Raw genomic sequence first — 57,671 nt, forward strand, 5'->3', positions numbered from 1 at the left:
GAATGGCGATTATGGTACTTACAGCATTACCGATGACTATCGCGATATTTATTCGATAAACAATGTAGAATGTCCGGAAGTTGTAATGGCATTGGCGATGGAAGTCGGTCAGGTCAATACCGGTTGGATGCGTAACATGCCTTTCATGCCTTACAATTGTTGGGATTACTTTGGAGGTACATACAGCCAGAGCGGATGGAATTGTGTATGCTTGGCACCTTCATGGGATAATTCTGGAAATGTACAGCCGTATGGTGGTACTGACAATCCTAAGAGCTTTCTTACTGACTACGGTGATAAGTTAGGAGCAGTTTATGAACGTTTCCACGATAAAGATATCCGTAAGCAGAACTATGTGTATAATGAAACAACAGGAAACTATCAAGGCATTTTTTTGAAAGGGGCTATTAAAGCCAACTATGGTAAGGGTGCGGCTTTGAAAGCAGATGCCGACCGTGACGGTCAGGATTTGGTTTATGTGGATCAGGTGGGTACATTCCTTAATTTAGGACGTAATCTGGAGACTGTCATGTCACCTCGCTGGGGTGAAACGAATTCAGGTGTCCGTTTGGTAAGATATCCGGTTTATCCGGAGAGTGCAGGCATTGATTTCCAAAACATCGATGAGGTGGAATTCCGTTTGAGTGAAGTGGTCTATACTCTTGCTGAATGTAAAATGCGTGCAGGTGATACGGAAGGTGCTAAAGAACTGGTATATAGAGTTAAAACACGCTATTTTACAGATAAATCGGCTCTCGAGCAGCCCGGTCCTGGTTTTACATCCTTTGATATGGATTGGATGTTGAGTGAATGGGGACTTGAATTCTTGGGAGAGGGGCGTCGTCGTCGTACAGACTTGCGTCGTTTCGATAAGTTTACGCAAGGGCAATGGTGGTTCTTTGGCCGTGCCACGGACGACGGTTTAAGCTATCCGGCTAAACGTGACCGCAAATACGAGTGGTATCCCTTGCCCCAGTCTGCCCTTATGGTAAATCCGGGACTGGTACAGAATCCTAATTATTAATCATCCTATAATAATAGTAACAATGAAAAAATATATATGTAATCCGCTATGGCTTTTGTTGCTTTTTGTAGCTTTCATCAGTAGTTGTGACAAGGAGGAAATTGTGTTTGACCATGAGTTGCCGCAATTTGAACTTCGTAGCGATGCTATCTTGCTGGAGGTGATTATGCCCCAAGGAACTGGTGCCGATGAAATAATTTATATTGCAGGCGATTTCAATGGAGGTCAGGATGCTGCTTCCGGAGACCTTAAGTGGCAGATGGAGAAAGCTGCAAACAATGATGTTAAATGGGGCATATACCTCTATCCGGAAGATTTTGTTAATGGAAAGACACTTGCCGATGGCTTTTATTTCGTTTCTAAGACACAAGGTATAGAGCGTACTTTGCAGAATGGGGATGCTTTACATCAAATTTCGGCTAAGGTAGGTACTCGCACTGATATAACGGTAACCCGCTGGAATGCTTATTTTGAGGAGCCGGAAGACCCAAGTGAAGTGATTCATGACGGTTATGCTGTGTTCGTGATGGACAATACAGGTTGGGATGCACTGACACTTTATGCGTGGGGAAATGATTTGCCGGAACTTTTTGGAGGTTGGCCCGGTATTTCACCTACTGGTAGCGTTGAGATAAAAGGAATTACCTATAAATACTTCGATACAGGTGAAGCAAATAAGGGATTGGTTTACAATTTGATATTTAACGATAATGGAGTAGGTTCACAATTTGATGGACCACAGAACTTTACTCTTGACCGTGACATATATTTGGAAATCACAGAAAGCGGTTGGACGGAAATAGATCCGGATGCAGTGGTCATCCATGATGGTTATACCATTTTTATTGAAGACCAGTCCAGATGGGCAGAAACAACCATATATGCGTGGGGAAATGATATACCGGAACTCTTTGGCAGTTGGCCAGGAATATTACCAACCGGTAGTGTTGAGATAAAAGGTGTCACGTATAATTATTACGATACAGGTGAAGCAAATAAGGGATTGACTTACAATCTGATAATGAATAATAACAATGGAGGCTCACAATTTGACCTCGCAGCAGTGACGCTTGATCGAGATTATTATTTCCGTATTACGGACATAGCTGGTGAGGAGATTGACCCTAACAATCCGGACGGAGACTCTGAACCGGAATCTGAAGCGGCTTTTGTTTCTAATCAGAATAATTTCTTGAAATGAGTTTTGTATAGTAATGAAGATGTTAAATGACCTATTGGTGGAATGAGATTGGGGATAGGATATCTCTTTTCAATCTTGCGGATATATGTCCCAAGGCTTGGGTTTTCTATCCCAAGTCTTGGGATAGAAAAACCAAGCCTTGGGAAGAAGTTATCTCTTAGCTCTTTTGTTTTTTAGTATTGGCTTCCGGGATTTTTAGTATTAAGTCTTAGTATCTTTTCTGCCAATGCCCATCACTGGAGAGTTTGGATGCTCCTTTTGCAGATATCAGTTCCGCCAATGAGTATAAGTATAGATAAAAAGTAGAAATATGAAAAAAGTAATAATTGCGACACTGCTCTTTACGATGCTACATTCTTGTATGGGGTGTAGTGATAGTCAGAGTGACATGGAACCGATTCCCGTCCCACAGGAAGAATACATGGCTTCGGATATGGTGATTTATGAGGCAAATCCCCGCATTTTTGCCGAAGAAAATGCGTTCTCTGCCATCAAAGCAGAGCTTGACCGTATTCAAAGCCTGGGAACTACCGTGCTTTGGCTGATGCCTGTAAATGAGCCGGGAGTACTGAAAAGTGTGAATTCACCTTATTGTATAAAGGATTATAAAAAGCTGAATACACGTTACGGAACAAAAAAAGACTTGAAAGAACTGGTAGATGCTGCCCATGCCAAAGGAATGAAAGTGATTCTTGACTGGGTTGCCAACCATACTTCGTGGGACAATGCTTGGGTGACTGAGCATCCGGATTGGTATACACAGGATGCAAATGGCAATGTGGTACAACCTCAAGAACAGCCTTGGGCGGATGTTGCTGACTTGAATTTTGACAACGAAACCATGCAGCAAGCCATGATTGATGCCATGAAGTATTGGGTAACAGAAATTGGTATTGATGGATACCGTTGTGATTATGCCGAGGGGGTACCAGATGCTTTCTGGAAGAAAGCAATCGCCGAGCTCCGTACACTTGACAATAATTTGCTGATGCTTGCCGAAGGCGGAAAAACGTCTTTAATGAACAATGGTTTCAATCTGCTCTACGGCTGGAACTTCCATAGTAAACTGAAAGACTATTATGCCGGTAAATGCTCACTTACTGACCTTTATGCTATGAATACTTCCGAATTGGAGGGAATGCCGAAGGGTACGTTACGGTTACGCTATTCTACTAATCATGACCAGGCAAGTGAGGCTTCACCGATAGAATGTTATGGCGGTGAGCGTGGTGCCATGTCTGCTTTTGTATTGACGACTATGCTCGAGGGGATACCTCTTATTTATAGTTCGCAGGAAGTAGCCTATCCGCGGTCACTTAACTTTTTCAATTACGGAGTTATAGACTTGAAGTCCAATGAAGTCTTTGCGCAAGAGATGGCAGAAATCATCAGAGCCTATAAAGCTACGAGCAGTGTACGTGGTGGTGAACTGGAAGTTTATACTACCGGAGATGTCGCTTCATTTTATCGGGCAGCAGGCAGTCATGGCATGTTGGTCATGGTGAATACTGCCAATGAGTCTGTACAAGTGAAAGTACCTATGGAGCATGCTGGCAAGACCATGACCGATGTGATTGCCGGTGTGGATGTGGAGTTGCCTACAGTAATGACGATGGAACCTTATCAATATTTTATATATCAACAATAACGGATGTATATGAAACATGTATTATTAACAGTTGTATTTCTGGGAATTGCTTGTGTGGCGATGGCACACGAATTGTTATCTCCCAATGGGAATCTGAAACTCAATGTTGTGCTTGATTCCGAGGGGGGGCCGGTCTATAGCTTATATTACAAAGGAGAGCCGGTTGTAGAACCTTCTGCCTTGGGAATACTTATGGAAGAAGCGGATTTGTCAAATGGCTTCCGGATTCTTGATGCAACAAATTCTACTTTTGATGAAACTTGGATGCCTGTATGGGGAGAGTATGAAAAAGTCCGTAACCATTACAATGAACTTACTGTCACTCTCTCACAACCGGCAAAGCACGACCGTATGATGATTGTACGTTTTCGATTGTTTGACGATGGACTCGGATTCCGTTATGAGTTGCCGGAGCAGAAAACCATGAATTATCTGACGGTAAAAGACGAACTGACGGAATTCAATCTGACCGGTAATCATACACTCTATTGCATTCCCGGTGATTATGATACGAATGAGTTTGCCTATACTACTGCGGCCATTTCCGAAGTGCGCGAAGCTATGGAACGTAATCTACGTAAAAAAGGATATGAAGCTAAAGCGACTTCATTCACAGTACAAACACCCCTTATGATAAAGACTACCGAAGGACTTTATATCAATATTCATGAAGCTGCCTTGGTAGATTATTCTGCCATGTTGCTGAATGTGGATGATAAAGAGTTTAACTTTTCTGCTCATCTTACTCCCGATAAATTAGGAAAGAAAGGATATCTGCAATTACCGTTGCATACCCCGTGGCGTACAATTATGGTTAGTGACGATGCACGTAGCATCCTTGCTTCTCAGTTGATTCTTAATCTGAATGAACCTTGTAAGCTGGAAGATACTTCTTGGATTAAGCCACAGAAATTTATCGGTGTCTGGTGGGAGATGTTTACTGGTGGAGGAGGTACATGGGCATATAGCGACTATTATAAGGCTAAACCCGGCATAACCGACTATTCAAAGTTAACTCCTAATGGACATCATCCGGCCAATACTGAACATGTGAAAGAGTACATAGACTTTGCGGCGGAGAATGGTATTGATGCGGTATTGGTTGAGGGTTGGAATGAAGGTTGGGAAGATTGGGCATCCTATCGTAAGGATCGTCAGTTCCTTTTTGACAAACCTTATCCGGACTTTGATGTTGCGGTACTACATGCCTATGCCAAATCAAAGGGGGTAAAGATTATCATGCATCATGAGACGGCTGCTAATGCTGCCGATTATGAGCGGCAGCTGGATGTAGCCTTTCAATTTATGGTAGATAATGGCTATAATTCTGTAAAGACAGGATATGTGGGCTCAATCATTCCCCGTAGTGAATATCATTCCTCACAATGGATGAACAATCATTATATACATGTGGTGAAGCGTGCTGCTGATTATAAGATTATGGTAGATAGTCACGAGGCTGTTCGTCCCACCGGCTTGTGCCGTACCTGGCCCAACTGGGTAGCGCAAGAATCTGCCCGTGGTGGTGAGTTTGAATCTATGGGGGGCAATGATCCGGATCATACTTGTATCTTGCCGTTTACTCGGTTGAAGGGTGGTCCGATGGATTACACTCCTGGTATTTTCCAGACAAAACTTTCGTATTATAATGGTTCGAAACCTAAAGGTCAGGCGGGTACTACATTGGTAAAACAATTGGCTCTATATGTAACGATGCCCTCTCCGTTACAGATGGCAGCAGACCTGCCGGATAATTATCGCCGTTTTCCCGATGCGTTTCAATTTATTAAGGATGTAGCGGTGGATTGGAGCAATTCTTGGTATCTGGAAGCCGAACCGGGTGATTATATCACAGTGGCTCGTCAAGCCAAAGGAAAACAAGAGTGGTATGTAGGTGCTATTACCGACGAACATCCTCGTACGGCAACTATTCCTTTCTCTTTCTTACCCGAAGGAAGGAAATATATTGTTACCGTTTATGCAGATGGTCGGGATGCAGACTGGAAAGATAATCCGCAGAGCTATGACATCCGTCGTGGCATAGTAACGTCAAAGAGTGTGCTGCGTCAACCTCTGGCAAGTAGTGGAGGGGTGGCTATCAGTGTTCGAGAAGCAACAAAAGAAGAGGTAAAAGGATTGAAGAAATTATGAAGCTTGTCCGTACATAGTAATTATTATGTTGCGGATTTAATACAAGCATTTAAGAATTAAAGTTAGCAATTGGAAAGGCATAGTCCGTGAGGATTGTGTCTTTTTTCGTAAATTATTCGTCATTTCTTATTTTCTTTATTATAATTTTTTCTATATTTATGCCGTTATGGCGAATTGTTGACAGAATAGGAAAAGAATAGACCATTTAGGTATGAATAGAGAATGCCGGGGATTTGACATTTTATCATTCTTTAATCAAAATATAACCGTAAAATTTAGCTGTTTTGAAAAGTTTTCTTATATTTGCGGTGTTATTCATTGACATTTTGTTTGAATAGCGTGAAGTCAACAAGGTAATAACCTTTAAAACGTAATATTATGAATATCGAACGTATCATGGCCTCTTTAGAGGCAAAGCACCCCGGCGAGTCTGAGTATCTTCAAGCCGTAAAGGAAGTTCTTCTTTCCATCGAAGATATCTATAACCAACATCCTGAGTTCGAGAAAGCGAAAATTATAGAACGTCTGGTTGAACCTGACCGTATCTTTACTTTCCGTGTAACGTGGGTGGATGATAAGGGTGAAGTTCAGACGAACCTCGGCTATCGTGTGCAGTTCAACAATGCCATTGGCCCGTACAAAGGCGGTATTCGTTTCCATGCTTCCGTAAATCTTTCTATCCTCAAATTCCTGGGATTTGAGCAGACTTTCAAGAATGCTTTGACTACATTGCCTATGGGCGGTGGTAAGGGTGGTTCCGACTTCTCTCCGCGCGGAAAGAGCGATGCTGAAATCATGCGTTTCTGTCAGGCCTTCATGCTGGAATTGTGGCGTCACCTCGGTCCGGATATGGATGTTCCTGCCGGTGATATCGGTGTAGGCGGTCGCGAAGTGGGCTATATGTTCGGTATGTATAAGAAGTTGACTCGCGAATTTACGGGCACATTTACCGGTAAAGGATTGGAATTTGGCGGTTCGCTGATTCGTCCCGAAGCAACAGGATTCGGCGGCTTGTATTTCGTAAACCAAATGTTACAAACAAAAGGCATTGACATCAAGGGCAAGACCGTGGCTATCTCCGGTTTTGGAAATGTGGCTTGGGGTGCTGCTACCAAGGCTACCGAATTGGGTGCCAAGGTGGTTACCATCTCCGGTCCCGACGGTTACATCTACGACCCGAACGGTATCAGTGGCGAAAAGATAGATTATATGCTGGAACTCCGGTCATCGGGCAACGATATCGTAGCACCGTATGCCGACGAATTCCCCGGCTCTACTTTCGTAGCAGGCAAACGCCCGTGGGAAGTGAAAGCGGACATCGCTCTGCCTTGCGCTACCCAGAACGAGCTGAACGGCGAAGATGCACAACACCTCATTGACAACAAGGTGACATGTGTAGGCGAAATCTCCAATATGGGATGTACGCCCGAAGCTATCGACCTTTTTATTGAAAATAAGATTATGTATGCACCGGGTAAGGCTGTCAATGCAGGTGGTGTGGCTACCAGCGGACTGGAAATGTCGCAGAACGCCATGCACCTCAGCTGGAGTGCAGCCGAAGTGGATGAAAAACTCCACGCCATCATGCACGGAATTCATGCTCAATGCGTAAAATATGGGACAGAACCCGATGGCTACATCAACTACGTGAAGGGAGCGAATATCGCCGGTTTCATGAAGGTGGCTCATGCCATGATGGGTCAGGGAATTATCTAAGAGAGAAACTTTGTTTAGTTGTATTTGTATTTGTGGTTTGTGCTGCCCTACGCCTGTGAAGGTATGGGGCAGTACTTTTTTATTCTCAATTAAAAAAGTTGTATCTTTGTATCCGAGAAACCATAAATGACAAAGAGATGTTACTACCTGAATTGAAACTGAGACGTGATAAAATACGCTCTCTCATGGCTCAACAAGAGATTGATGCCGCTCTTATCGCTTGTAATGTAAACTTAATCTATACGTACGGACGTGTCGTCAGCGGTTACTTGTATCTGCCGTTGAATGCTCCCGCTCGTTTATTCATCAAACGTCCCAACAATATTGAAGGGGAACATATTCATCCTATCCGTAAACCGGAACAACTGCCTGACTTACTAAAGGAATGTGGTTTGCCCATACCTGCGAGGTTGATGCTGGAGGGGGATGAGTTGTCTTTTACGGAATATAACCGTTTGGCTGCGTGTTTCCCTGAAACGGAGGTGCTTCCTTGTGGTACGGCACTTATCCGGAAGGCCCGAAGTGTCAAGACTGAAATAGAGATTGAGATGTTCCGCCGTTCCGGCATTGCACATGCCAAGGCCTACGAACAAATACCCTCGGTTTATAGACCGGGAATGACAGACTGCCAGTTATCCATCGAAATAGAGCGCCTGATGCGCCTGGAAGGTTGTCTGGGCATTTTCCGTACCTTCGGACAAAGTATGGAGATTTTTATGGGAAGTCTGCTGGCAGGAGACAATGCCACTGCGCCTGCCCCCTATGATTTTGCTCTGGGAGGCGAAGGACTTGACCCGTCACTGCCTATCAGTGTGAACGGTGCACTGTTGCAACCCGGCCAGAGCTTTATGGTTGATATGGGGGGTAACTTCTATGGCTATATGGGCGACATGAGCCGTGTATTCTCTATCGGAAAGTTGCCGGAAAAGGCATCTGTTGCCCATCAGGTTTGCCTGGACATACAAGAGGCTGTTGTAGAAAAAGCGAAACCGGGTGCTGTTTGTGAGGACCTTTACAATCTCGCTATCGATATTGTCACCAAAGCGGGCTTTGCCGACAACTTTATGGGAGCCACTCAAAAAGCCAAGTTTATCGGTCATGGCATCGGACTGGAAATCAATGAAATGCCGGTGCTGGCTCCACGCATGAAGCAGGAGCTGGAACCGGGCATGGTCTTTGCTTTGGAACCGAAGATTGTTTTGCCAGGCATTGGTCCCGTCGGTATCGAAAACTCTTGGGTTGTAACAGCGGAAGGAGTGGAGAAACTGACGTTGTGTAAGGAAGAGATTGTGGAACTTTGAAAATTGATAATGGATAATGGAAAATTGCCATGCGGTTTCAATAAATACGCTGCACTGTTTATTTTTCCATTATCCATTTTCAATTATTTTACCCTTCTGTTAAGCTGATTATTCGCTTTCGAAGGTTTGGATTTACCAATCCGTTTTCCGGTTGGCTTGGCCTTGTTGCTCCGTTTGGGCTTTATGCCGGAATGGTTACTCGCCTTCATAATATTCACATAAGTAGTAGCGGGCTATAAAGTCCCAATATTGATGCAGTGTTTCTTTTCCTTTCAGGAAGGGAAGTTCCACATCGGGTAGAATTCCTTTGGCCATTCCGTATTTCAGCAGGTCGAACGGACACTCTCCGGGTTGGCAGAACATCTTGTAACCCTCTGCAGCAGCGCGTTTGGCATCGTACATCGGGTTATGTTCTTCACAGAAATAGGCGGCCACGTTGTGGGCTACGAGCATACCTTTGGCGTTGGCATAAATCACGAACTCTTTTTGGTATTCCAGGTCGGGCAATAGTGCGGACCGTTTGTTTTCCCATCCCAAGACATCGACAAAGAAAGTGCAAAGCTCCTTGTAATCGGTGAAGTATAGCAGCGGTTTCCCCTGGCTGTATTCCAGACAGCGGGCGGCATCTTTACTCAGTTTGGTTTCCGGAGTGACTTCCGGCAGCGGAGTAATGGGCATATCCAGTAAATCAAGTCCCATTACCCAAAGGAAGGAAGATTCTCCCTCGCTGATGGGAGCTTCTTCGAAACGTGCATCCATCAGTTCATAGGCGCTTTGGCTTAATGCAAGCAGGTCTTTGTCATAAGGACTGAACAAGGTGTATTCCTTGTCAAAAATACTAAATTGTGATTTCAATGTCCACAGTACGAATGCAATGTCTTCCTGATTTATTTCATCGGGCGTATAATCGTCACCCAGTGGATAGAACGGCAGGTAAGTTCCGTATACTCCTTGAAAGGCTTCGGAGAAAAGTTTCCAGCCTCCGCTTTGGGCAATGGCATCTTGAAAGTACATGCCGAGGGAGATGGCTGCGTCAATTTGGGTACGCAGGTCTTCCTTGTTGAACAAGGGAGAGGTCTTGACGAGGGGCAGGATGCTTGTGGCAAAGTCGAGGTACCATTTGTCCGTTGGCAGTACGTGGGTGCGTTCATTGGCCCCCAACCAATATTGCATGTTGATTGTTGTCATGATTTGTTTGTTTTAGATAAATATTATAGTCTTTTTAATGCCAATTTGATGACTTGTTCCACCGGTGCGCTTGGTTCTTCCTTCAAAATGGCAAGCACTACTTTTTGTGAGGGGGCTTGTGCAAAGCCCAGCATGGTAAGGGCGGCTACGGCTTCTTCTTGTACTTGTGCGTTGGCTGCCGATACCAGTGTACCTATGGTCCCTGCGTTGCCGGCTACAACGCTGCCGGTCTTGATTTTGTCTTTTAAATCCACAATTATCCGTTGGGCTGTTTTCAGCCCGATACCCTTGACTGTTTTCAGTAGAGTGGCGTTTTCCGTGCTGATGACATTTATCAGTTCGGATGGCGAGAGTGCCGAGAGAATCATGCGAGCTGTATTTCCGCCGATGCCTGAAACGGAGATGAGCAACAGGAATAGTTCGCGTTCCTGCTTGTCAGCGAACCCGTAGAGGACATAGGCGTCTTCACGGATAGCTTCATATATATATAGTTTGCATTCTTTCTTGCCCTGGATGGCGGCATACGTATTCAATGAAATATTGACGCCGTATCCCAGTCCGTTGCAGTCTATTATTGCGGTTGCCGGACTTAGTTCGGCAATTCCGCCTCTGATGTATTCTATCATAATTCTTTTGCTTGTTGGCCCCAAATGTGCCTTGCGTACATATCATCTGCGAATGTATGAATTATTATTGGACTTTCACTCACTAAAAAAAGAAAAACTGTGTGAAACAGCAGGGAGTTCTGCCGATATAATAAATTAAAATGCTTACTTTTGCGCCGATAAAGTAGAAAACTGATAAATAAATTCATAAAAAGAATGAAAAAAGTAAGAGCGGCCATCGTTGGCTATGGTAATATCGGGCATTATGTGCTCGAAGCCCTGCAAGCAGCTCCCGATTTCGAAATTGCCGGTGTAGTACGCCGTGCCGGAGCTGAAAACTGTCCTGCGGAACTGAGTGCATATCCCGTTGTGAAGAATATCAAGGAACTGAAAGGCGTGGATGTTGCTATCCTTTGTACGCCTACCCGCAAAGTGGAAGAGTATGCAAAGGAGATCCTTGCTTTAGGCATTCATACTGTGGACAGTTTCGATATCCATACGGGTATCACTGCCTTGCGCCGCACACTGGATGCAGAGGCTAAAAAGCATAATACGGTATCCATCATTTCTGCCGGCTGGGATCCGGGTAGTGACTCCATTGTCCGCACTATGCTGGAAGCCATTGCTCCGAAAGGCATTACCTATACTAATTTTGGTCCGGGTATGAGCATGGGACACACCGTGGCTGTAAAGGCCATCGAAGGTGTGAAAGCCGCTCTTTCCATGACTATTCCTACAGGAACCGGCATTCACCGTCGTATGGTGTACATTGAGTTGAAGGATGGTTACGAATTTGATAAGGTGGCTGCAGCCATCAAAGCCGACCCGTACTTCGTGAATGACGAAACACATGTAAAATTGGTTCCGAGTGTGGATGCACTGCTCGATATGGGGCATGGGGTAAACTTGACCCGTAAGGGTGTGTCCGGCAAGACGCAGAACCAGCTATTTGAGTTCAACATGCGTATCAACAATCCTGCCCTCACGGCACAAGTGCTGGTATGTGTGGCGCGTGCCGCTATGCGTCAGCAGCCGGGTTGCTATACAATGGTTGAAGTTCCGGTAATAGACCTGCTTCCGGGCGATAGAGAAGAGTGGATCGGCCATTTGGTATAAGACACAGAAAAAACAGATGATGTGTTTGGCTCAAACGCATCGTCTGCTTGCCCCGAACACATCATCTGTTTGATGTAAATGCATCATCCGTTCTACTGCGAATGGATGATGCGTTTTTTTATGTCTTGTTCTTTAAAAGAAATACCTCAGTATATCATTGAAGTTTGCCCAAATCAGCAAACCGAACAAGAGGAACATGCCCACCATCTGCGCACGTTCCATAAACTTGTCGCTGGGCTTGCGGCGTGCAATGATTTCGTAAATGAGGAATAACACGTGTCCACCGTCCAGTGCAGGGATGGGCAGAATATTCATAAAGGCAAGGATGATGGAGAGGAATGCCGTCATGTACCAGAACTGGTGCCAGTCCCACGTGGCGGGGAAAATACTGCCGATGGTTCCGAAACCTCCGAGTTGCTTGGCTCCTTCCTTGGAGAAGAGATATTTCATCTGGCCTACGTAGCCTTTCAGAGTCTTTACCCCCAAAGATACGCCGGCAGGGAAAGAGGAAAGGAAACTGTATTCCTTACGGACAACGGGCAGCAGCTTGTCGGTTGCCGTACGTGCTGCTACGCCTATTTCATAGTCGGCATTGGTCATCATGCTCAAGGTGTCTGTCACACCGTTACGGACGTATGTCAAGGTTACCTCATGGGATGCGTTGGCTTTCTTGCGCTTCAGCATCTCTTCTTTGAAGTCGTAGTAGGCTATTGACTTTCCATCCAAGTGGGTGATGCTGTCACCTACTTGCAGACCGGCGGAAGCGGCAGGGTATCCTACAATCAGGCTGTCGACTACATAAGGGAAACGGAAACTGGCGAAACGCACGCTGTCTGCCAGCAAGCGGTTCATCATGTCTTCGGGGATGTAGACTGAAGCAGCTTCCCCATCACGCAATACGCTTACCTGGCGAGCATCGACAATACTGGTCAGCAGGTCGCCATCATAGCGTTCGAACGGTACCCCGTCGGCAGATATTAGGATATCGCCGTCGCGGAAGCCTATGGCTTTGGCTGTTTCGTTAAAATCCATACCCAATGGGGCTTTTTGTACTGGTATATATTCGTCGCCCCAAGTAAAAAGTATCATGGAATAGATGAACAATGCGAGCAGGAAGTTGAACAATACACCGCCTACCATAATCAGCAGGCGTTGCCATGCCGGTTTGGCACGGAACTCCCATGGCTGCATGGGTTGCTTCATCTGTTCGGTATCCATAGATTCGTCTATCATACCTGCTATTTTTACATAGCCGCCTAAGGGTAGCCATCCGATACCGTATTCCGTGTCACTGTGTTTGGGCTTGAACTTGAATAATGTGAACCAAGGGTCAAAGAATAAGCAGAACTTTTCTACCCGCGTCTTGAACAAACGCGCAAAAAGGAAGTGCCCCCCCTCATGAACAATAACGAGCAACGAGAGGCTCATAATGAGTTGCAGGGCACGAATCAAGAATGTTTCCATCTAATTATTTGCTGTTTTACGATTTTTATAATTTTCGCAAAGGTACGTTTTCTTATTTAACGTATCAAATGAGTAGATGTTTTTTATAATTCTTTTCATTCCGGTGTATCTATCAAATCAGCTCTTCTGCTATCCGTCGGGCTTCGGCATCCGTAGCCACATAGTCTTCATAGGTGGGCTTCTGTAAGTAGGATACGCGCGACATGGTCTTTTCTATTACTTCACTCATGCCAAGGAACGAAATTTTGTCCTGCAGGAAGGCGGCTACCACCACTTCATTGGCGGCATTGACAATGCAAGGCATATTACCTGCACGATGTAGCGCTTCGTAGGCCAGGGCGAGGTTACGGAAACGGGTGATGTCCGGTTGCTCGAACGTCAGTTCCGTGCACAGCTTGAAGTCCAGGCGCGGGAAAGAGGCTTTCAACCGGTCGGGATAGGAGAAGGCGTATTGGATGGGCAGGCGCATGTCCGGCATTCCCAGTTGTGCTTTCACGGCACCGTCCTCAAACTGTACCATGGAGTGGATGACGGATTGCGGGTGTACCACGACTTCTATCTGGTCGGGACGTACACCGAACAGCCATTTGGCTTCGATTACCTCGAACCCTTTGTTCATCATGGAAGCAGAGTCTATCGTGATTTTGGCGCCCATGTCCCAGTTGGGGTGTTTCAGTGCTTGCGCTTTGGTGACGGTTGTTAGTTGCTCCATAGTGCAGGTGCGGAACGGACCTCCGGAGGCAGTCAGTATCACTTTTTCTATTTGGTTGCCTATCTCACCGGCCAGGCACTGGAAAACGGCGGAGTGCTCGGAGTCGACGGGTAGGATGGGGACACCGCTGAAACGTGCCAGGTCATTGATGAGCTCTCCCGCCACCACCAGCGTCTCTTTGTTGGCAAGGGCTATCGGCTTACGGGCTCGGATGGCATTCATGGTGGGCTTCAGCCCTGCATATCCCACCATGGCGGTCAATACCATATCAATGGGATTTTCGGTCACAATCTGGCAGAGGGCATCTGCGCCGGCATATACCTTGATAGGTAGGTCGGCAAGCGCTTCTTTCAGTTGCGTGTATTTCGATTCGTTGGCTATTACCACTGCCTCAGGCTTGAATCTGCGTGCCTGGGCTATGAGTTCCTCTACGCGGTTATTGGCGGTCAATACGTATGCTTCGTACTGGTCGGGATGTTCTTCGATGACCTGCAACGCTTGTGTACCGATGGAACCGGTAGAACCGAGTATGGCAATCTGTTTCATTTACTATTATGCTATTTACAATTTACTATTTGGAGACTAAAATACGATGTAAAGCTCGGGATTTACGGCCCTGCCCTTATGCCACAGCTCGAAGTGAAGGTGGGGACCGGTGGACAGCTCGCCGGTGTTTCCTACCAGTGCGATGGCTTCACCCCCTTTCACCGCATCTCCTTCCCGTTTCAGCAGAGAGCCGCAATGCTTGTAGACTGACACGAAGTCCTGGTTGTGCTGTATTTCTATCAGATAACCCGTCTCGGCAGTGTAGGTACTCAGTATGACGGTACCGTCTAAGGTGGCCAATACGCTTTCGCCCGGATTGGCGGCAATGTCCGTGCCGAAGTGTTTTGTTTCGGCATTGAAGGGAGATGAAATCATGCCGCGTGTGGGGCGGTAGAAAATCAGTCCGTCTATTTCGGGGCGAGCGGTGATGCTCGTCAGGTTGTACTTTTCTGTCTCCTCGTACTGTTTGCGGAATTCGGCTTCCCGTTGTGTACGTTCCATGAGCGAATCTTCGCGCAGGTGGGTCAACGAGTCGATGGAATGTATGGTATCTGCCTTTATCTTGCCCTGGAAGATGTCCTGGATATTCATGATATAGAGGTTCTGTCTGTTCACCAGTTGCTGGAGGGAATCTACGCGCAAGGCATTCTCCACTACCTGGGCACGGATTTCACTGTTCATATATCCCGGCAGGTAGTTGCGCAGCGGGGTGAAGGCTACGATCAGGGAGGCGATGAGAAACAATACGAACAGCACGGAGAGCAATACGGACAGTCCGTTCAGCTTGGATACGCGCAACGTGATGATATCCTCAAGGGTATTCTCGTTCGTAATCGTCAGTCTGTACTTGAACTTGATGTTACTCCAAAATGCTTTTCTTCGTTTCTTTTTCATACCTCTTCTGTTTCGTCCAAAGCTATCAAACCTTCCGGCAGGTCTACGGTGATGACCTTGTGCTTCTGGTCAATGTCTATGATAAACTCTTCTTGTGCCGGCACCAGCAGTTCTTCTCCCTGATAATCTACCACAAACAGTGTGTTGATGGTCGATGTGTCCACGTCCGTCACTTCTCCCAGCGTGCCGTGATGTACTTCCTCCATACGAAAACCGACGAAGAAGTCCCAACTCAGTTCACCTGGTCCTGCCTCTTCTGCATGCTTTACGGGGAAGTAGACCTCAATATTAGTGAACATGCGGGCGCGTTCTGTCGTGTCCACGCCTTCCAGTTTGACAAGGGCGGTGGTGTCGGAGCGGAAACGGTATTCTTCCAAGAAGAAAGGCACCAGTATACCATCCAGCAGGCAGATTAGGTATTCGGCTTCCACCCGGTCGAAGATGTCATCCGTAAAAGTGAACGATAGTTCTCCGTGAATGCCGTGGGGCTTGTTGAATATACCTATCTTATATACTTCTTCTCTCTTTATCATCTTATTCTATTCTTGTTATTCTTGCTCCGAGCGCATTCAGTCGCCCTTCGATGTTCTGATACCCACGGTCTATCTGCTCTATGTTGTGGATGCGGCTGATGCCGTCCGCACTCATGGCAGCTATCAGCAGGGCGATGCCCGCACGGATATCGGGCGAGGTCATGTTGCCGCCACGTAGTTTAAAGCCGTGGTCGTGACCGATGACAACGGCGCGGTGCGGGTCGCAGAGGATAATTTGCGCTCCCATATCTATCAGCTTGTCCACAAAGAACAAACGGCTTTCGAACATTTTCTGATGAATGAGTACACTGCCTTTTGCCTGGGTGGCAACCACCAGCAGCACACTGAGCAAGTCTGGTGTCAGTCCGGGCCAGGGTGCGTCGGCAATGGTCATGATGGAGCCGTCGATAAAGTACTCTATCTGGTACGTCTCTTGTGCGGGCACGTAAATGTCGTCTCCCCACTGCTCCATCTTGATGCCGAGTCGACGGAAACTGTCGGGGATAATTCCCAAGTTCTCGTAGGAGACATTCTTGATGGTCAGTTCGCTACGGGTCATGGCTGCCATGCCAATGAAACTGCCCACTTCAATCATGTCGGGGAGGATGGTATGCTCGGTTCCGTGCAGCTCGTCTACTCCTTCGATAGTCAGGAGGTTGGAGGCGATGCCTTCTATCTTAGCTCCCATCCGGTTCAGCATTCTGCAAAGTTGCTGCACGTAGGGTTCGCAGGCGGCGTTGTAGATGGTGGTCTTGCCTTTGGCAAGGACGGCTGCCATTACGATATTGGCTGTTCCCGTTACAGATGCCTCGTCGAGTAGCATATAACTGCCATGCAGTTGTTTGGCTGAGATTTCGTAGATGCCACGCTCCTCATTATAGACAAAGTCGGCTCCTAAATTCTGGATACCGATAAAGTGTGTATCCAGACGGCGGCGTCCTATCTTGTCTCCGCCCGGCTTGGAAATCATGGCCTTGCCGAAACGTGCCACCATCGGCCCCACCAGCATGACGGAACCGCGCAGGCTGGAACATTTTTTCAGGAACGCGTCACTTTCCAGATAGGCGAAATCAATGTTGGCAGCTTGAAAGCTGTAAGTGTCAATGCCTTTTTTAGATACGCTGACTCCCATATCCCGCATCAATTGGATAAGGTTGTTGACGTCCAGTATGTCCGGGATATTGTGCACAGTCACCTCTTCGGCAGTGAGCAATGTGGCGCAGATAATTTGCAACACCTCGTTTTTTGCTCCTTGGGGGTAAATGTCACCGGAAAGTCTGTGTCCTCCTTCGATTACAAATGATGCCATGAAATTAGTGATTAGGGGTTGGTGATTAGTGATTAGTGATTAGTGGTCTGCATGGTGATGCCGCATGGCATTAATCACTAACCACTAATCATTCAATTTTAGTATTTCCGTTTATTGTTCCGGTTGTTGTTCCGGTTATTCTGGTTGTTCACTTTCGGACGGTAGTTCTGGTCAATACGTTCGGCCATGAGACGGACGATACTGTCTGTCATTTGCAGTTTTCCGTCAGAGAGTTCGGTGAGATCATCTGAAATCTTACGGTCATCGACGGTATCTTTGTTCCATGCCATGTAGTCTTTCTTCATGTGGTTACAAATGAGCGCTATCAAGTTCTGCTTCTCTTCTCCTTCCGGAAATTCGATGGCTTTCTTTATCAGTACTTCCAGTGTACGGCCATAGTGGCGGTAGCGGATTTTGGTACTGGGGTAGGGGATGCTCTCCGGCTTGGTATTCAGATTGTCCTTGCGGATAATTTCGTACGGATAATCTATATCCAATTGGAAGTTGGCCATGATGGCAAGGTGGTCCCATAGCTTATGTTTGAAGTCGGGCACATCGCGCAGATGGGGAAACATGTTTCCCATGATGTTGATGATTGTGTTTGCGCAACGCTGGCGTTCTGCACGGTCTTCGATTGTCAGCGCGTGGTCTACCATATTCTGGATGCTGCGACCATATTCGGGTAGGGGCATCCGTTTTTGTTGAGTGTTATATTGCATCTTTAATTAGTGATTAATGTTCAACGATTAGTGATTAGGGTTTAGCGATTAGTGGTTAGTGATTAATGGGCTACGTAGTGATACCGCATGGTATTCATCCCTAATCCCTAATCGCTAAACCCTAAATAAGTTTCTTTGGCGTGCCGGCTACGAATTCCTTCAAATAGAAGGGTTCGAAATAGGCCACATCCTTGAAATCTTGTTCGGCTATTGCCTTTTCTGCCAACGGGAACATCATGCCGGCAAGCGGGCGGATGCCGTCGATGAAGTGTGCATTGGGATGCGTGATTTTCTCTTTGCATTTGGCTGCACCGTCACCGAAGAAATAGACGGGATGTTGCTCTAAAAATTCTAGGTAGGAGTTTTCGTCCACAATATCGGCTGCAATGTCGCGCACCGATTTCAAGGCACGGTCGTAGATGGCAGCATAGACTTCCATGCGGCGGGCGTCAATCATCGGGCAGAGTAATGCGTCGTCGGGCAACTCATCGTGGTAGAGCAATACCGGTACACACTGAACTTTCAGGGTTTCCAGCCCGATAAGTGGCAGGTTACGTCCATAGCAGACACCTTTTGCCATCGACACGCCGATACGCAACCCGGTATACGAACCAGGGCCGCAGCTCACGGCGACTGCATCCAACGGCATGGCATGGCTATCGGCAAAGGATAGCGCCTCGTCCACAAAGATTCCCAATGAAACGGCGTGTGAAGGGCCATTCAGGTCCTCTTTCTTGAAAACGTTCTGTCCATCCTCGCTCACGGCTACGGAGCAGGCAGAAGTGGACGTTTCAATATGCAAGATACATGACATAACTTTTATTCTTGATTTTATTGTGGCAAATTTACGTGATTATTTTCACTAATTAAAATAATCGTGTAATTTTGCGCAAAACTATAACATTATGATACAATCTATGACAGGCTACGGCAAAGCAACCGTCGAACTGCCTGATAAGAAAATCAACGTTGAAATAAAGTCGCTCAATAGTAAGGCAATGGACCTATCTGCCCGCATTGCTCCGCTTTATCGTGAGAAGGAGATGGAAATCCGTAATGAAATATCACGGAAACTGGAGCGCGGAAAGGTGGATTTCAGCCTTTGGATAGAAAAGAAAGAGAGTGCGGAAAGCGCCACTCCCATCAACCAGACATTGGTTGAGGGATATTACAAGCAGATTTGTGCTATATCAGAAAATCTAGGAATACCTGTGCCGGATGCGATGGACTGGTTTGCCACGTTACTCCGTATGCCGGATGTGATGACGAAGAATGATACGCAGGAACTGAGTGAGGAGGAATGGGCTGTGGTCTATTCGGCTGTGGAAAAGGCTGTCGGTGCGCTGGTGGACTTCCGTAAGCAGGAAGGAGCTGCCCTTGAAAAGAAGTTCCGTGAGAAGATCGCCAATATCTCCCATTTGTTGGAGACTATCGCTCCCTACGAGAAAGAGCGTGTGGCCAAAGTGAAGGAGCGTATTACCGATGCACTGGAAAAGACCTTGAGCGTGGATTATGACAAGAACCGTCTGGAGCAGGAACTCATCTACTACATCGAAAAACTGGATGTGAACGAAGAGAAACAGCGTCTTGGCAATCATCTGAAATATTTTATCAATACGCTGGAAACCGGAACCGGACAAGGCAAGAAGTTAGGGTTCATCGCCCAGGAGATGGGACGCGAAATCAATACCTTGGGCAGTAAGTCCAATCATGCGGAGATGCAGAAGATTGTCGTTCAGATGAAAGATGAATTGGAGCAAATCAAGGAACAAGTATTGAACGTCATGTAGTATCAAATAGTAAATCGTCAAATCGTAAATAATTCGATGGCAAAACTTATCATATTTTCAGCCCCTTCGGGCTCTGGCAAGTCAACGATTATCAACTATCTGCTGACTCAAAATCTGAACTTGGCATTCTCCATCTCAGCGACCAGCCGCCCGCCCCGCGGAACGGAGAAAGATGGAGTGGAGTATTTCTTTCTGACTCCTGACGAGTTCCGTCGTCGCATAGCCAATGATGAATTCCTGGAGTATGAAGAGGTATATCAGGACCGTTTTTACGGAACACTGAAGGAGCAGGTGGAAAAGCAATTGGCTGCCGGACAGAATGTAGTGTTCGATGTGGATGTAGTGGGTGGTTGCAATATCAAGAAATTCTATGGTGAGCGTGCTTTGTCTGTTTTCATTCAGCCACCTTCAGTGGAGGAATTGCGCAAACGCTTGGTGGGGCGCGGAACAGATGCTCCCGAAGTGATAGAGAGCCGCGTGGCGAAAGCCGAATACGAACTGGGCTTTGCACCGAAGTTCGATACCGTGATTGTGAACGATGACCTGGAGACAGCCAAAGCGGAAGCATTGAAAGTAATCTCTCAATTCTTGAACGAATGAAACAACGTGGAGGAGTGTACAACCAGTTGGCACCGAGGAGGAAGAATAGCCCGAAGCTGAACAAGGCATTGCTAATTATTAATAGCGTTCTGTTCGTCTGCTCCCTTGTTGTGGGTGTATTGTATATACATCATGGCGAGCCTCGTTCCAGTATTTCAATGTTTCTTATCTCTGTAGTGACGATTTTCAATGCTTGGGCTGCCTGGCGTGCGTTGCAAAGACGTCCTTTGTAAGGTTGTATATGAATAAGAATAAATGAATATAGGAATCTTCAGCGGCTCGTTCAACCCGATACACATCGGACATTTGGCCCTCGCCAACTATCTTTGCGAATACGGGGACCTGGACGAAGTGTGGTTTATGGTCACCCCCCACAATCCGCTGAAGGAAGAAAACGATCTGATGGATGACAAGTTACGTTTGAAGCTGGTGCAGCTAGCCACTGAGGGTTATCCCAAGTTTCGCGCTTCCGATTTTGAATTCCATCTGCCTCGGCCTTCTTATACTGTTCATACGTTGGATGCGCTGAAACGGACTTATCCCCAACACACTTTCCATCTTGTCATTGGTTCGGACAACTGGAGGCTGTTCCACCGTTGGTACGAGTCGGAACGCATTATTGCCGAAAATCATCTTCTGGTTTATCCCCGTCCCGGCTATCCGGTAGAGGCCACCTTTTTACCGCAGAATGTGCGGACAGTTTCTTCTCCGGTATTCGAAATCAGCTCCACTTTTATCCGTCGGGCCATAGAGGAGGGAAAAGACGTACGCTACTTCCTGCATCCGGCTGTGTGCGATGAACTCAAACGGATGCAGAATAAATGAATCTTTAAACTGAAATAAATGTCTGTATTTGTACGTGTTTTCATATTTATTTCTTATTTTTGAACGTATCAACCTTGAATGCATGGAAGAGTTTTCTTAATACATAGATATTCCTTAATTTAATAATCCGCTTATGAGAAAAGAACTACTGTTACTGGGAGCATTCGGTATGCTGACGACAGCGACGCTTTGTGCGCAAGAGTTTCATTTGCAACCTACTCCCCAAGAATATATTACGCAAAAAGATTCTGTTGATATTCCCCGACAATACCAGATCCTTTCCGGCAATTCCGTGCAGGACGGACCTGCGTTGCCTTTACTCCGTTCATTGATGCCGGAAGAGGTGCTTGGCGCTTCTTTCCGTGTATATATAGGAGTGAAAGGAGATAAGATTATCAAGAAATACCAACATCGGATTCCACGCAAATTCGAAGGTTATTTCCTGAAAATAGAAAAAGACTGCATCGTCATAGCCGGTGCTGACGAACGGGGAGCGTACTATGGTGTACAGACTCTTGCGCAGTTGCTTGCTTTAGACAAGCTGCCTTTGGCTGAAGTGACGGACTATCCTGATGTTCCCTATCGGGGTGTGGTAGAAGGTTTTTACGGTGCTCCCTGGAGTCAGGAGGCGCGTATACGCCAGCTTGATTTTTATGGTCGGAACAAAATGAATGTCTATATCTATGGACCGAAAGACGATCCTTATCACCGGACTCCCAACTGGCGCAAGCCTTATCCTGCTCGAGAAGGAGAAGAGTTGAAAGTATTGGTGAATAGGGCGAAGGAGAACAATGTTATTTTCTATTGGGCCATTCATCCGGGTCAGGATATTCGCTGGAATGAAGAAGACCGCTCGTTATTGTTGCAGAAGTTCGAAAGCATGTACCAGTTGGGTGTGCGTGGTTTTGCCGTTTTCTTTGATGATATTTCGGGTGAGGGGACAAAGGCAGACAAGCAGGCTGAACTGTTGAACTATATTGACGACCATTTTGTAAAAGTCAAGCGGGATGTTGCACCATTGATATTGTGTCCCACAGAGTACAACAAGTCATGGACCGATGTGGAGGGAGGCTATCTCACTACGCTTGGTGATAAGTTGAACGAGGGTATCAAGGTGATGTGGACCGGTGATATGGTAGTTGCTACTATAGATAAGTCTACGCTGGACTTCGTCAATCCGCTGCTGAAACGTAAGGCGTACATTTGGTGGAATTTCCCCGTTTCGGATTATGTACAAGACCATTTGCTGCTAGGGCCGGTTTATGGAAACGGGCTTGATGTAAAAGATGATATGTCTGCTTTTGTTTCCAATCCGATGGAACATGCCGAGGCTTCCAAAATCTCTCTGTACAGTGTAGCTGATTATACTTGGAATATGGAGAATTATGATAGTGAAACTTCTTGGAAACATGCAGTCAGAGACCTTATGCCACTTCATGCCGAATATTTGGAAATCTTCGCTGCTCATAATTCCGACCCGGGACAGAATGGACATCGCTTCCGTCGTGAAGAGTCCGTTGCCATTCAGCCTGCTCTCTCTGCCTTGTTGAAAGCCTATCAAGAGAAAAACGAGATAGATGAAGATGCCTATCGGCAGGTAGCTGAGGAATGCCGGAAGATAATCGTTGCCGCTGATGGATTGCTTGCGTCGGGAAATGAGAATCGTCCGTTGATAACTGAAATAAGGCCTTGGCTCATTCAGTTCAAACAAGTGGGAGAGTATGGTGCGGAGGTGCTGAACATGATACGCCTGCGCCAGCAGAAGGATGCATTTATAGGTAGCTACGAACACGCCCGCGCCCTGCTGGTGCTGATGGGTGAGACGGATGCCCAATATAAAGCGGGCATAAAGAGCGGCAGCCTGCATCTGATGCCTACTTTCAATGCTTTGTTCGAAGCGGCGACAACGGGCTATAATGCAGCGTTCCATGCCGGGCTTGATACAAAGGCTGTTTATTCTCCCTACACGTTGAAGAGCGACGTGAATCAGTTGGCTTCGCTTCCTATTCAGCAGAAGGGAAAGGTGAATACAATTATTCCGTCCAATGAAGTCATCAACTGGCAGGCAGGCGGTGTGCTGACCATTTCGATGGATTATGCCCGCCAGTTGAGTTCGGTGCTTATTGATTTGGGAGATGCGGAGGTGGCTAATTCTAAGTTTAAACTGGAAGTAACTTCGGATGGTACAAACTGGCAGGCGGTGGATTTGAAACCGGGATACAGAACGCAGGTGAAGGCATCTCTCAAGGATTTGAGCGTTGCGAAGATGAGGCTGGTGAATGTATCCGACACAGAGCAGAAGGTGTATTTCAAAATGTTCCGTTTTACGGAGAATTGATATGGTTCTTGATTCTTAAAATAGAGTTACGCGTCTGGGACGATGCTCCCCGTTGTTCTTAAGATCGGAATGACGGGGAGCACTTTTTTAGGAAGTTATTCAAGGCATTTGTCCAAGTCGCGGATGATTTGCTCTTTATCCATATTTTGTCCGATGAATACTATCTTCAGCATGCGGTCGCCGTATTGCTCGTCCCAGTCTCTTAGCAATCCCGGTTCTTGGCGCATCAGTTCTATCATGTCTTCTTCGGGGGCGGTGGCATACCATTGTCCGGCTTCAGTTATTTTCTTCTGTATACCTGCTTGTTCAAAGAGGAAGGACATGTCGCGGTTGTGGCTGAAGTAGCAGACACCCTTGGCGCGGATAACGCTGCGGGGCCATTTGGTAGCGACATAGTGGTCGAACTTATGAATGTCGAATGCAGGACGGCGGTAGTAGACAAATGTGCCAATACCGTATTCTTCTACTTCACCTCCTTCGTGATGGTGGTGATGATGACCCTCTTCATGATGGTAATGCGCCTCTTTTTCCTCCTCTTCGCTTACTTGTTGCTCTATGCCACGAATCCATCCGGCGGAAGTTGCGGCACGTTCAAAGTTAAAGAGGTGGGTATGGATAATCTTATCCAGGTCTACATCTGCATAATTGCACTCTATAATTTGGGCACCGGGTTGCAAGGTGTGGATAATCTGCCTGATACGTTTTAATTCCTCGGGCTGTACTTCTGCTGCTTTGTTCAGCAGGATAATATTACAGAACTCAATTTGCTGAATGATGAGGTTTTCTATATCTTCCTCATCAATGCCTTTGCGTGTCAAATCATCTCCGCAAGAAAATTCACTTTGCAGACGTAAGGCGTCCACCACGGTGGTAATGCAGTCTAAGCGGCAAATACCGTATTTAGTATACGCTCCTCCCATATGAGGAATGGAGCAGAGTGTTTGGGCAATAGGCTCCGGTTCACAGATGCCACTCGCTTCAATCACGATGTAGTCGAAGCGTTGCATCTTCATGATTTCGAACATCTGCTCTATCAAGTCTGTCTTCAGCGTACAGCAGATACAGCCATTCTGTAGAGCTACCAGGCTGTCGTCTTTCTTTCCCACCACGCCACCTTTCTGTATAAGGTCTGCATCAATGTTCACTTCGCCTATGTCATTGACGATAACGGCAAACTTAATGCCACGTTTATTAGAAAGAATGTGATTTACCAACGTCGTTTTGCCACTGCCTAGATAACCGGTCAACAGCAGTACGGGGATTTCTATTGTATTCATAATCGTTTGGTTTGCTTCAATGATAATGGTCTTCTTTTATTAACTTCCGCAAAGTTATCTGATTTATGTGATAATGGATTGAAAAAAACAAAATTTTGTTTCTTCTATATTATTAAACAGAAAAAAGGTGAAAAGCTTTGAGCCCCTCACCTTTCTTCTGTTGTAGTTGTACTATGGCTTTAGTTCTTACAGAATCCCTTGCGCCATCATCGCCTTTGCCACCTTCATAAATCCGGCCACATTGGCACCCTTCACGTAATTTACATAACCGTCGGCTTCCGTACCATATTGCACGCAAGCTTCGTGAATGTTCTTCATGATGCTCTTCAATTTCTCGTCCACTTCCTCTGCACTCCAGCTCAACTTGATGGAGTTCTGAGTCATTTCGAGACCGGATACTGATACACCGCCGGCATTGGCTGCCTTACCCGGAGCATACAGAATCTTTGCATCTTGGAATACGCGGATTGCTTCAGGGGTAGAAGGCATGTTTGCACCTTCGGACACAGCCATGACACCATTAGCAATTAGTTTTTTGGCATCATCTCCATTTATTTCATTCTGAGTTGCAGAAGGCAGGGCGATGTCTGCCTTTTCACCCCAAGGACGTGCACCTTCTACGTACTTGACACCCGGATATTGTTCAGCATATTCGCGGATACGTCCACGATAGAGGTTTTTCAGCTCCATGATGTAATCCAACTTTTCGCGGTCAATGCCGTCCGGATCGTATACATAACCGTCAGAATCAGACATGGTCAATACCTTACCACCCAATTCCAATACTTTCTCGGCCGTATATTGAGCTACGTTACCGGAACCGGAAATCAGACAAGTTTTGCCTTTCAAGTCAGTACCCTTAGTCTTTAACATTTCCATCAGGAAGTAGATGTTACCGTAGCCGGTAGCTTCCGGACGAATCAGCGAACCGCCGAACTCACGGCCCTTACCGGTGAAAGTACCCGTAAATTCATGAGCCAGCTTCTTATACATACCGAACATGAAACCTACTTCGCGACCACCTACACCGATATCACCAGCAGGTACGTCTGTTTCAGGGCCGATATGACGCCATAACTCCAGCATGAAAGCCTGAACAAAACGCATGACCTCAGCATTTGACTTGCCGCGCGGAGAGAAGTCCGAACCGCCTTTACCGCCACCCATAGGCAGAGTTGTCAATGAGTTTTTAAATGTCTGCTCGAAAGCAAGGAATTTCAGGATGCTCAGGTTTACAGAAGCGTGGAAACGAACACCGCCTTTATAAGGGCCGATAGCGTTGTTGTGCTGCACACGATAGCCCATGTTGGTTTGTACGTTACCTTTATCGTCTACCCAAGTAACACGGAATTGGTAAACGCGATCGGGGATGCAAAGACGTTCAATCAGATTGGCTTTGTCAAACTCCGGATGCTTGTTATACTCTTCTTCAATCGTAGAAAGAACTTCTTCTACTGCTTGATGATACTCCGGTTCGTTGGGGAACCGTCTTTTCAGGTCTTCTAATACCTTAGCTGCATTCATAATCTATTTCTTTTATTGGTTGCTACTATATATTACCTAAAACAATTCGATTTTCGGTTTGTTTCCTTTTCCTCTCATTGCGGTTGCAAAAGTACACATAAAAATGAAACGAACAAACATTTTATAAAGAAAATGCGGTATAAAACAACAATTTTATTGTTTTATACCGCAAAATGGAATAAAAAGATATTATTTATCCTCTTTTTAGAGACTTTATGACGGGAATAAATACTAAAGCCGCCGAAATGGCAAGCGTTAGGATGATTGGACCGTCAATTCGTTCGACAGATATCAAAACAATGTAGCAAAGTGCTGCCCAAAGCAGCATAATGCAAACTATTTGGAATTTTGATAACGGTCGTTTCATTTGGCTGCTTTCTTTTTGTCTACGATAGCATCGATAACTGCCACTGCGGTGATATTCACGATATCTCGCACGGAGCTTTCAAAATCGGTGAAGTGGATAGGCTTGTTCAGCCCCATTTGGATAGGACCAATCAGTTCGGAGTCCGTATCCATCGCCTGCAGCAGCTTGTAAGCAGAGTTTGCAGAACTCAAGTTCGGGAAAATCAGTGTGTTTACGTCTTTTCCTTTCAAGCGCGTAAACGGATACTTGGCATCACGCATTTCGCGGTTCATGGCGAAATTCACCTGCATTTCTCCGTCAATGGCAAGGTCAGGATAGTTTTGTTGCATATAATCCACTGCTTCGTGTACACTTACCGGACTTCCTTCCTTATCCGCACCGAAGTTGGAGTAACTCAACATGGCCATTACCGGTGTATGATTGAAGAAGCGGACGGTATATTCCGACAGCTTGGCAATGTCAATCAGCGTTTCGGCATTGGGATGACGGTTAATCAGCGTATCTGCCAGGAAGTATGTGCCTTTCTTGGAGTTCAGAATATGCATGGTGCCGAAATGCTTGTATTCCGGACGGATGCCGATGACTTCCTTGGCAACCTTGATGGTATTGCTGTATTTGGTGTAAAGACCTGTGATGAAAGCGTCTGCTTCACCCGTCTCCACCATCATCATACCGAAGTAGTTACGTTCGAACATTTTGTCGTTGGCTTCTTCGTAAGTGGCTCCTTCGCGGGCACGTTTTTCAGATAGGATGCGGGCATAGCGTTCACGGCGCGGCGCTTCATCCGGATGACGCAGATTTACTATCTCGATACCTTCAAGGCTAAGGTCGAGTTCTTTTGCCAGCTTCTCGATGGCTTCGTCGTTGCCCAATATAATAGGATGGCAGATACCTTCAGCCTTGGCTTCCACAGCAGCTTTCAGCATATTGGGGTGGATGCCTTCGGCAAATACCACACGTTGTGGGTTGCGGCGGGCGGTGTCGTAGAGTTGGCGGGTCAGTTTGCTTTCGTAACCCATCAGCTCGCGCAGTTGCAGGCGGTAGGCATCCCAGTCTTCGATGTCTTTGCGAGCTACACCGCTTTCCATGGCAGCTTTGGCCACAGCGCAGGACACTTCGGTGATGAGGCGCGGGTCAACCGGTTTCGGGATGAAGTATTCGGGACCGAAGGTGAAGTTGTTTACATGGTATGCTTCATTCACAACATCGGGCACGGGCTGCTTGGCAAGGTTGGCAATGGCGTGCACGGCAGCAATTTTCATGGCTTCGTTGATGGCTTTTGCCTGCGTGTCGAGGGCGCCGCGGAAGATGTAGGGGAAACCGATTACATTATTAATCTGGTTAGGATAGTCGGAACGACCGGTGGACATCAGTACGTCCGGACGTGCTGCCATGGCGTCTTCGTAAGAGATTTCCGGAGTAGGGTTGGCAAGGGCAAACACGATGGGATGGTCTGCCATGCTGCGAACCATGTCCTGGGTCAACACATTACCTTTTGACAGTCCAAGGAATACATCGGCACCTTTGATGGCTTCTGCCAGTGTATGTACGTCGCGACGGTCGGTGGCAAAGTAACGTTTCTGCTCGGTCAGATTCTCGCGGTCGCTGGTGATGACTCCCTTACTGTCCAGCATCAGGATATTCTCACGGCGTGCACCGAGCGCTTCATACAGTTTGGTACATGAGGTGGCGGAAGCCCCGGCACCGTTTACGACGATTTTCACTTCCTCTATCTTCTTGCCTGCCACTTCCAGGGCGTTCAGCAATCCTGCGCTGGAGATGATGGCGGTGCCGTGCTGGTCGTCGTGCATCACGGGGATGTCCAATTCCTCTTTCAGGCGGCGTTCTATTTCGAAACATTCGGGTGCTTTGATGTCTTCCAAGTTGATACCTCCGAATGTTGGGGCAATAGCCTTGACAGCTTCGATGAACTTGTCGGGGTCTTTTTCATTTACTTCGATGTCGAATACGTCGATACCTGCATAAATTTTGAACAACAGACCTTTACCCTCCATGACGGGTTTGCCGCTGAGGGCGCCAATATCGCCCAGGCCGAGCACGGCGGTTCCGTTGGAGATGACAGCTACCAGATTGCCTTTTGCTGTATATTTATATGCATCTTGCGGGTTTTTCTCAATTTCGAGGCACGGTTCTGCAACGCCCGGAGAGTAGGCGAGAGAAAGATCGGTTTGTGTACTGTAAGGCTTGGTGGGTACTACTTCAATCTTACCCGGTTTGCCTTGCGAATGGTAGAGCAAGGCTGCTTCTTTGGTTATTTTAGCCATGGTAGAATAGTTAAATTGGTTATAATTTGGCTGCAAATGTAGGTATAAAAGTTCTAAATTGTAGCTCGCTGTCAATAAAATCTATTACTTTTATCAGTTAATTAGCTTAAAATGCTTATTTTTGGCATCAGATTTTAGAAATTACCCCCATTTATTAACTTAACACATGAGTTGCATGAGAATTTTGAAACTTCCTCTGGCAGGATTATTATTTTGTGTAATGGCACTATTTGCTGGATGTAAAACGAGTAATGAACCTAAGGCACCGGTTGCTCTGACCTGGGAAATGGGTGCAAGTGACATCGAACCCGGATATTATGAGAATACCTTTATTCTCAAGAATATCTCTCAAAAACCTCTAAAAAAGAACTGGACGATTTACTATTCACAGCTTCCCCGAGGGGTGAAGCAGGAAGGAGCCTCTGAAGTGAAGGTAGAGGTAGTGAACGGTAATTTTTTCAAAATGTATCCGACAGACGAATTTGCTCCGCTGGCTCCCGGTGATTCCATGCGGATCACTTTCCTTTGTACTTACAAGCTGGACCGGAACTCCCATGTACCGGAAGGAACTTATTGGGTGGAGACTGTGGATGGTAAAGAGGGCAGTCCGTTGCCCGTGGCTTTGAAGGCGCTGCCGCTTCCTTCTCCCGAGTCAATGAGCGGCTATCCGGATGCGACTAAGATTTATGAATCCAATCTTCGCTTGGCTGGTGCTCCTGCTTTGGTGCAGTCAGACATTCTTCCGTCTGTAAAGAAAGTGGTAGCCATTGAAGGCGATAATGTCGTATTGGAAGGTAAGGTAGCTTTGGCATTTCCGGAGAACTTTGCCGGTGAAGCCAAGTTGCTGAAAGAGAAACTGACTGGTTTGTATGGTTTGGAAGTTGTCGGAAATGCTTCCGTGAAGATTGTGCTGGAAGAACTGCTTGATAGGAAGGAGGCCGTAAATGATGAATATTATACTATCAATATAGGTGACAACCTGATAAAAATCAGTGCTGCCACTCCTCATGGCATTTTTAATGGTACACAGACACTTTTGTCAATGTTGAAGGGCAAGCAGACACCTTATTTGCTGGAGGCAGTCTCCATTCGGGATTATCCGGACTTGGCATATCGTGGACAAATGATAGATATTGCCCGTAATTTCACCGCTCCGGAGAACTTGAAGAAACTGGTGGATATTTTTGCATCTTATAAATTGAATGTCCTGCATTTCCATTTTTGTGATGATGAAGCCTGGCGTTTGGAGATTCCCGGTTTGGAGGAACTGACTGCTGTGGGTAGCCGTCGCGGGCATACCACTGACGAAAGCCAGTGCCTCTACCCATGTTATGACGGTGGCTATGACCCTGATGCAAAGACTGTAGGCAATGGATATTATAGCCGCGAGGAATTTATTGATTTGCTGAAGTATGCTGCCGAAAGACATGTCCGCATTGTTCCGGAAATAGAATCTCCGGGGCATGCCCGCGCTGCCATTGTCTCCATGAAGGCACGCTATAACAAATATTTTGAAACTGATCCGGGGAAAGCTACAGAATATATATTGAGTGAACCGGAAGATACTTCACGTTATGTTTCTGTACAATATTATACGGACAATGTGATGAATGTCGCCTTGCCTTCTACCTACCGTTTTATGGAGAAGGTGATTCAGGAACTTAATGCGATGTATCAGGAAGCTGGTCTTTCACTGTACACAGTGCATTTGGGTGGTGACGAAGTGCCTCGCGGTGTGTGGATGGGCTCCCCGAAATGCCAGGAACTGATGAAGGAAAAAGGCATGACGAAAGCTCATGATTTGTCGGAGTATTTCATTACGCAAATGGCGGATGTGATGCAGAAGAACGGACTGAAATTCAGTGGTTGGCAGGAAGTTGCTTTGGGGCATACTGAAGAGGCTCATCAACAGTTGAGGGGCCAGGCTGCCGGTGTGTATTGCTGGAATACTGTACCGGGCTCTGATGAAGTGGTTTATCAGACAGCCAATAACGGTTACCCGGTCATCCTTTGCAACGTGGGCAATTTCTATATGGATATGGCTTACAATGGTCATCCGGACGAGCGTGGACTCGATTGGGGAGGTTATGTGGATGAGTCTGTCTCTTTCTCTATGCTTCCTTTCAGCATTTATCGTTCGCTGCGTGTGGATATGGCAGGCAATCCCATTGATTTGAATAATGCGGAAAAGGGGAAGACTGCTTTGACAGAGATAGGCAAGAAGCATATTATGGGTGTACAAGGGCAATTGTTTGCCGAAACTATCCGTAGTTTTGATGGCGTGGAATATCTTCTTTTCCCAAAAATATTAGGGCTGGCAGAACGTGGCTGGAATGCTCATCCGGTATGGGAAAACCTGTCCGGCGTGCGGGAGCAGCAGGCTTTCAATCAGGCTTTGGCACTTTATTATGAGAAAATCAGCAAGAGTGAAATGCCTTATTGGGCAAAGAATGGGATTAACTTCCGCTTGCCTCAGCCGGGATTATTGGTAAAAGATGGAAATCTGTATGCTAATGTGGCCATTGATGGTGCTGAAGTACGTTACACAACTGATGGTTCGGAACCTACTGCCCAGTCAACCTTATGGAAAGAACCGGTGAAGTGTGGTTCCCTGGTAGTGAAAGCAAAGACCTTCTACCAAGGCAAGGAAAGTTTGACGATTATATTGAATGTTGAGTAATAGAGAATATTGAAATGAAAAGGGAGTGCATTGTCCGAAAATGCACTCCCTTTTGTTTATTCCTTTAGGCGTTCAGCGCTTGTTCGATGTCGGCAATAATATCCTCTGCATTCTCTATACCTACCGAGAAGCGAATCAGGTCGGGGCGTACACCTGCCTCCATCAGTTGCTCGTCTGTCAACTGGCGGTGTGTATGGCTGGCTGGGTGCAGCACGCAAGTACGTGCATCGGCCACATGAGTCACGATGGCTGCCAGTTTCAGTGAATCCATAAACTTGATAGACTCTTCCCGTCCGCCCTTCAAGCCGAAGGTGACAACGCCGCAAGAGCCGTTCGGCATGTACTTCTGTGCCTGCTCGTAGTATTTGTCGCCCGGCAGACCACAATAATTCACCCAAGCCACTTTGTCGTTCTGGGCAAGATACTCGGCTACCGCTTGTGCATTCTTGCAATGTTGGGGCATACGCAGGTGCAGTGTTTCCAGACCCAGGTTCAGTAGGAATGCGTTTTGTGGAGACTGGATGCTGCCCAGGTCGCGCATCAGTTGGGCTGTAGCCTTGGTGATGTAAGCCATTTTGCCGAAGGCTTTCGTATAAGTCAGTCCGTGGTAAGACTCGTCCGGTGTGCACAGTCCGGGGAATTTGTCGGCGTGTGCATCCCAATCGAAGTTACCGCTGTCTACAATGGCTCCACCTACGCTGGTGGCATGTCCGTCCATGTATTTGGTGGTAGAGTGTACTACGATGTCGGCACCCCACTCAAACGGGCGGCAGTTGATAGGGGTAGGGAAGGTGTTGTCCACAATCAAGGGCACGCCGTGGCTGTGGGCAATGCGGGCAAACTTCTCTATATCGAGCACTTCGAGCGTAGGGTTGGAGATGGTTTCGCCGAATAGGGCCTTGGTATTGGGGCGGAAAGCAGCGGAAATTTCTTCCTCGCTGGCATCCGGGTTGACGAAAGTGACGTCGATGCCCAATTTCTTCAAAGTTACTCCGAAGAGGTTGAATGTTCCGCCATAGATGGTAGAGGAGCAAACAAAATGGTCTCCTGCCTGGCAGATATTGAAAATGGCATAGAAGTTGGCTGCTTGTCCGCTGGATGTCAGCATAGCGGCCACACCACCTTCGAGGGCGGCAATCTTGGCGGCTACAGCATCGTTCGTAGGGTTCTGCAGGCGGGTATAGAAATAGCCGCTGTCTTCAAGGTCGAACAAGCGTGCCATCTGTTCGCTGGTATCATATTTGAAAGTTGTACTTTGATAGATGGGGAGTACACGGGGCTCGCCCTTTTTAGGAGTCCATCCGGCTTGTACGCACAGCGTCTCCGGCTTGAATTGCTTTGCCATAATGTTATCTGTTTTAAAAGTTTCTTATCTATTATCGCGTAAGTTGTCGCAAAAGTAGGGAAAAAATTATAATTTTGTGCTTAAGTATGGTAAAATGCTATAAATTAGCGGCTGGAAATTTGTAGCGAACCGAATAAATGATGAATAATTGGAATATGAAACGCATATTTTGTTTACTGACCATCCTCTTTTGTACTTTGTTTGCTTTTAATGCTTCGGCTCAGGAAGAGCGGGATAGTCCGAGACGTGGAGAAGGAATCTCTGTTTTCCTGGAACGTAACAAGCGCCCGGGGAGAGCCTATTATAAGGAGTTTTTGGAGCTGAACAAGAAACTTCTTAAAGGGAAGGAGGAATTGCGGCTGGGAGTGAAGTATGTACTGCCCCCATTATCAAAGCCGGTTGGCAATGGGAAGAAGACAATCAATGAACCTTTGTTCGGGAAAGCGCTTGCCAGTGTAAAAGTGACATCCAACCGTTTGCAGGGCGCTTGTTTTTATGTAGTGAGCGGGCATGGAGGCCCCGACCCCGGAGCTATCGGCAGAATCGGCAAAATAGAACTGCATGAAGATGAGTATGCGTATGATGTGGCTTTGCGCCTTGCCCGTAACTTGATGCAAGAGGGGGCGGAAGTCCGTATCATTATCCAGGATGCTAAAGACGGAATCCGTGATGACAAGTACCTTTCCAACAGCAAACGTGAGACGTGCATGGGAGCTCCCATACCCTTGAACCAAGTGGCACGTCTCCGGCAACGTTGCGCCAAAATCAATGAGTTTTACAAGAAGGACCGCAAGAACTATAAATATTGCCGTGCCATTTTTCTTCATGTGGACAGTCGCAGTAAGAGCCATCAGACCGATGTGTTCTTTTACCACTCTAAAAGCAAGCCCGACAGCAAGCGTCTGGCTAAGACCATGAAGAAAACTTTCGAATCGAAATATGACAAGCACCAGCCCAACCGTGGGTTTACCGGAACTGTCAGCGCACGCAATCTTTATGTGTTAGCCAATACTTCTCCCGCTTCCGTATTCGTGGAATTGGGAAATATCCAGAACACTTTTGACCAGCGCCGTTTTGTAATCAGTTCGAACCGCCAGGCCTTGGCCAAGTGGATGATGGAGGGTTTCATCACGGATTATAAAAAGGCGAAATAAGGACAATCAACTCTCACTCTCCTTTTTCTTTTCGTGTACCACCACGACTGTAACGGCCGTTATTATCAGCGCCATGCCGATGGCGCTGGCCGGTGTGAAGCTTTCATTGAATATCAGGCAACCGATAACTACGGCTGTCAGAGGTTCCAAGGCCCCGAAAATGGAAGTCAGTGTAGGCCCTATGTATTTAATGGCTTTTACCAGGGTGATGTTGGATATAGCTGTTGCCGGCAGCGCCAGTCCGAGAATATTCAGCCATGTGTGGGTATCATTGGCCAGCCGGATGCCTCCGGTCAGATATCCTCCTATAATAAAGAACAAGGCTCCCAGCCCCATTACGTAGCATGTCAATGCAGTGGAGGGAATCTGCACGGCACGGCTCTTCCTTACTCCTACGATATATCCTCCATAAAAGAATACGGACAGACCGGCAGCAATCAGCCCGATGGTCGTGTTTCCTCCTTCAAAGTCTATTTTGCCGGATGACAAAAGTCCAGCTCCGCTTAGTGACACCAACACGGCAAACAGAATGGCGAATGACCTCTTTTCTCCGAAAAAGCCCATCATGGCCAGTGCCACGGCCAGCGGATACATGAAATGAATGGTGGATGCCACTCCGCTGGCTATGTTCTGATAGGCGATGACCAGACTGAAGGAGGTAGCTGCCCGGAGCAGGCTGAGGATGAACACCGTTCCCCAGTCTTTCCTGCTGATGCGGAATGTCTCGCCCAGCATAATGCCGAAAACGACCAAGGCAAGTGAAGCTATTCCCCATCGGTAGGCCAATACTTCGAAAGAGGAGAAGCCCGCAAGGAGTAATGAAATGGTGAAAAAAGGAGCCAGCCCGAAGGTGGCAGAGGAGAGAGCCGCATATATAAACCCTTTTATGGAAACATTTTGCATCTTTTATCTTGATTTTAATGGAGATTTTAAAATTATCTGTTTGCGTCAATTGCTTGATTCGCATTGCGTCGTGCAAAATTAATGAATAAAAACAAGCATACAGACAAGGGAGTGTCCCTTTTTTACAATACAGTATAGATATGGGTATCTAATATAGTATCGACCGGCTTGCCTAATATTTATTCGTTCCATCATGAGGTAAAAATCATTCCACCGCGGAGTAAAAATCGTTCCACCATGGTGGAACGATTTTTACTCCATGGAGGAACGAATACTTGTTCGCTGCCCGGTTCCTAAACTCTTCCGGGGAGAAATCCTGATGGCTCCGGCAGAACAGTTTGCCTACTCTACCGGAATATAAATCTCTGTCAACAGTTCCTCCGGCGCCGTATCTGCGGGGTTGTTCAAGTAACGTTCCGCACTGGACTCATCCCGTAAGCTACATTCCATTTCGGGGATATACTTCCCGTAGATGGTATCGTATACGGCCTGCAGATGTTCGTATGGACCTTTGTATAGGAATATGGCATAGCGGCCTGCCGCGAGCTGTTTAAATCCTATGTCTCCTTTGGCCGTTGCAGATGAGGGTAGGACTATACATACATCGGTACGCAGCTTTTCAGCGGGCGTCACTTTGGGGTCATCGTGATAGATACAGTAGGGCATCACTTCTCCCATAGGCAGTTTTTCTTCCTGGATGAACTGGCAAAGGCGCATCCATGCGCTGCAATAGTCGTTCAGTTTATAGTCGCCAAAGAGGCGGATGTAAATCACATTTCTGGCAGGAACTTCTTTGATTTCGTGTTTCAGTTCCAGTTCCGGACGAATAATGGCTGGTTTCATAATTACAAAGTTTTTATTGTTACGGTATTCTAATGGTGAAATGCCGTAGAACTGCTTGAATACTTTCGACAGTGACGAAGGCGAAGAGTAGCCTATACGGTAGGCTATGTCCGCTATCGGCATGTCCGAGTAACGAAGCAACCGGGCAGCGGCTTCGGTACGCGTCCGGACAATGAACGTACCGACGGGTTCACCCAGGAAAGCTTTCATGATGCGGTGGAAGTAGAAGGGAGAGAAATGGGAAATCCTGGCCAAAGATTTCAGGTCAATTTCTTCTCCGAGGTGCAGATTTATATAATCCACTACTGCGTTCACACACTTTTGGTATTCCTCCTGGGTTGTCTTTTTCTGCTGCATGGCTCTATTGGGCTTTTTCATGTTGCAAAAATAGGAGGAAAAGAAATAGGTTACTTGTCCGATGTTGCTATAAATGCAATATCTTTAAATAAGATAAGCTATATCCCGGCACAACTTTTTCGTGCAAGCATGAAAGTTTTGCATTCGATTTGCAATATCTTTGCATTTCAGATGAAAAAACAAATGCTTGCAGATGACCGAGGAGATTAAAAGACAACTTTGGGAGTGGGCGGCGGCCTATCATTGCGCCGGCTTCATTCAGAACGACCCCGTACAGTTTCCACATCGCTATGAACGGAAGCAGGATATTGAAATCAGTGGGCTGCTGACTGCCATCATGAGTTTCGGCAACCGTAAACAGATATTGAAAAAGGCTGAAGAGTTGCATAGGTTGATGGGGGTATCACCTCATCAATACGTGTTGTCCTGCCGATGGAAGAATGACTTCCCTGCTACGGACAGAAGCTGTTTTTACCGAATGCTTTCTTATGCTGACTTTCATTCCTATTTCAGGCGTTTGCATGCTGCCTATTCTGCTTTTGACAGTCTGGAGGATGCCTTATGTACGTATGCCGGTAATCCGATGGAAAGGTTATGTGCATTTTTGGAAGTCTCGGCAAAGAGCCCCCAAAAGAAACTGAACATGTTTTTGCGCTGGATGATAAGGAAAGGTCCGGAAGTGGATTTTGGTATTTGGGAGAGATTTGATTGCAGGGACCTGATTGTGCCTTTGGACACGCATGTCTGCCGTGTGGCCTATGCTTTGGGACTCACCGAGACAGAAACATTTTCTTTGAAGAATGCCCGCCGGATTACTGAAGCTCTGGCAGAGGCCTTTCCGGACGACCCGTGCCTGGGGGACTTTGCTTTGTTTGGAAGCGGAGTCAGCGGAGTATTGTAGCGTGTTACCAGTCAATTTCTTGTATCCCTCTGCTCCGTAAGAAATCGTTGGCTTTACTGAAGTGCCTGCAACCGAAGAATCCGTATTCGGCAGAACGTGGGGACGGATGGACGGTAGTCAGAATCAAGTGTCTGCTGCTATTGATTAAAGCGGCTTTTTCTTTGGCGTACGCTCCCCAAAGCATGAATACAAGATTCTCCCGTTCATCACTCAGTTTCTTGATAACAGCGTCTGTGAAGATTTCCCATCCCATGTTCCGGTGCGAGCCGGTTTCGTGGGCACGTACTGTGAGGACGGAATTCATAGGAAACACGCCTTGCGCTACCCAACGGTCCAGATTTCCGGAAGTCGGAATGGGCTTTCCCAGGTCCTGATGTATTTCCTTGAATATGTTTGCCAGAGAACCGGGAATGGCTACTCCTTTCGGTACGGAAAAGCAGACTCCATAATACTGACCGGGATTAGGATAAGGGTCTTGTCCGAGTATGACGACTTTCACTTTCTCGAACGGGCAAGAGTTGAAGACGTGGAAAATTTGATGGCCGGGAGGTAGCACGTTGGCATGTCCATACTCACTTTTTACAAATGCTACCAGCTTCTCAAAATAAGGTTTGTCAAACTCCTCTTGTAGGCGTTTTCTCCAGCTTTCTTCTATTTTTACGTTCATAAGAGTCTTGCAGTTACATATGAATAGGAAACGATGTTGCAAAAATACAAATAATCCGGATGAGGCAGATGCATTTACGAGTATAAAGAATGTTTTAATTATCGTATGAAACGATAGTTATTTTGAGTAAGTTTATTACTTTTGTGGTGCAATGCCGGACACTAAGCATAGAGTCGCCATTGCTGAGGTTGAACTGATTGGTAAAATAAAGGAATGGAAAATTTTCATCGTATGGATGCTTGTCCGGTACGGGATGTACTGAGCAGGTTGGGAGACAAATGGACAATGCTTGTGCTGGTCACACTGAAAGCGAATGGAACGATGCGTTTTTGCGATATACAGAAAACCATAGGGGATATTTCCCAGCGGATGCTGACGGTTACATTGCGCTCATTGGAGACGGACGGGCTGATTGTCAGGAAAGTCTATGCGGAAGTTCCTCCCCGTGTGGAGTATAACCTTACAGAAATCGGATGTAGCCTGATGCCGCATATTGAATCTTTGGTAGGATGGGCATTGGAGCATATGAATGATATTTTGAATCGGCGCAGTCTGCAGAACTGATGGGTCGATATGCAAAGAGGGTGTGTCGAAACTGGTATTCACCACAGATTACACAGATTTGCACAGATAAGCATCTTTGATTATCAGTAGATTAAGCTCATTCTGTGTTAATCCGTGTAATCTGTGGTGAATTTTGACACACCCCTTCAGAAGTTTCCAAGTGCTTGTTTTATTTCTTAGCATCGGCAAAATTGTGAACCTTGTTTTTCAGATTGTCAGCTTTCTCTGCGGCCTCATGGGCCTCATGGGCCATCTTGTCTGCTACTTTGGTGCCAACGTGCAATGCTTCTTCTTCAGCAGTGTTGATGAACTCCTTGGCTTCGCCATTTGCTTTGTGGATGGCACGGCATATGGCATCTTCCAGCTTTTTAGCTTTCTCCGTACGGGAGAAGTGGTAGGCCAATGCACCGGCAACCGAACCTATTCCCAGTCCGATCCAGAAATTAGAATCTTTACATTTCATAATCAAGTCAGTTTTTAATAGTTAAAGTTAGAATCAATTCTGATGAGACAACATACTTGCCAAAGATTGGTTCATCCGGCGGGAAAGGAATTAATAACAATTTACTTTTGTTGGTGGAGATATTTATTCTGCTTAAATTTGCGATGCACTTAAAATTTATACAAGTATGATTAGATTAAATGTTTTTATTCAGGTAAGTGCGGAGAACCGTGCCGCAGTATTGGAATCTGCCAAAGAACTGGTCGCATATTCCTTGAAGGACAATGGATGCATTGCTTATGATGTGTTTGAGAGCGCCACTCGCAGCGATGTTCTTATGATTTGTGAAACATGGAAAGATGCAGAGTCATTGTCTGCCCATGAAAAAGCAGACCATTTTGTGGCCCTGGTGCCCAAAATCCAGGGGCTGGCTGCCATGAAGTTGGAAAAATTCGAGTTCTGAATCAGTAATTTGAGGTAGTAAGGGGTTGTGTGATCATGCGTAAATAAGTATATTTGTGCATTCTTAATATACATATTTATGCTGATTACCCTTATTATCCTTGTTCTCTCCGCTGCCTTTTTTGTAGCAGGCAAAGTCCGTTCGGACATTGTGGCGCTTTGTGCGCTGATTGGTTTATTGATATTTCAGATTCTTACTCCTGAAGAGGCCCTTTCCGGCTTCTCCAACTCGGTGGTGATTATGATGGTGGGCTTGTTCGTTGTGGGCGGCGCCATTTTTCAGACCGGGCTGGCTAAAATGATAAGTTCGCGCATTTTAAAGCTGGCAGGCAAGAGCGAGCTGAAACTCTTCTTGCTGGTGATGCTGGTTACCTCTGCCATTGGTGCTTTTGTGAGCAATACGGGAACGGTGGCTTTGATGCTGCCTATCGTGGTGAGCTTGGCGCTGAGTGCCGGAATGAATCCCAGCCGTCTATTGATGCCTTTGGCTTTTGCCAGCAGTATGGGCGGTATGATGACACTTATCGGTACGCCTCCTAACTTGGTCATTCAGAATACATTGACGGGAGCGGGCTTTGAACCGCTGTCTTTCTTCTCCTTCTTGCCGGTGGGCATTGTGTGCGTGATAGTGGGAACTTTGGTTTTAATGCCTCTGACCAAATGGTTTCTCTCCAAGAAAGGCAAAAAGAATGACGGAACATTGTCGGGTAAATCATTGGACCAACTGGTACAGGAGTACGGACTTTCCAGCAACCTGTTCCGTTTGAGGGCTGTCAATGATTCCCGTCTGATAGGAAAAACCATCATAGACCTGGATGTACGCCGCAAGTATGGTCTGAATATCATTGAAGTACGGCGTGTAGACTCTTCCCAACATAGATTCCTGAAAACTATTACCCAGAAATTGGCATCACCCGATACGACTATTTGGGTGGGCGACGTGCTTTACATTACGGGAGAGGTGTCGAACGTAAATCGTTTTGCTGAAGACTTTTTAATGGAAATGCTCGACGGGCATACCACTGAAGAAGCCTCCAAAGCCGACAAGTCCCTTGACTTTTATGACATCGGAATTGCCGAAATCGTGTTGATGCCCTCTTCCAATATTGTGAACCGGACGGTGAAGGAAGCGGGGTTCCGTGATAAATTTAATGTAAATGTATTGGGCATCCGTCGTAAGAAGGAATATATATTACGTGAATTGGGACGTGAGCGTATGCATAGTGGCGATGTTTTGCTGGTGCAGGGTGCGTGGCAGGACATCGCACGGATAAGCAGGGAAGATTCCGATTGGGTGGTATTGGGGCAGCCTTTGGCAGAAGCCGCCAAAGTGACGCTGGATTATAAAGCGCCCATAGCTGCCGCTATCATGGTGCTGATGGTTGCCATGATGGTCTTCGACTTTATTCCCGTGGCCCCGGTGACAGCGGTGATGATTGCCGGCTTGCTGATGGTGCTGACGGGATGTTTCAGGAATGTGGAAGCCGCCTATAAAACGATAAACTGGGAAACGATTGTGCTCTTTGCAGCCATGCTCCCCATGTCTCTTGCACTCGAAAAAACCGGTGCCTCGGAATATATATCCAACAGTCTTGTGAGCGGATTGGGCAGTTATGGTCCTATTGTGTTGATGGCAGGTATCTATTTCACCACTTCATTGATGACCATGTTCATCAGCAATACGGTGACGGCAGTGCTGATGGCCCCTATTGCTCTTCAAAGTGCGGTTCAGATTGGAGTAAGTCCCGTTCCGTTCTTGTTTGCCGTGACGGTTGCGGCAAGCATGTGTTTCGCTTCTCCATTCTCTACACCGCCCAATGCACTGGTGATGCCGGCAGGACAATATACATTCATGGATTATATAAAAGTGGGGCTCCCGTTGCAGATTATTATGGGAGTGGTGATGGTATTTGTGTTGCCGTTGCTGTTTCCTTTTTAATAAAGTATATGACCACTTCATTATGCTGTAATATTAGGCGCGGATTACGTGGAATAACGCGGACTATGCAAATTGAATTCTTGAAATCTGCGTAATCCGCGCCTAAAAAATAGTAAGGTAGTTTTGACACGTTCCTCCTTTTTACTGTTACAGCTTTATACTTTTTTTCTTTCCTGCATAGCTTATTGTCTTTCCGCCTTTCATCGGCCGGTCTCCCGTACCGGAGTTCTGACCGACCAGAACAACCTTGAACTTGCGGCTTTTCAGCATACCCGGAAAACTGCCTTCCCGCTCTTCTATTGTCAGGCGACGAGCCTTGTCGTCCCAATGGAAGCGGATGGTGGAATAAGCTCCCTTTTCGTAGTTGTAGTTGTCATTTTCGTCCTCGTAGAGGGTGAATGTGCCGTCGGCACCCGGATAGATGCGTATCTCCAGATTGTCCCAATTCTTTTCGGCGGAATACTGTACTTTGGGACCGAACGGCAGGATACTGCCGGCTTTTACATAGACGGGCAGAATCTCTTTCGATACACAGCGGTTCAAGGTCTGTCCGCCCTGCTGTTTTTCGTTACTCCAGAAGTCCCACCAGTCTGCGCCTTGAGGAAGGTAAACCGACCATTCCGTCACTTCCGGCCGGGTGACCGGTGCTACCAGTAGGGAGCGTCCGAAAAGAAATTCGCCGCCAACTTCATGTGTTTTAGAATCTGCTGCAAAATCCATTACTAAAGGACGCATGAATGTACCGTCATTGTGGGACACATCCCAGGAAGTGCTGTAAATGTAGGGCAGAAGGCGATAGCGCAGATTAATCATCTTCTCCTGGGCATCGAAACACCACTCGCCACGCTTGCCGAAGTTCCAGATTTCACGGGGCAACTCCGTACCGTGCGAACGCATCATCGGGCAGAAAGTGCCGAACTGCATCCAGCGTACATACAGTTCTTGGTATTTGGGGTTCTTGGCTCCCCCTTCTTGGTTCCAGCGTCCGGCAAAGAAGCCGCCTATGTCACTGTTCCAGTTCGGAATGCCCATTAAGGTGTAGTTCAGTGCGGCAGGAATCTGTTTCTCCAGCATGTCCCAAGTGGAGGTCACGTCACCACTCCAGGTGTTGCAGCCGTAACGTTGTTGTCCGATAAATCCGGAACGGGTTAGGATGACAACGCGTTTGTCTTTGCTCAAAGCCTTTTGATGCGAGGCTATTCCGCTGTTGTGCATCAGTGAGTAGGCGTTCTTTACACTTCGGTAAGATCCCAAGTGAGTGGGGAGGTCATAGTCCGATTCTTGTCGGTTGATATGGTCGGGCTCTGTAGAATCGAGCCACCAGCCGTCGTTGCCGATGTAACTGAAAATGCCTTTATTCAGATATTTCCAATAAATATCCCTTGCTTCGGGATTGTAGACGTCGTAGGGGCGTGCGCCACTTTGTGGAGGCCAGGTATCAAAATTGATAATCATGCCTTTGGCATCCAGCTCCTTGCGTTGCTCTGTGTGGGTGCCAAAGCCGGGCCATGCCACAATCATCAGCTTGGCATTCAGCTTGTGTATTTCGTCGGCCCACTTCTTGGGGTTGGGAAAGCGTTCAGGGTCAAAGCTGTGTGAGTTCCACGCACTGTCCGTCTTCTGATATTCGGGCCAGTAGCGCCAGTCTTGAATCATACAGTCAATGGGAATTTGTAGTTCGCGATACTTCTTCAAGACATTCAGGCTTTCTTCCTGCGTATGATAGCGCTCCTTGCTTTGGAAGAAACCGTATGCCCACAGTGGAAGCATGGGGGAGTGTCCCGTCAAGTCGCGCACCTGGGCGATGATGCCGTCGGCGTTTCCGCCATACATGAAATAATAGTCCGCACAGTGTCCCAGGCTCTGGAAAGCGAGTTCCTGCGGAGTATCCATGAATTCTGAAATGGAGTAGTTGTCCCAATATACGGCATAGCCTTTCACGGGCGACATGAAATAAGGAGAATAGGTGAACATGTTCTCGTTCTGCATGTGGTGCATGGAGTTGCGGCGGTTGAATTTGCCGTCCATCACTTGTCCTACTCCGTAGATGGGTTCGTCTTTATCCAATAGGAAAGAGCCCCTTACTTGATAGGAGGGAGTGCCGGCATCATTCTTATCGGCAAAAGAGGTGCCGTAGTCCTTGTCTTTCAGCAGATCGTTGCCGGCGATGGTATGGAAACTGATGCCTCCGGTTGCCGGATTGACAAGAACTTTCAATATAGAAGATTTCAGCACGGTTTGTCCTGCTTCCTCCGAAAAGTCCACTTTGACCGTTTCGGGTGATTTGACCACTACCAGACTTTCTTTGTTGTAGGGTTTGCCTTCGGGAGTTTTGTAAACCCGCACAATGGAAGGCGAATAGAATTCCACACGGATGTCCATTCCTTGTGTGGTGCATTTCATTCCTTGAGGTGTGCGCTCTGTGTTCTGGGCGGCACACAAGTTTGCAAGCATGGTTGCACAAGTCAGCACGAAGCCGGCTCTTTTCATAAAATTCATTTTCATGGTTCTTTTAAAATTATGCTGCAAAAGTAGCCTTGAATCCCCTTTAGGTGGCAACAATCTTGTTGAAACGGAACAACACTCAAGTTGATTTCTGCATTTTCTCCGCATATTCCGAGGGACGGCAGCCGTACATTTCCTGGAAACATTTGCTGAGATAGCTGGAACTGCTGAAGCCGGTACGCTCTGCGATTTCCGTAATGCTGAGGCTGCCTTCCAGGATGAGTTGTGCCGCACGTTGCAAGCGGATGTTGCGGATGAAGAGGCTGGGGGACTGGTCGAGCATGGCTACCAGTTTCCGGTAAAGTCCGGTGCGTTCCATACACAAGTCGCGGCTTAGCTGCTCTACGGAGTAGCCGGGTACATGCAGGTTCTTTTCCACCAGTTCGATAGCTTTTGTCAGGAAAACAGATTCGGATGCGTCTTGCTTGTTTTCTGTTTGGTGAGGTTCGGTATGGCTATGTACACAAGTTATGTTTTTTCCTTCCGGTGATTTCTTTTGTTCCGCTTCATAACGGTTGCACTGCTCTATCAAGTTGCGGATGCGGAGCAAAAGGATTTCTTCTTTGTGTTTCCGTTCCATCTCCTTCCGGGTGCGGTGTATGTAGAGGCGGATGCTTGCCGCAATGATGGCGATTGACAAGACTATATAGATGACGTATGCAACGCCGGTTTTCCACCAGGGAGCATGGACTGTTAGGCTTATCCGGGCCGTTTGCTCTTCATTCCAATGCTTTCCATCGTTAGAGGCCATTACCTTGAAGGTGTAGCTTCCCGGTGGCAAGTTGGTATAGGGAGCTTGGAGAATGCCGTTGCTCTGCTTCATGTTGCCGGCGGTTACCCATTGTGCGTCGATACCTTCCAGCTGATAGCGGTAATGGGTGTGCTCGCGGTTGAAGTAATTCAATGCGGAGAACTCGAGAGTAAGGAAGTTCTGGCTGTGGCTCAATGATATTTCTTTCACATAAGGAGAGGCTTCGGGTAGTATAGTCCGGTTTTCATAGCTTCTGCCCGGGAGGATGCATTCTCCATGCACATGGATTGCCGTGAAAACCGGTGGATAGGGCAGACTGGAAGATGGGGGCTCCGGATTGGGGGAAAAGATGTTGCATCCGTCGGCGTCTCCGAAATAGAGCGTTCCGTCATGTGACACGAATGCCGCTTCCGAACCGTATTCCCCTTGTAGCTCTTTGGGCAGGGTGGATGCTTCTACCGGTATGAGTATCCGGTTGCCGTCTTCCTGCAGGTCGAGCTTATAGATAGCTGTCCGGTCCTTTATGAATATGTTGCCGTCCCGGTCTTCCGTAAAGTTTGCTACGGCTGTATTTCTTTCAAGTGATAGGGGGAAATCCTTCTTGTCTATGTGGATGTGCTTATATAAGGCCGGATGGTAGTACAGCAATCCTCTGTTGAATGTTCCGAGCCATAAAGCTCCTTGCCGGTCCTGGAAAATCGTACTGATTTCTGTAGCAAGGACGTTGCCCTTTCGGGTCCTCAAGGTGGGCATGTAGTGGCGTGTCCTCTTTTCGGGGTCAATAATCCAAAAGCCACGGATGCAGCTGATGTATGCTTTCTCATCTGCGGAGATCATCAGTGTATTGAGGGTATACTCTGTTTCCATCAGCTTCTCCCATGCTCGCTTATGGAGGTCGAAATGGAAAAATCCTCCTTTAGAGCCGTTGCGCAGTTGATAGAACCCGTTTTTTCCTCTGAGTATGAGGGAGGTGTTTTGGAACTTCTCTTGTTCCGTCCGGGGATATGCGGCAATGTCATACTGTTGTTTTCCGTTTTTTACATCATAGCACACGATTTCTCCCGTGTCATGGAACAGATACAGAGATTCTTCGTCTGCAGTCAGGTCTTGTATTGTTCCTCGGCCTTCAGACAGTTTCAATCGGAAGGAAAGTTCCGGCTGTAACAGCTCGCCATGGCTGATTACCCAGACGAGCCCCCGTTCGTCCGCAAACAAATCCTCTATGGGATGCTGCATACCTTTCTGTTGAAAGACGGAGTCCAGGTTGGCAATGTATCGCTCGTTATGGAGATTGATGCACATCAGCCGTTGGTAATCCTTTATCCACAAGAGGGAATCACCGCTCAGATAGACATGGTAGAAGCCCTTGTATTGTTTCAGCGGATATATATATTCGGGGGTAGGCTGCAGAGAGGTGAAGTTGGCTCCATCATACAGATTGACGTTCTGGGTGGTGGTAAATACCATTCTTCCGTCCGGAAGTTGGAGGATATAGCGTATCTGGTTATCACTCAGACCGTGCGAGGTGTCAATGGAAGTGAATAGAAAGTCATTGGCAGAGATGGGAAATGCCATGCTGAGACATAATACCAACACTACCATGAACTTTATATCTGTTGGATGGATTTTTCCCATCTTTATTTTCCCCCTTTCCAGATACTGATAATTTTTTTGCCTATTGCCAAAATATTCAGCAGTGATACAGCAAAAAATAATAGGCAACCGGTCAATATGCATGGAAGCAGTGAACCGCTCTCCAGTTGCGGGAAGAGGTTTTGGACTACTTCTATATAGTAACTGCGTACCCATGCCACGCAGCCGATGGCGAGGAGCAGTACCAGTACATTCAGCCCTACTGTCAGTATATAATAAGGCGTGGCTACCCGCGTCGGGCTATATCCTATCAGCAGCAGGTTTTCCAGTTTTACCGTATTCTTTTGGAGAAGCAGGAAGATGCTCAGCATCAGGATGTAGAATGACAGAATGCTGATGAACAGTCCTACTCCCATGACAATAGCTGTAATGAGGCGCAGGAAATAAGTTGTCTTTCCGGCATCCAGATTGTTGCCTTCGGTTTCGTAATTCTTTTGCTGGAAATAGTCGGTGATGGCTGTGTCGGTAGGATTCTTCACTTCCACAATAAGTCGGGACGGTTCAGCTTCTTTTTCCGGTGCAAAATTCTTGTTGGCCCAGTCCATGAAGGATTGGGGGACGAGAATGGTATTCAGCCGGTTGGAGAATCCTACAATGTTGCCTTTATATTGTTCCACACGTCCGTTGCCCCGCATCATGATATCCATCTGTACCAGACTCATCAAACCTTCGGAGAGTTTCGGCAGACTCCGGCTTTGTGCAAAGCCAAAGTTATAGAGGTTCAGATAATTGCGCGGAATGATGATGGGGATTACCCGGGCATCTTCGTCAAAATGCCATTTCTCCAGACTGACATCCACATATTCGTCGGGTACAGACTCGAAAAACATCTCCGTTGACAAGCGGATACCGGCTTCCTGCATACCGAGTCCGGCAGAAACCTTGAACAGGGAAGGAGTGAACGCGCCTACCCCCTTAGTAAAAGGTTGGGCTTTCAGGTCCTTTATCTCATCTTTGGAGAAGGTATTGCTTTTCCCGGCAAAGCTGCCCAAAGTACTGATTTTCTTGGTAGCAATGATATAATCCTTCTTCATGAAACTGTCCCCTTCCGTAAAAACGGGAAGGACATCACGATAGAATTGTACGCTCAGCAATACAATCATCATGCCGAAGAGATTGGCGAGGAAAAAGCCTGCCAACTGTCCGACACTGATGTGCTGGCGGAGAAGTTTCCAAACAAGTCGGTTCATATTAGCCACATTTATAATTGATAAATTTCATCATAATCCAATTCCAGATGTTTGCCGATGGAAGTCACTATGATTCCCGCTCCTTGGCGGCTGGCTTCTTCTGTCAGCAGCCTGCCCATGATTGTTCCGTTCTCGTCATCCAGATGGCTGACGGGTTCGTCCAGGAAGATGAAGTCGAAAGGCTGGCAGAGGCTGCGGATAAAAGCGACTCTTTGTTGCTGGCCGAAAGATAGCTTCCCGGCTTTTTCGTTTACCTTGTCGGCAATGCCGATTGCCTCGAATAGGGTAAGGACTTCTTTCCTTTTTTTGAAGTTGGTAAGCCGGTTCTTCAGTTGTATGTTCTCGATGGCGGTAAGTTCGGGAAAGATACGCAACTCCTGAAAAAGAATGCTGAGGGAGTGTTTGCGTATATCTATCCAGTCATTGACGGAGAGTGAACGGATATTGCGCTCATCAAAGTTGATGATTCCCTGATAATCGTTGCGGTAACCGTAAACATAGCTGCAAAGCGATGATTTTCCGGTGCCCGAAGCGGCTTCTATGAGATAACGTTTCCCTTTGTGGAACGTAATGTCCCGATGCCATACGTCTGAGGTAATGGCATCACGGTCGGCAAACACTTGAGGTAGTGTTTGCCGTAGGTGAATCCTATTCATGAGTGGTATTAATCCTTAATCTCTAATCCTTAATCCTTAAATTACATTCCTGCAAACTGCTTGATAAAGTCCACAATCTGTTTCAGTGCATTAACATTCTTGTTCTTCAGCTGCAGGGTGACGGTTGCCTTGTCCTCGTTGCCGACAGCTTCCAGATACGAGATATTGCCGAGCAGCGAGTAATAGGTGCTATACTCTTGTCCGCCAAATCCAGCTAGCATTTTTACAACGGGCAGGTCAAGTACGGCTTCCGCATTGATGACAAAGGCTGTGCGCTTGCCTTTCAGACTGGAAGCGAAGTCCGTCTCTTTGGCAGACGGGTCAGCGGTCTTGCATGCATTCTTATACAGCAGTTCGTCATTGGTGGCGTACATCTGTTTGTCTCGTATGCCGAAGAATATGTTGATAGCGCGTGATTTATAGACATATTCATTCTCATTCAATTTCACGATGTCTTCGCCGCGTTTCAGTCCCAGTTCGGACTTTTTCTCATAAAGGGCTTTCAAGGGAGCGTCGTTCTTTACGCTGGCATAGGCCAGGAAAGAAGGATTGCTGTTCATGGTTACATTGATAAGGCCTATGGTCAGGTCGTTGTGGAAAGCACTGAACAAGTCTTTTACTTCAGCGGCTTTGGTAATGGAGAAATCGTTGCGGAACTGCTCATTCTCTTGCAGCACATTGTAGAACTCTTCTCCATTGATACCTATGCTGAATAGCGCCAGGGTAGATTTTGGGAAATACTTCAAGAACGTGTTTTCGATGGGACAAGTACTTTTGATTTGCTTTTCGAAAAGTGCTTTCAATTCTGTGTTCTCGGTATAGCTCTCTACTTTCAGTTCTATTTTCCCTTTTTCGAAGGAGAGACTTCCCAGCATCTTCAAGTCTTTCAGGTCGATATTGTGGGATATTCCGTAATTCAGCGGATTGGCATATGCACTCAGCAGGCTGGAAGGAGAGATGAGCATATTGATGTCTCCATCCTGCTTTTGCATTTTCTTGAAAGCGGTGTTGCTGTTGATGCTGTTTTCTCCGGTCTGTTTCAGCAAGGCGGGAATTCCTTCTTTGACTTTTTCCAGTTGTGATGTGCCGGTGTAGTTCACCACCATAAGCGTGGTAGGAGTGAAAGCGAGCAATGCCCGCTTGTTGATTTGTGCAAAACTGTAACCGTCCGCTTCTGCCACATGGCTGATTATCTGTTCTTTCTCCGTAACTTCCAGAAGCTTCAGCAAATCATCCTCACTTTGAACCTTGGCTACCATGGTGGTGTAGGGGAACGAGGGAGCGTTGAAGACATAAATCGGCGCATTGACGTCCACTCCCGATTTGGCAGGGTCTTTCAGTACAGCCTCCAATTGTTGGAAAGTAGCTGCATTCATATCGCTTTTCAAGGCATCTGTCAGCTTTTGCAGTGCTTCTTTAGTCTCTTTATCTTTGGTACCGGCCTTGTCTGCCAATGATTTTAAATTGACAGCGATGACTTGCGAGGCATCGGAAGGAATAACGTTGGTGTATTCTGGCTTTTTGGACGAACAAGCGCTTATCAGCACGATGAGCATTGCCAGTACTGAGAAGTGGAAGAATAGGTTCTTTTTCATATAGTTTTTGTTTTAGTGAGTATCATTGATTCTGTAAATTGAGGATGTGGCAGGCAACCAGTGCCGCCGTCTCTGTACGCAACCTTGATTTTCCCAAGCTGATGGGGATAAAACCGTTTTCCGTCGCCTTCCGGACTTCCTCTTCGCTGAAGTCTCCTTCAGGACCGATTAGTACGAGGGCATCCTCTCCGGGATGTACCATATCCTTCAAAAGCGGTTTTTCGCCTTCATAACAGTGGGCGATGAATTTCTGACCCGGAAAAGGCTGTGTGATGAACTTGTTGAAGTCTGTCATTTCATTCAGTTGGGGCAGGCGTGCCTTGAGCGACTGCTTGATGGCGGAAACCAGAATTTTGGAGATGCGCTCCGTCTTGATGACTTTCCGTTCCGAGAAACGGCAGTTCAGGAATGTCAGTTCGTCAAACCCAATTTCCGTCGCTTTCTCGGCAAACCACTCTGTGCGGTCCATATTCTTGGTAGGCGCCATGGCAATGTGCAGATGACCTTTCCACAAGGGGGCTTGCGGAAGGGTTTCCAGGATATTCACCAGACAGCGCTTGTTTGTAGCCGTACTGATTTCGGCACGATAAAAGCAGCCTTTTCCGTCTGTCAACATGACCTCGTCTCCAGCCTGCAAGCGCAAGACGCGTACGGCGTGTGCGGCTTCCTCTTCGGGCAGCTCTGCGTGGGCTTGTATGTCGGGGGTATAGAATACGTGCATATTACAAATTGTTCTTGAGTTGGTTAATCTGGTCTCTTAGCTGTGCGGCACGTTCATAGTCCTCTTCATCGACTGCTTTTTGCAGGGCCGTTTTCAGTATGCCTATCGTGTCTTCCTGCAGCAGTTCGTCTTTGTCCGGTTCGCTGCCTTCCATCGGGTCGATGGAACCTTCGACGGTTTTCAGACATTCTGCTTCGAGGATGTCTTCGTAGACAAAGATAGGGGCATTCATGCGCAATGCCAGGGCAACTGCGTCGCTGGTACGCGCGTCAATCCGGAGAATGGTTTCTTCGGCTTTCATATAAAGGTAAGAGTAAAATACTCCGTTGTCTACTTTATAGATAAGAATACGCATCAGTTTTACACCCAGCACTTCAAGGACGGAAGCAAATAGGTTATGGGTCAGCGGGCGGGGCGGTACAATACCTTTCATCTCGATGACCATAGCTTGTGCTTCGGTGGCACCTATAATAATCGGAAGCTGGCGTTCGCCACCCACTTCACCCAGTACCAAGGCATAGGCACCCGCTTGCGCCTGGCTGTTGGAAATGTTTAGTACTTGTAGTTCTATCTTTTTCTTATTCATACCTATTAAATCAACCTGATTCTCAATCAGTTTTTCTCTATTTTCTCCGGATTATGTTTATAGCGGAATACTATTCCAAATAACAGACCAATGACTAAGGCATATCCTGCAAAGATAAACCATACCGGTGTCCAGTCGCGGCTTACCAGTCCTCCACCTTCGGCATATACCGAGAAGGCATCTACCACGGCTCCGCTGGCATAGCCTCCGATGATGGCTCCCACACCGTTCGTCATCATAAAGAACAAGCCTTGTGCGCTGGCGCGGATACTGGGATGTGCCTCCATTTCTGTAAACAGCGAGCCCGATACATTGAAAAAGTCAAATGCCATACCGTAGACAATCATTGAGAGAATGAGCATCCAGAGTCCGCTTCCCGGGTCTCCGAGGGCGAAGAGCCCGAAACGGAATACCCATGCAAACATACTAATTAACATAACACGCTTGATTCCGAAATGTTTTAGGAAGAAGGGGATGGCAAGGATAAACAACGTCTCACTCATTTGCGAGATGGAGAGCAGGATGACGGAGTGTTTCACACCGAACGAATCTGCATATTCCGGTATGGAAGCAAACGAACCCAGGAAAAGGTCACCATAGGTGTTTGTTATTTGAAGGGCGGCTCCCAGCAACATGGAGAATAGGAAGAAGATAGCCATCTTCTTGCGCTTGAACAGCACCAGTGCGTCCAGTCCGAAAGCGGAGAGCATCGTTTTTCCTTCGCTGCGCATGGGGGGGCAGGCAGGCAGGGTGAAGGCGTAAAGCCCCAGCATGGCTGCCGAGATGGCTGCCACATAGAGCTGTGCCGAACTTGCCTTGAACCCGGTAAGGTCCACAGCCCACATGGCACAGATAAAGCCTACCGTTCCCCATACACGGATGGGAGGGAAGTCTTTTATCAAATCCATCTTATATTTTTCCAATGCATTGTAGGATACGGTGTTGGCCAGAGATAGTGTAGGCATGTAAACAAGCATGTTGAGCAGCATGGCCCAGTACATGTGGTTGTATGTGGTGGCAGTTGAAGCATAAATCAGAGCACCGGCACCGATGAGGTGGAGTATGCCATAAAGGCGTTCGGCGTTTATCCATTTGTCGGCGATGATACCGGTCAGTCCGGGCATTATCAGTGAGGCTATACCCATGGTTGCAAAGATTGCTCCGATTTGTCCGCCTTCAAAATGTAACGTACCGCCCATGTAACCACCTAATGAAATCAGCCATGCTCCCCAAACGAAGAATTGCAGGAATTGCATGGCAGTGAGTCGGAATTTGATGCTCATAATATTAGCTTTTTATATTTTAAATTATGTAATAGATGCAAATGTACAATGAGACTAGGAGAAAAACAAGTTCTGTACGGCTTTTTCTTCAACGAAAGAGATTAATGAGGGATGGATTTTGGGAAGGAATGTATTATAAAAAAAGAAGGGTATCTATCCCAGACACCCAATCTTTATTAACCTTAAATCTAATACCATGAAAAACACAGTGCAAATATACACGGTTTATGTTATATAACATGCTGTTTTGGCGTATTTCTGCTTTTTATTAACTCTATTTAAGAAAAGCAGGCTAACAAAGCCTGCTTTTTCCTTTATTCTACATATAGAACCAGTCCTTTCAGGTATTCCCCTTCCGGATGATAGATGCTGACCGGGTGGTCGGCAGGTTGCGTCAGTTGGTGCAGGATGCGTACGCTGCGGCCGGACATGGCAGCGGCTGTGAACACGGCGGTGCGGAAGTTTTCTTTGCTGACGGCTTGCGAACACGAGAATGTGAAGAGGATGCCGCCGGGCTTGATTTTCTCGAAAGCCTTGACGTTCAGTTTGCGGTAGCCTTGCAGGGCATTGCGCAGAGCATCGCGGTGCTTGGCAAAAGCAGGAGGGTCAAGAACTATCAGGTCGTATTGGTCGCCCATGCGGTCAAGGTATTTGAAGGCATCTTCTGCATAGGCGGCATGGCGGGTGTCACCCGGGAAGTTCAGTTCGATGTTCTTGTTGGTCAAGTCGATGGCTTTGGCGGAGCTGTCCACGGAATGTACCAGTTTGGCGTCTCCACGCATAGCATATACGGAGAAGCCGCCGGTATAGCAGAACATATTCAGTACGCTGCGGCCTTTGGCATAACGTTCCAGTAGCGAACGGTTCTCGCGTTGGTCTACGAAGAAACCGGTCTTTTGGCCTTTCAGCCAGTCGATGTGGAACTTCAGGCCGTACTCCATGGCTACATTGTCCGTGCTACCGCCTTTCAAGAAACCATTCTCCGGATAGAGGTCGGCCTTGAAGGGAAGGGTCGTCTCCGATTTGTAATAGATATTGTCAATCTGGTTGCCCATCACTTCGGTAAGGGCATCGGCAATGGCCATGCGGTCGAGGTGCATGCCGGCAGAATGTGCCTGCATCACTGCGGTGCGGGCATAAATGTCGATAACAAGCCCCGGCAGGTTGTCTCCCTCCCCGTGCACCAGGCGATAGGTGTTGTTTGTCGGGTTTCCGGCTATGCCGATACTGCGGCGCATGTCGTATGCTATGCTGAGTTTGCGTTTCCAGAAGTCCGCATTGATTTCTTCTTCTTGACGGAAGGTCAGTACGCGTACGGCGATACTGCCAATCTGAAAATGCCCTTTGGCTATGAATTCCTTTTTGGACGTGTAGATTTCAACAACTTCCCCTTCTTCGGGCTCTCCGTCGAAATGTGCGATGGCGCCGGAAAACACCCACGGGTGAAAACGCTTTAATGACTCCTCTTTATTGGGTTTAAGGTATACTTTGTACATATATATATATATAATGTGATTAATGTGGTAATCTGATAATGTGCATCACATTACCACATTATTATTGGCTTCTATCTCAAAATCTCCTGTCCGTTTCAGTTCTTGCAGCCTGTTGTAGATGTTGAGGCATGCCCAAGCATCGGTGGCGGCATACAGTTTCTGCGGTTCGGTCAAGGTTTCGGCTTCCCAGTTGGAAAGGCGCTGGCTTTTCGAAATCTTTTCCCCGAAGAGGATGGCGTATATCTTCTGCAGGCTTTTGTCCTGGATGCCGAAAGCGCGGACATATTCCTGCAATTCGATGCAGGCATGCTGTTCGAAGGGCGCGCGTTTGTGCAGCATCATGAAGTCGTCCCGCAAGGAAAGGCCTACTTTCGTTACGCTTGGGTTTTCCAGCAATGTGATAACCGGCAGAGTCAGTCCCGTCAGGTTGAGGCGGAACAGAAAGCAATGTTCCTCTGAGGAAATCTGCAGCAGGGCCACCTTGTGTATCTGTCCTTTTGTGAACGATGGACGGGTTTCGCTGTCTATGCCCAGCAACGGGCAGGACTTCAGATAGGCGACTGCCTTCTCCGCTTCCCACGGTGTCTGTACGACATGTATCTGTCCCGGAAAGGCGGCTTTGGGCAGGTCTTTCACTGTTTCTTTATCTATTGTTCTTTTGATAACCATAATTTAATATTCAAAGTCTGCGGTTTCCTCCTCTTCATCCTCGCCTTGCGCATACTTCACCTCGTGCAGGGCACGCAGGGTGTTGACAAGCTTTTGTCCCCAATGGAGGCGGAAGTTTTCCTGGCAGATGGCAAGCGAATCGTTCATCGTCTCGTTGAAACCCAGCTGGAATACGAAGATAAAGTCCTTGATGTCCTGGTATATGTCGGCCAAGTCTTCGGAAATGTTCCTGGTGATGGGCTGGTCACTATACTTCATGTCGGATACGAATACGTCCAGGTAGTCGTCTTTCTCGGCCAGGATATTGGCGAGGTTCATGCGGAGTACCTCATAGGTCTCTTCGGTGACGAATGTTTCCGGCGCCTCGTCTCCTATGGTTTCGCACTCGGGCAGCATGGAGGCCTTCAGGTAGAGCAGCGGAAGTATTTTTAAGGAGGTATCGACGAACGCGGAACGTTTCACCCCTTCCGCTTGTTCCAGAAACTTGCAAAACTCGGCGGCTACGGTCACAAACTCTACGGCATTCCGGTCGAATATCACTTGACTTTCTTTTTTCATATCTTCTTGATTTGAAACGCAAAGATAGCGCAAACCGAAAGTAGAAGCAAATTAATTGGCAGGATTATTCTTTTTTCACTACATGATATTCTGTTCCTCTTGTCTTCCGGCGGCTGCTGATGCCCAGTTTGTGGAGTGCACGTCCGAACAGAGCCACTTTATTGATGGACAGCCGGTCTTTGGTCTTGGTTTGCAAGAAGGAGAGAATCTCCATAGGGGTCATCCAGTCTCCTTCCTCTTCATTTTCGGCGGGATGGAAGTGGCAGAGGAAGAGCTGTTCCAACGGTGTGGGCTGTTCAAACTCCCGGTTGGTCTGTTTCAAGATGGCTTCGTCGGAATCGTCCAGCCAGTAGCGTTCACCTTTGGCTATGGCATCCATGGCTTGTGCGTAGAGTTGCCGGTAGTTGATGGTGACATTGGTATGGATGGGGCCGGTGACTTCGATGCAGATGAAACGGCGGCTGCCGCTGGGGTCTGTCAGCAGGTCTTTCTGGTTGCTGGTGGCTATAAAGGAGGCGTAGCGTCTTATTTCCTGGATGGCGGTGCCGTAAGGCTTGCGCAGGTTTGCCACGGGTTTCTGCAGCAGATGCTTTAGAAAACCTTGCTGATTGACGCTGATTTGGTCGAATTCGTCGATGTTTATCAGGAAAAAGCGGCCGAGGCTCCGCTCTGCGTCCTGCTTGCTTTTGAAGTCGATACTGTCGGTATATCCGAAGCGCAGTTCGGGTGGCAGCAGGATGCGGCAGAAGGTACTTTTACGATAGCCTTGGGCTCCGACCAGTAGGGGAGACGTGTTGTTTCCATGCTGACGGTCGATGTTTTGCCAGTGCGCCGTCATGCTGAGAAACCAGCGGTAGAAGAGTTCCCGCCAGTACGGATTGTTGCAGGGGACGAGGTCGGCCAATGCGCGGATACGGTCCTTGCCGTCCCAATGTCCGGTGCTGTTCAGATATTCTTCGATGGGGTTGTACAAGGGAATGGCGTCCGAGTTGAGGTAGCGTGCCACATCTCTGTCCCATACGCTGATTCCTTCTTTCAGGGCATTCTGTCCGATACTGCTTCTTACCCGCTGGTCGGCAGGGCGGAAATGGAAGTGTATGGAGTCCCGTTGGCGGAATTCCAATTCTCCCAGCACGGTGTTCCAGCGGAACTCATAGCGTCTGTTCATGAATTCTTCCAGGCGGAAGGCGGTGATTTGGTCGCGGGTCATGCTGCTACGGGTGCCGAAGCCTTTGCATTCGCGGTAGAGGTTGTGCAGGGTCATGCGCACCAGTTGTTCATCCGCTTCGCGGTAGTAGTGCATCATGACTTGACGTACTGCCTCTTCTTCGGGAATGCCGGCTTTGTAGCAATGCCTGGCAAGCAGGTAGAGCAGGGGGCGAAGGTCATCGCCCCGTTTCCAGTTTTCCAGCTCTTCGAAGGTACGGTTCAGGGCGGCTTCGAAGAGGATGGAGAAGGTTTGGGAGGCCGGATAGCCGGGGGCAATGCGCATCAGCGGGTTTGCTTCGGTCTGTTTCCGTTGGCCGAAGGTGGGCTCGTCGGGCACGGACAAAGGCTGTTCCAGACAGAAAGGGACGGCAGACGGATTGTAATAGGGACGGTCATCGAGCGTCATGCGGCAGCTTTGCTCCACGGCAGGTTCTTTCAGTGTGACGGGGTAGGGGAGCAGGGGCTGATAACAGTTTACGGCGAGCCGGTAGGCAGCGGTATGAAACAGCCTGATTTTTTCTTCCTGCCTGGGGCGCGAACCGTCGGGGGTGGCAAACAGTACCCATATTTTTACGCTTCGTCCGCTGCTTCCGCAAAAGGCGGCAAAAGTTTGTGGCAGCAGGGCCGCCTGGCGCTTTACTTGCTCCACTTCCACGGCATTGGCCAGGTGGTTGACTTCAATCTGTACCAGTCCGTTGTAGGTTTTCAGGTATCTTTCCCCCTCTTTGCTGCGGGCATATTCTGCGGCAGGGCAGATGCGTGGCAGTTTGTCTATGCAGGGGTAGTGTCCGTTGCTTCCGGTGATGTGGGGAATGAGGCTGCGCAAGGCGGATATGTGTCCGGCTTTGTTCTCGGTTTTCATCTTCTCCATCAAGGTGTCGCTGGGCCATGTGCTGAATGTCTCTTTGCCGGTTTCACGAGCGGTGCGTATAAGGGTAAGTTTCATGGGGTGCTTGCTGTATTAAAGTCCGCAAAGCTACTGAAAAATGACGGGACAGCCGAGGAAAAGTGGAATTATGATGAAACTTCTCATATTTATTCCGGCTGTACGTCGTAATCCGACTGGTTTTTCACGCCGACAATGTCTTGCTTCCTCACCTCGGTTGTTAATATGTGCTGCAACTGCTGTGAGGTCAGCGTCTCGGTGGGAGAGAACTCAGCCGACTTCATATAGCTTAAAATGGCATTGCGCAGCTGACCTCCTTCCGGAGTGTGGCGAATTGCTTCGAGGTTGCTCATACAAACCAATACCTTACCGTTGTCTACGGCAAATTCGAACAGCAAGCCTAACTTGTGGTTCCGTTCCACATTGTCTACTACTTGGATAAGCGGCTTGTATTCGTGGCGTGTAGCGTTCAGAATAAAGGGGCGGGCATGGCGTACGATGCTCCACCATTGCCAGTTGCTAT

General features: G+C 47.3%; 48 protein-coding genes (2 of these 48 cut by a window edge). 18 read left to right on the top strand and 30 right to left on the bottom strand.

The genetic code is table 11. The features are described from left to right. The 6 genes from DXD65_RS10365 to DXD65_RS10390 form a co-directional block, all read left to right on the top strand. Positions 1-1,024, top strand: partial view of a RagB/SusD family nutrient uptake outer membrane protein gene (locus DXD65_RS10365; RefSeq protein WP_005833034.1) — the 3' portion only. It extends 770 nt beyond the left edge of the window; only the last 1,024 of its 1,794 coding nucleotides appear in the window; its start codon lies off the left edge, out of view; the stop codon is at positions 1,022-1,024. Between the two features lie 22 nt (positions 1,025-1,046). Next, positions 1,047-2,225: a hypothetical protein gene (locus DXD65_RS10370; protein WP_008665153.1), complete on the top strand. Its 1,179-nt coding sequence runs from the start codon at positions 1,047-1,049 to the stop codon at positions 2,223-2,225. 310 nt (positions 2,226-2,535) lie between these two features. Then, a complete protein-coding gene (locus tag DXD65_RS10375; protein WP_008665154.1) occupies positions 2,536-3,873 on the top strand; it encodes an alpha-amylase family glycosyl hydrolase in 1,338 nt (445 codons plus the stop codon). Between the two features lie 3 nt (positions 3,874-3,876). Next, entirely contained in the window at positions 3,877-6,024 is a 2,148-nt protein-coding gene (locus DXD65_RS10380) for a glycoside hydrolase family 97 protein (RefSeq protein ID WP_051642928.1), read from the top strand. 378 nt (positions 6,025-6,402) lie between these two features. Further along, positions 6,403-7,740 (top strand): NADP-specific glutamate dehydrogenase, encoded by a 1,338-nt coding sequence (gene gdhA / locus DXD65_RS10385; RefSeq protein WP_008665157.1) that lies wholly within the window; start codon positions 6,403-6,405, stop codon positions 7,738-7,740. Positions 7,741-7,877: 137 nt separating this feature from the next. Continuing rightward, on the top strand, positions 7,878-9,041 hold the full coding sequence (locus DXD65_RS10390; protein WP_035449341.1) for a M24 family metallopeptidase: 1,164 nt from the start codon (positions 7,878-7,880) through the stop codon (positions 9,039-9,041). Between the two features lie 195 nt (positions 9,042-9,236). On the opposite strand, the gene DXD65_RS10395 is transcribed toward DXD65_RS10390, so the two are convergent. Both DXD65_RS10395 and ruvA read right to left on the bottom strand, forming a co-directional pair. Next, a complete protein-coding gene (locus tag DXD65_RS10395) occupies positions 9,237-10,229 on the bottom strand; it encodes a DUF3843 family protein (protein WP_035449080.1) in 993 nt (330 codons plus the stop codon). 23 nt (positions 10,230-10,252) lie between these two features. Further along, positions 10,253-10,855, bottom strand: coding sequence for a Holliday junction branch migration protein RuvA (gene ruvA / locus DXD65_RS10400; RefSeq protein ID WP_005833022.1), 603 nt, complete (start codon positions 10,853-10,855; stop codon positions 10,253-10,255). Between the two features lie 195 nt (positions 10,856-11,050). Between ruvA and DXD65_RS10410 the strand changes: the two genes are divergently transcribed. Beyond that, entirely contained in the window at positions 11,051-11,950 is a 900-nt protein-coding gene (locus DXD65_RS10410) for a diaminopimelate dehydrogenase (RefSeq protein WP_022401162.1), read from the top strand. Between the two features lie 132 nt (positions 11,951-12,082). Here DXD65_RS10410 and rseP read toward each other — a convergent pair whose 3' ends face one another. The 7 genes from rseP to tsaB all read right to left on the bottom strand — a co-directional run bounded on the left by rseP (position 12,083) and on the right by tsaB (position 18,941). Further along, a complete protein-coding gene (gene rseP, locus DXD65_RS10415) occupies positions 12,083-13,414 on the bottom strand; it encodes an RIP metalloprotease RseP (protein WP_005826988.1) in 1,332 nt (443 codons plus the stop codon). Positions 13,415-13,526: 112 nt separating this feature from the next. Beyond that, positions 13,527-14,672 (bottom strand): 1-deoxy-D-xylulose-5-phosphate reductoisomerase, encoded by a 1,146-nt coding sequence (locus DXD65_RS10420; RefSeq protein WP_117588439.1) that lies wholly within the window; start codon positions 14,670-14,672, stop codon positions 13,527-13,529. Between the two features lie 36 nt (positions 14,673-14,708). Then, complete coding sequence (locus tag DXD65_RS10425) at positions 14,709-15,566, bottom strand: M23 family metallopeptidase (RefSeq protein WP_005826982.1); 858 nt, start codon at positions 15,564-15,566, stop codon at positions 14,709-14,711. Continuing rightward, positions 15,563-16,099: a ribosome maturation factor RimM gene (rimM, locus tag DXD65_RS10430; protein WP_035449078.1), complete on the bottom strand. Its 537-nt coding sequence runs from the start codon at positions 16,097-16,099 to the stop codon at positions 15,563-15,565. Before rimM ends, DXD65_RS10425 begins: the two co-directional genes overlap by 4 nt. A 1-nt stretch (position 16,100) precedes the next feature. Then, on the bottom strand, positions 16,101-17,408 hold the full coding sequence (gene murA, locus DXD65_RS10435; protein WP_035449077.1) for a UDP-N-acetylglucosamine 1-carboxyvinyltransferase: 1,308 nt from the start codon (positions 17,406-17,408) through the stop codon (positions 16,101-16,103). 98 nt (positions 17,409-17,506) lie between these two features. Further along, positions 17,507-18,127 carry a DUF4290 domain-containing protein gene (locus DXD65_RS10440; RefSeq protein ID WP_005826977.1) on the bottom strand — a complete coding sequence of 207 codons (621 nt, stop codon included), beginning with the start codon at positions 18,125-18,127 and terminating at the stop codon, positions 17,507-17,509. 121 nt (positions 18,128-18,248) lie between these two features. Then, a complete protein-coding gene (gene tsaB / locus DXD65_RS10445; RefSeq protein WP_005833019.1) occupies positions 18,249-18,941 on the bottom strand; it encodes a tRNA (adenosine(37)-N6)-threonylcarbamoyltransferase complex dimerization subunit type 1 TsaB in 693 nt (230 codons plus the stop codon). Between the two features lie 91 nt (positions 18,942-19,032). Here tsaB and DXD65_RS10450 point away from each other — a divergent pair, with 91 nt between their 5' ends. The 5 genes from DXD65_RS10450 to DXD65_RS10470 all read left to right on the top strand — a co-directional run bounded on the left by DXD65_RS10450 (position 19,033) and on the right by DXD65_RS10470 (position 23,680). After that, entirely contained in the window at positions 19,033-19,917 is an 885-nt protein-coding gene (locus tag DXD65_RS10450) for a YicC/YloC family endoribonuclease (protein WP_035449074.1), read from the top strand. A 36-nt stretch (positions 19,918-19,953) separates the two neighbouring features. Beyond that, positions 19,954-20,517 (top strand): guanylate kinase, encoded by a 564-nt coding sequence (gene gmk, locus DXD65_RS10455; protein WP_005826973.1) that lies wholly within the window; start codon positions 19,954-19,956, stop codon positions 20,515-20,517. Then, on the top strand, positions 20,514-20,750 hold the full coding sequence (locus DXD65_RS10460; protein WP_005826972.1) for a hypothetical protein: 237 nt from the start codon (positions 20,514-20,516) through the stop codon (positions 20,748-20,750). Before gmk ends, DXD65_RS10460 begins: the two co-directional genes overlap by 4 nt. Positions 20,751-20,772: 22 nt before the next feature. Beyond that, complete coding sequence (gene nadD, locus DXD65_RS10465; protein ID WP_008665167.1) at positions 20,773-21,342, top strand: nicotinate (nicotinamide) nucleotide adenylyltransferase; 570 nt, start codon at positions 20,773-20,775, stop codon at positions 21,340-21,342. A gap of 133 nt (positions 21,343-21,475) precedes the next feature. Next, entirely contained in the window at positions 21,476-23,680 is a 2,205-nt protein-coding gene (locus DXD65_RS10470) for a beta-N-acetylglucosaminidase (protein ID WP_117887613.1), read from the top strand. Positions 23,681-23,775: 95 nt separating this feature from the next. On the opposite strand, the gene DXD65_RS10475 is transcribed toward DXD65_RS10470, so the two are convergent. The 3 genes from DXD65_RS10475 to DXD65_RS10495 form a co-directional block, all read right to left on the bottom strand. Then, positions 23,776-24,957, bottom strand: a complete 1,182-nt coding sequence (locus DXD65_RS10475; RefSeq protein WP_005826968.1) for a GTP-binding protein — start codon at positions 24,955-24,957, stop codon at positions 23,776-23,778. Positions 24,958-25,143: 186 nt separating this feature from the next. After that, entirely contained in the window at positions 25,144-26,481 is a 1,338-nt protein-coding gene (locus DXD65_RS10480) for an NADP-specific glutamate dehydrogenase (protein WP_005826963.1), read from the bottom strand. A gap of 363 nt (positions 26,482-26,844) precedes the next feature. Continuing rightward, positions 26,845-29,133, bottom strand: a complete 2,289-nt coding sequence (locus DXD65_RS10495; protein ID WP_005826960.1) for an NADP-dependent malic enzyme — start codon at positions 29,131-29,133, stop codon at positions 26,845-26,847. Positions 29,134-29,308: 175 nt separating this feature from the next. Between DXD65_RS10495 and DXD65_RS10500 the strand changes: the two genes are divergently transcribed. Continuing rightward, entirely contained in the window at positions 29,309-31,813 is a 2,505-nt protein-coding gene (locus tag DXD65_RS10500; RefSeq protein WP_117887614.1) for a family 20 glycosylhydrolase, read from the top strand. Between the two features lie 64 nt (positions 31,814-31,877). Here DXD65_RS10500 and DXD65_RS10505 read toward each other — a convergent pair whose 3' ends face one another. Then, complete coding sequence (locus tag DXD65_RS10505; RefSeq protein ID WP_005826957.1) at positions 31,878-33,158, bottom strand: O-acetylhomoserine aminocarboxypropyltransferase/cysteine synthase family protein; 1,281 nt, start codon at positions 33,156-33,158, stop codon at positions 31,878-31,880. Positions 33,159-33,295: 137 nt separating this feature from the next. On the opposite strand from DXD65_RS10505, the gene DXD65_RS10510 reads away from it, so the two are divergent. Continuing rightward, positions 33,296-34,312: an N-acetylmuramoyl-L-alanine amidase gene (locus tag DXD65_RS10510; RefSeq protein WP_008665171.1), complete on the top strand. Its 1,017-nt coding sequence runs from the start codon at positions 33,296-33,298 to the stop codon at positions 34,310-34,312. Positions 34,313-34,318: 6 nt separating this feature from the next. Here the strand turns inward: DXD65_RS10510 and DXD65_RS10515 are convergent, their stop codons facing one another. Beyond that, complete coding sequence (locus DXD65_RS10515; protein WP_005826953.1) at positions 34,319-35,215, bottom strand: DMT family transporter; 897 nt, start codon at positions 35,213-35,215, stop codon at positions 34,319-34,321. Between the two features lie 342 nt (positions 35,216-35,557). Further along, positions 35,558-36,415 carry a GyrI-like domain-containing protein gene (locus DXD65_RS10520; RefSeq protein WP_008665173.1) on the bottom strand — a complete coding sequence of 286 codons (858 nt, stop codon included), beginning with the start codon at positions 36,413-36,415 and terminating at the stop codon, positions 35,558-35,560. A gap of 193 nt (positions 36,416-36,608) precedes the next feature. Here DXD65_RS10520 and DXD65_RS10530 point away from each other — a divergent pair, with 193 nt between their 5' ends. After that, the gene (locus DXD65_RS10530) at positions 36,609-37,316 is read left to right on the top strand and encodes a TIGR02757 family protein (protein WP_005826947.1); all 708 of its coding nucleotides are present in this window, start codon (positions 36,609-36,611) and stop codon (positions 37,314-37,316) included. A gap of 4 nt (positions 37,317-37,320) precedes the next feature. Here DXD65_RS10530 and ung read toward each other — a convergent pair whose 3' ends face one another. Further along, positions 37,321-37,983, bottom strand: coding sequence for a uracil-DNA glycosylase (gene ung / locus DXD65_RS10535; protein WP_005826944.1), 663 nt, complete (start codon positions 37,981-37,983; stop codon positions 37,321-37,323). A 213-nt stretch (positions 37,984-38,196) separates the two neighbouring features. Here ung and DXD65_RS10540 point away from each other — a divergent pair, with 213 nt between their 5' ends. Next, complete coding sequence (locus tag DXD65_RS10540; protein WP_005832992.1) at positions 38,197-38,547, top strand: winged helix-turn-helix transcriptional regulator; 351 nt, start codon at positions 38,197-38,199, stop codon at positions 38,545-38,547. Between the two features lie 169 nt (positions 38,548-38,716). Here the strand turns inward: DXD65_RS10540 and DXD65_RS10545 are convergent, their stop codons facing one another. Beyond that, on the bottom strand, positions 38,717-39,010 hold the full coding sequence (locus DXD65_RS10545) for a YtxH domain-containing protein (RefSeq protein ID WP_005826938.1): 294 nt from the start codon (positions 39,008-39,010) through the stop codon (positions 38,717-38,719). Between the two features lie 166 nt (positions 39,011-39,176). Between DXD65_RS10545 and DXD65_RS10550 the strand changes: the two genes are divergently transcribed. Beyond that, positions 39,177-39,452 carry a putative quinol monooxygenase gene (locus DXD65_RS10550; protein WP_005826936.1) on the top strand — a complete coding sequence of 92 codons (276 nt, stop codon included), beginning with the start codon at positions 39,177-39,179 and terminating at the stop codon, positions 39,450-39,452. 78 nt (positions 39,453-39,530) lie between these two features. Next, on the top strand, positions 39,531-41,390 hold the full coding sequence (locus tag DXD65_RS10555) for an SLC13 family permease (RefSeq protein WP_005826934.1): 1,860 nt from the start codon (positions 39,531-39,533) through the stop codon (positions 41,388-41,390). A 147-nt stretch (positions 41,391-41,537) separates the two neighbouring features. Here the strand turns inward: DXD65_RS10555 and DXD65_RS10560 are convergent, their stop codons facing one another. The 13 genes from DXD65_RS10560 to DXD65_RS10620 form a co-directional block, all read right to left on the bottom strand. Beyond that, on the bottom strand, positions 41,538-43,889 hold the full coding sequence (locus DXD65_RS10560) for a TIM-barrel domain-containing protein (RefSeq protein ID WP_182295785.1): 2,352 nt from the start codon (positions 43,887-43,889) through the stop codon (positions 41,538-41,540). Positions 43,890-43,974: 85 nt separating this feature from the next. Then, positions 43,975-46,281 (bottom strand): helix-turn-helix domain-containing protein, encoded by a 2,307-nt coding sequence (locus DXD65_RS10565; RefSeq protein ID WP_005826931.1) that lies wholly within the window; start codon positions 46,279-46,281, stop codon positions 43,975-43,977. 2 nt (positions 46,282-46,283) lie between these two features. Beyond that, positions 46,284-47,489, bottom strand: a complete 1,206-nt coding sequence (locus tag DXD65_RS10570; protein ID WP_117588452.1) for an ABC transporter permease — start codon at positions 47,487-47,489, stop codon at positions 46,284-46,286. Between the two features lie 11 nt (positions 47,490-47,500). Next, positions 47,501-48,145, bottom strand: a complete 645-nt coding sequence (locus DXD65_RS10575; RefSeq protein ID WP_117588453.1) for an ATP-binding cassette domain-containing protein — start codon at positions 48,143-48,145, stop codon at positions 47,501-47,503. A gap of 41 nt (positions 48,146-48,186) precedes the next feature. Next, positions 48,187-49,740: a DUF4836 family protein gene (locus DXD65_RS10580; protein WP_005826925.1), complete on the bottom strand. Its 1,554-nt coding sequence runs from the start codon at positions 49,738-49,740 to the stop codon at positions 48,187-48,189. A 22-nt stretch (positions 49,741-49,762) separates the two neighbouring features. Next, the gene (locus DXD65_RS10585; RefSeq protein WP_005826923.1) at positions 49,763-50,461 is read right to left on the bottom strand and encodes a 16S rRNA (uracil(1498)-N(3))-methyltransferase; all 699 of its coding nucleotides are present in this window, start codon (positions 50,459-50,461) and stop codon (positions 49,763-49,765) included. Between the two features lies 1 nt (position 50,462). Continuing rightward, positions 50,463-51,047, bottom strand: a complete 585-nt coding sequence (locus tag DXD65_RS10590) for a bifunctional nuclease domain-containing protein (RefSeq protein ID WP_005826921.1) — start codon at positions 51,045-51,047, stop codon at positions 50,463-50,465. Between the two features lie 26 nt (positions 51,048-51,073). Next, positions 51,074-52,330 carry a nucleoside permease gene (locus tag DXD65_RS10595; RefSeq protein ID WP_005826918.1) on the bottom strand — a complete coding sequence of 419 codons (1,257 nt, stop codon included), beginning with the start codon at positions 52,328-52,330 and terminating at the stop codon, positions 51,074-51,076. 314 nt (positions 52,331-52,644) lie between these two features. Beyond that, positions 52,645-53,826 carry a class I SAM-dependent rRNA methyltransferase gene (locus DXD65_RS10600; RefSeq protein WP_117887616.1) on the bottom strand — a complete coding sequence of 394 codons (1,182 nt, stop codon included), beginning with the start codon at positions 53,824-53,826 and terminating at the stop codon, positions 52,645-52,647. A 45-nt stretch (positions 53,827-53,871) separates the two neighbouring features. Then, complete coding sequence (locus tag DXD65_RS10605; protein WP_008665187.1) at positions 53,872-54,495, bottom strand: 3'-5' exonuclease; 624 nt, start codon at positions 54,493-54,495, stop codon at positions 53,872-53,874. Between the two features lie 3 nt (positions 54,496-54,498). Further along, the gene (locus DXD65_RS10610; protein WP_008665189.1) at positions 54,499-55,053 is read right to left on the bottom strand and encodes a DUF5063 domain-containing protein; all 555 of its coding nucleotides are present in this window, start codon (positions 55,051-55,053) and stop codon (positions 54,499-54,501) included. A 64-nt stretch (positions 55,054-55,117) separates the two neighbouring features. After that, a complete protein-coding gene (locus DXD65_RS10615; RefSeq protein WP_008665191.1) occupies positions 55,118-57,208 on the bottom strand; it encodes a BT4734/BF3469 family protein in 2,091 nt (696 codons plus the stop codon). An 89-nt stretch (positions 57,209-57,297) separates the two neighbouring features. Further along, a protein-coding gene (locus DXD65_RS10620) for a glycoside hydrolase (RefSeq protein ID WP_117887617.1) crosses the window boundary here: on the bottom strand, positions 57,298-57,671 show its 3' portion. 2,446 nt of this gene lie beyond the right edge of the window; 374 of the gene's 2,820 nt are visible here — the last part of the coding sequence; the start codon falls outside the window, past its right edge — the gene reads right to left on this strand; the stop codon is at positions 57,298-57,300.

Source organism: Bacteroides sp. 4_1_36 (assembly GCF_003466325.1).
Lineage (GTDB): Bacteria > Bacteroidota > Bacteroidia > Bacteroidales > Bacteroidaceae > Bacteroides > Bacteroides uniformis.

Coding starts and splice junctions, on each gene's coding strand:
- DXD65_RS10480 (WP_005826963.1), bottom strand. CDS start 26,481: ATGAATGCAGCTAAGGTATTAGAAGACCTGAAAAGACGGTTCCCCAAC.
- DXD65_RS10410 (WP_022401162.1), top strand. CDS start 11,051: ATGAAAAAAGTAAGAGCGGCCATCGTTGGCTATGGTAATATCGGGCAT.
- DXD65_RS10530 (WP_005826947.1), top strand. CDS start 36,609: ATGACCGAGGAGATTAAAAGACAACTTTGGGAGTGGGCGGCGGCCTAT.
- DXD65_RS10585 (WP_005826923.1), bottom strand. CDS start 50,461: ATGCACGTATTCTATACCCCCGACATACAAGCCCACGCAGAGCTGCCC.
- gdhA (WP_008665157.1), top strand. CDS start 6,403: ATGAATATCGAACGTATCATGGCCTCTTTAGAGGCAAAGCACCCCGGC.
- rimM (WP_035449078.1), bottom strand. CDS start 16,099: ATGATAAAGAGAGAAGAAGTATATAAGATAGGTATATTCAACAAGCCC.
- DXD65_RS10515 (WP_005826953.1), bottom strand. CDS start 35,215: ATGCAAAATGTTTCCATAAAAGGGTTTATATATGCGGCTCTCTCCTCT.
- DXD65_RS10495 (WP_005826960.1), bottom strand. CDS start 29,133: ATGGCTAAAATAACCAAAGAAGCAGCCTTGCTCTACCATTCGCAAGGC.
- DXD65_RS10520 (WP_008665173.1), bottom strand. CDS start 36,415: ATGCAGCAGAAAAAGACAACCCAGGAGGAATACCAAAAGTGTGTGAAC.
- DXD65_RS10580 (WP_005826925.1), bottom strand. CDS start 49,740: ATGAAAAAGAACCTATTCTTCCACTTCTCAGTACTGGCAATGCTCATC.
- DXD65_RS10390 (WP_035449341.1), top strand. CDS start 7,878: ATGTTACTACCTGAATTGAAACTGAGACGTGATAAAATACGCTCTCTC.
- DXD65_RS10505 (WP_005826957.1), bottom strand. CDS start 33,158: ATGGCAAAGCAATTCAAGCCGGAGACGCTGTGCGTACAAGCCGGATGG.
- rseP (WP_005826988.1), bottom strand. CDS start 13,414: ATGGAAACATTCTTGATTCGTGCCCTGCAACTCATTATGAGCCTCTCG.
- DXD65_RS10590 (WP_005826921.1), bottom strand. CDS start 51,047: ATGAATAAGAAAAAGATAGAACTACAAGTACTAAACATTTCCAACAGC.
- DXD65_RS10540 (WP_005832992.1), top strand. CDS start 38,197: ATGGAAAATTTTCATCGTATGGATGCTTGTCCGGTACGGGATGTACTG.
- DXD65_RS10470 (WP_117887613.1), top strand. CDS start 21,476: ATGAGAAAAGAACTACTGTTACTGGGAGCATTCGGTATGCTGACGACA.
- tsaB (WP_005833019.1), bottom strand. CDS start 18,941: ATGTCATGTATCTTGCATATTGAAACGTCCACTTCTGCCTGCTCCGTA.
- DXD65_RS10395 (WP_035449080.1), bottom strand. CDS start 10,229: ATGACAACAATCAACATGCAATATTGGTTGGGGGCCAATGAACGCACC.
- DXD65_RS10560 (WP_182295785.1), bottom strand. CDS start 43,889: ATGAATTTTATGAAAAGAGCCGGCTTCGTGCTGACTTGTGCAACCATG.
- DXD65_RS10550 (WP_005826936.1), top strand. CDS start 39,177: ATGATTAGATTAAATGTTTTTATTCAGGTAAGTGCGGAGAACCGTGCC.
- DXD65_RS10460 (WP_005826972.1), top strand. CDS start 20,514: ATGAAACAACGTGGAGGAGTGTACAACCAGTTGGCACCGAGGAGGAAG.
- DXD65_RS10370 (WP_008665153.1), top strand. CDS start 1,047: ATGAAAAAATATATATGTAATCCGCTATGGCTTTTGTTGCTTTTTGTA.
- DXD65_RS10555 (WP_005826934.1), top strand. CDS start 39,531: ATGCTGATTACCCTTATTATCCTTGTTCTCTCCGCTGCCTTTTTTGTA.
- DXD65_RS10475 (WP_005826968.1), bottom strand. CDS start 24,957: ATGAATACAATAGAAATCCCCGTACTGCTGTTGACCGGTTATCTAGGC.
- DXD65_RS10425 (WP_005826982.1), bottom strand. CDS start 15,566: ATGAAAAAGAAACGAAGAAAAGCATTTTGGAGTAACATCAAGTTCAAG.
- DXD65_RS10510 (WP_008665171.1), top strand. CDS start 33,296: ATGATGAATAATTGGAATATGAAACGCATATTTTGTTTACTGACCATC.
- DXD65_RS10615 (WP_008665191.1), bottom strand. CDS start 57,208: ATGAAACTTACCCTTATACGCACCGCTCGTGAAACCGGCAAAGAGACA.
- DXD65_RS10380 (WP_051642928.1), top strand. CDS start 3,877: ATGTATATGAAACATGTATTATTAACAGTTGTATTTCTGGGAATTGCT.
- nadD (WP_008665167.1), top strand. CDS start 20,773: ATGAATATAGGAATCTTCAGCGGCTCGTTCAACCCGATACACATCGGA.
- DXD65_RS10610 (WP_008665189.1), bottom strand. CDS start 55,053: ATGAAAAAAGAAAGTCAAGTGATATTCGACCGGAATGCCGTAGAGTTT.
- DXD65_RS10570 (WP_117588452.1), bottom strand. CDS start 47,489: ATGAACCGACTTGTTTGGAAACTTCTCCGCCAGCACATCAGTGTCGGA.
- murA (WP_035449077.1), bottom strand. CDS start 17,408: ATGGCATCATTTGTAATCGAAGGAGGACACAGACTTTCCGGTGACATT.
- DXD65_RS10375 (WP_008665154.1), top strand. CDS start 2,536: ATGAAAAAAGTAATAATTGCGACACTGCTCTTTACGATGCTACATTCT.
- DXD65_RS10440 (WP_005826977.1), bottom strand. CDS start 18,127: ATGCAATATAACACTCAACAAAAACGGATGCCCCTACCCGAATATGGT.
- DXD65_RS10450 (WP_035449074.1), top strand. CDS start 19,033: ATGATACAATCTATGACAGGCTACGGCAAAGCAACCGTCGAACTGCCT.
- ruvA (WP_005833022.1), bottom strand. CDS start 10,855: ATGATAGAATACATCAGAGGCGGAATTGCCGAACTAAGTCCGGCAACC.
- DXD65_RS10565 (WP_005826931.1), bottom strand. CDS start 46,281: ATGGGAAAAATCCATCCAACAGATATAAAGTTCATGGTAGTGTTGGTA.
- DXD65_RS10420 (WP_117588439.1), bottom strand. CDS start 14,672: ATGAAACAGATTGCCATACTCGGTTCTACCGGTTCCATCGGTACACAA.
- ung (WP_005826944.1), bottom strand. CDS start 37,983: ATGAACGTAAAAATAGAAGAAAGCTGGAGAAAACGCCTACAAGAGGAG.
- DXD65_RS10500 (WP_117887614.1), top strand. CDS start 29,309: ATGAGAATTTTGAAACTTCCTCTGGCAGGATTATTATTTTGTGTAATG.
- DXD65_RS10595 (WP_005826918.1), bottom strand. CDS start 52,330: ATGAGCATCAAATTCCGACTCACTGCCATGCAATTCCTGCAATTCTTC.
- DXD65_RS10605 (WP_008665187.1), bottom strand. CDS start 54,495: ATGGTTATCAAAAGAACAATAGATAAAGAAACAGTGAAAGACCTGCCC.
- gmk (WP_005826973.1), top strand. CDS start 19,954: ATGGCAAAACTTATCATATTTTCAGCCCCTTCGGGCTCTGGCAAGTCA.
- DXD65_RS10545 (WP_005826938.1), bottom strand. CDS start 39,010: ATGAAATGTAAAGATTCTAATTTCTGGATCGGACTGGGAATAGGTTCG.
- DXD65_RS10575 (WP_117588453.1), bottom strand. CDS start 48,145: ATGAATAGGATTCACCTACGGCAAACACTACCTCAAGTGTTTGCCGAC.
- DXD65_RS10600 (WP_117887616.1), bottom strand. CDS start 53,826: ATGTACAAAGTATACCTTAAACCCAATAAAGAGGAGTCATTAAAGCGT.